Genomic DNA, 56,318 nt, shown 5'->3' on the forward strand with positions numbered 1-56,318 from the left:
GGAACAGGCCGGTTTTGCTGCGGCCCTGCAGGCGGAAAAGGCTGGTGCCCGACGCGAACAGCGTGAAGCGCAACAGCACGCCGAGCGCCAGCAGCGCCGAGTCGGACGCGGCGAGAGGGAAGGGCGCGAAGGCAACCAGAGCAAGCTGCTGCTCGACGCGAAAAAGGAGAAAAGCCAGGATAGCCAGGGCAAGCTGCGCGTGCGAGCGCAAGAGGCGCAGCAGGCGCGCCAGCAGCGCGTGATGGATGCCAGCGCCCGCTGTGCGCCCGAGGCCGAACGGCTGCTGCTGGCGCCCGAGAGCGCCGTGCCGAACGGCAAGCTGATCCTGGAGCTGCGCGAGCTGGTCTTGCCGCATGGCCAGGCGCAGCCTGTGAACCTGGTCTTGAGCGGGCCGCGCCGCCTGGCCGTGACGGGCGACAATGGCAGCGGCAAGTCGACCCTGCTGCGCGTGATCGCCGGACAACTGGCGCCCGCCAGCGGCGAGCCGCGCTGCCATGCGCAGGTGGCCTGGCTGGACCAGCATGCTGGGCTGCAAGACGGCGAGTGCAGCGCCGTGCAACGCTTGCAGGCACGCAACAGTATCTTGCCGGAAGGCGAGCTGCGCACGCGGCTGGCGCTGCTGGGCATTGCCGGCGCGCGCGCCACCATGCCCAGCCGTTTGCTCAGCGGCGGCGAGCGCATGAAGGTGGCGCTGGCGGCCGAGCTGTATGCGCAGGCGCCGCCGCAACTGCTGCTGCTCGACGAACCGGACAATCATCTGGACCTGGCCAGCCTGCAGGCGCTGGAGCAGATGCTGCTGCAATACCAGGGGGCGTTACTTGTGGTTTCGCACGACCAGGCATTTTTGGAGGCAATAAATCTTGACCCCGAGGGCTTGACATTGCACAAGTGACAATTTAATGAAAAAAGTCACGCTCGATGCCTGTAGAGCATGCTTCATGAACCGATGCTGAATTTTGTTTGATTGTCGGTATAATCCACTGAATAACCGGGCCTATTTGTGAACTAAAACTGCTGGTTCACCAATATGATGACGTTTAATCTGGCACTGTTGTCGGTCACTACCGCGCTGCCAGGGCGTCATCCTGCGTGCCCTGCCGTGCATGAATTTTGGTTTCGCTTATATTGTTTTCTTGGAGAAATAGCATGTCGTTTTACGAAAAAATCAAAGCCCTCAACATTGAATTGCCAGTCGTCGCCGCCCCAGCTGCCGCCTACGTGATGCATGCCCGCACGGGCAACACCGTCTTCCTGTCCGGCCACCTGGCCAAGAAGGATGGCAAGGTCTGGGTTGGCCAACTGGGCAAGGACGTCACCACGGAAGAAGGCAAGATCGCTGCGCGCGGCATCGCCATCGAACTGATCGCCACCCTGCAAGATGCATGCGGCGGCGACTTGAACAAGGTCAAGCGCATCGTCAAGGTCATGAGCCTGGTCAATTCCACCTCCGAATTCACGGAACAGCACCTGGTGACCAATGGCGCCTCGGAACTGTTCGTCGAAGTCTTCGGCGATAGCGGCAAGCACGCCCGCTCCGCCTTTGGCGTGGCGCAAATCCCGCTGGGTGCTTGCGTCGAGATCGAGCTGATCGCCGAACTGGCCTGACGCAGTAGCCTGAACACATGAGCATGCCGGCGATTGCCGCCGGCTAGCCCTTTCCTCCTTTCCAGCAAGAGCGGAACCGCCATTGGGGTGGAGGGATCGGTGTATTCAAGAAAAAAACGGAGACACGTAATGAAAACGAGTGAACAAGGCTTGCACCGCGGCCTGGGCGAGCGGCAAATCCGCCTGATGGCGCTGGGCGCCGCGATTGGCGTGGGCCTGTTTTTGGGTTCCGGCAACGCCATCAAGATGGCCGGTCCCGGCATCATGCTGTCGTACATCATCGGTGGCGCGGTCATCTTCATGATCATGCGCGCGCTGGGCGAAATGGCCGTGCACAACCCGGTTGCCGGTTCCTTCAGCCGCTATGCCCAGGATTACCTGGGCCCCCTGCAAGGCTATCTGACGGGCTGGAACTACTGGTTCCTGTGGCTGGTCACGTGTGTGGCGGAAATTACCGCCGTCGCCATTTACATGGGCATCTGGTTCCCCGACGTGCCGCGCTGGATCTGGGCCCTGGCGGCCCTCGGTTCCATGGGCGCCATCAACCTGCTGGCCGTGAAAGCCTACGGCGAGTTCGAATTCTGGTTCGCCCTGATCAAGGTCGTCACCATCATCCTGATGATTGTCGGCGGCACGGGCATGATCGTCTTCGGTCTCGGCAACGGCGGCGTGGCCATCGGCATCTCGAACCTGTGGACGCATGGCGGCTTCTTCCCGAATGGCGCGCAAGGCGTGCTGATGTCCTTGCAGATGGTGATGTTTGCCTACCTGGGCGTGGAAATGATCGGCCTGACGGCCGGCGAAGCGGCGAACCCGAAGAAATCGATTCCCGACGCCATCAATTCCGTGTTCTGGCGCATCCTGATTTTCTATGTCGGCGCGCTGTTCGTCATCCTGTCGATCTACCCATGGAATGAAATCGGCACCACCGGCAGTCCCTTCGTCATGACGTTCGAACGCCTGGGCATCAAAACGGCCGCCGGCATCATCAACTTCGTCGTGCTGACGGCAGCCTTGTCGTCGTGCAATGGCGGTATCTTCAGCACGGGCCGCATGCTGTACAACCTGGCGCTGCAAGGCCAGGCCCCGAAGGCGTTTGCGGAAACGACGGCCAGCGGCGTGCCGCGCCGCGCCATCCTCGTGTCCGTCGTGGCGCTGTTGCTGGGCGTGCTGCTGAACTACATGGTGCCGGAGAAAGTGTTTATCTGGGTTACCTCGATCTCGACCTTCGGCGCCGTCTGGACCTGGGGCGTGATCCTGGTCACGCAGATTCAGTTCCGCAAGACCTTGACGCCGCTGGAAATCAAGAACCTGGCCTTCCGCATGCCGTTCGCGCCGTATGGTTCCTGGATTTCGCTGGCGTTCCTGGCGCTGGTGATCGGCCTGATGGCGTATTTCCCCGATACGCGCATCGCCCTGATGGTGGGACCGGCCTGGCTGATCCTGCTGACGGTGCTGTACTACGTGCTGGGCCTGGCGCCCAAGGACAAGCGTGATGACGTGCCGCAAGGCTACGAAGCGGGTTGGCCAGCGGCCGATGCGCCACACATCAAGAAGTAAGCCAGCGTCGTTGAGCTGAGCCGGAAGCGCGCCCCTGCACCCGCAGCGGCGCGCTTTTTATTTCATATTGACAATCCCACGCCCCGCTAGCGTCCATGCGCGTTTCGCGGCGCACGCCTGGCGTTGTTTCCTTACATCAAAGTTCTGTTTAGCTGAGCCGGTGAAAGCCCTATAATCGCTTAGTTTTGAAAATGGACGCGATCTTTCCGGTTTTTTGCCAGGTAAGTAATCGCCAGGAAATTATTGTGAATTTATAGCAAACAGAAGTGGATGTGATGCAAGGCGCCCGGCGCGACGCAGTGCGAGCACTGCTAGCGATGGGTAACGCAGCAGCGCGCCACTTATGGAAGCTAGAAAACACAAGAATTTATTGGGGGTTACTCAAGGCCGGAGCGCTATTTGTTTTTACCCGTCGTACGAAAATACGTATGCCTCATAAAGGAAGTCTAGTGAGCCAAACCCTGGTCCAGAAACTCTGCCGCACCAAGCCGATCGATACCACGGTCGAATATGGTGAAGGCCTCAGCAGCAGCGGCTTGAGCCGCTCCATCGGCCTGTTTTCCCTCACCATGATCGGCGTCGGCGCCACCATCGGCACGGGCATCTTCTTTACCATGGTCGAGGCCGTGCCCAAGGCGGGCCCCTCGGTCGTCCTGTCTTTCCTGATCGCCGCCATCACGGCTGGCTTGACGGCCTTGTGTTATGCGGAATTGTCGTTCCGCATCCCCGCCTCCGGCTCCTCGTATTCGTTTGCCTACGCCACCGTGGGTGAGTTTCTTGCCTTCATCATGGCCGCCTGTCTGCTGCTCGAATACGGCTTGGCGGGCAGTGCCGTGGCCATCGGCTGGTCGTCCTACCTGAATAACTTCCTGGAAAACGCGTTTGGCTGGCATATTCCCGAGATGCTGCGCACGCCGATGATCGTTTCCGGCCCGCATGGCATGGAGTTTCACTCTGGCCACATCAACCTGCCGCCCATCTTTTTGATCTGCATGTGCGGCTTTTTGCTGCTGCGCGGCGCCAAGGAATCGGCGCTGATGAACGCCATCATGGTCATCATCAAGCTGTCCATCCTCGTATTCTTCATTGCCATTGCCTTTTCCGGTTTCAATGCAGACAACTTCGTGCCCTTCTTCAATACCGACAATAGCAAGGGCTTTGCCGGCATGACGGGCGTCACCGCTGCTGCCGGCACCGTCTTCTTCTCCTTCATCGGCCTCGATACGGTGGCGACGGCGGGCGACGAAGTGAAAGACCCCAAGCGCAATGTGCCGCGCGGCATCCTGTATGGCTTGCTGATCGTCACCGTGTTTTATTTGCTGGTCGCCGTGGCCGCCCTCGGTGCGCAACAGGCGAAATTGTTCGAAGGCCAGGAAGCGGGCCTGGCGGTGATTTTGCAAAACGTGACGGGCAAGACCTGGCCCGCGCTGGTGCTGTCGGCCGGCGCCGTCATTTCCGTCTTCAGCGTGACCCTGGTGACGATCTATGGCCAGACGCGCATCCTGTTTGCCGTCAGCCGCGACGGCCTGATCCCGAAATCGTTCCAGAAGATCCACCCGCGCACCCTGGTACCGGTCAGCAATACCATCATCGTCTGCCTGGTTGTGGCTCTGGTGGCCGGTTCCGTCGATGCGACTTACCTGTGGGACATGGTCAGCATCGGCACCCTGACGGCGTTCATGGTGGTCTCGATCGCCGTGCCCGTACTGCGCCACAAGCAGGGCGCCAACCGCATCGAAGGCTTCAGCGTGCCGTTCGGGCCGTACGTGATTCCCGGCCTGAGCGTACTCGCCTGCCTGTACATCATGCGCGATTTGCCGCATACGACGTTTGTCGTGTTTAGTATCTGGATGGCGGTCACGGTGGCCATTTACTTCCTGTACAGCATGCGGCATTCGCACCTGGGCAGGAAGACCCGCTAATGCAGTCTGTTCCATCCAAAACCGCCGCGCTTGCCGGCGGTTTTTTTTATTTCTAACCGGAATTTACATGATGAAAATAACTGATCTGGCCGCCTGCGGCTTGCTGGCAAGCAGCTTTCTGGGAACCATGGCGCAAGCCGCGCCTGCCAGCGGGCCGGCATTGCGCGATTACCGCGCCGTGGCCCTGTCGGCCAATGGCCAGCGCATCGCCGCCATCGAGTCGAGCAAGGCGGGTGAACAGCCGCAGCGCCCGCACGCGGCCATCGTTGTGCGCGACGCCGCCAACGGCGCCATCGTGCAGCAATTCGACCCGTGCGCCGTGTGTTCCTACGACAAGCCCAGCTGGTCGCCCGATGGCCGGCAACTGGCCTTTGTCGGCTACGATGCCAAGGCGGGCACGGCGCAGCTGTACCTGGCCACGATGACGCAGGCACAGGCGCGCATGTTGACCAGCATCAAGGGCGTGGCCAGCACGGCGCGCTGGTCGCCGGACGGCAAGCAACTGGCGCTGCTGGCCACGGTGGGCGCGCGCAAGCTGGCCGGCGCCGTGGAGGCGGGCGCGCGTCAGGTGGGCGAAGTGGGCAGCGAAGACGATGCCCAGCGCATCGCCGTCGTGCCGGCCAGCGGCGGCGAACCGCGCCTGCTGTCACCCGCCGATACCTATGTGTATGAATACAACTGGACGCCCGATGGCCGCGGCTTTGTTGCTACCAGCGCGCAGGGCAATGGCGACAGCAACTGGTGGGTTGCCAAACTCAGCCATATTGACGGGGACACGGGCGCCCTGCGCGTGATTGCGTCGCCGGCCATGCAGCTGAACCTGCCGTCCGTCTCGCCGGATGGCAAGACGGTGGCCTTCATTGGCGGCCTGATGAGCGATTTCGGCTCCATCGGCGGCGATATCTATACCGTGCCGCTGGCCGGCGGCACGCCGCGCAATCTCACGCCCGATTACCGCGGCACCTTCAATGGCGTCGTCTGGCGCGGCGCCGGCTTGCTGGCGACGGCCCTGATCGATTCGCAGCTGGCGCTGGTGCCCGTCGATGCGCAAACGGGGCCGGCCCAGCCCGTGCTGCTCGGTGAGATCAGCAGCGGCGGCAGCGATGGCCGTCTGTCCTTCAGCGCCGATGGTTTGCAGGCCGCTGCCGCGCAGGAAGACTTTACCCATGCCAGCTACCTGGTGGCGGGGCCGGTGGGCCAGCTGAAAAAGATAACGCGCGACAATGACGGCTTTGCGCCGCAGTTGACGGTGCAGAACGTGGGCTGGAACAACGAGCAATACAAGGTGCAAGGCTGGCTGCTGGGGCCGTTGAAGACGGACGCAGGCAAGCGCTACCCGATGATCGTCAACGTGCATGGCGGGCCCGGCGCGGCCGCCTCGCCCCGTTACGTGGCGGCGAGCACCCTGATCCACGAATTGACGCAAAAAGGCTATTTCGTCTTCCTGCCCAATCCGCGCGGCAGCTTTGGCCAGGGCCAGGCTTTTACACGCGCCAACATGGCGGACTTTGGCGGCGGCGACTGGCGCGACATTCTCACCGGCATCGATGCCGTGCAAAAAGTGGCGCCCGTCGACGGCCAGCGCCTGGGCCTGATCGGCCACTCGTATGGCGGCTTCATGACCATGTGGGGCGTCACGCACAGCGACCGCTTCAAGGCGGCGGTGGCGGGGGCGGGCGTATCGAACTGGATCAGTTATTACGGCCAGAACGGCATCAACCAGTGGATGATCCCCTTCTTTGGCGCCTCCGCCTATGACAACCCGGCCGTCTACCGCAAGGCTTCGCCCATCGAATCGATCAAGGCGGCGAAGACGCCGACCTTGATTTACGTGGGCGAGCGCGACGTGGAAACGCCGGCCGTCCAGTCGCTGGAATTCTGGCACGGCTTGCGGGCCATGGGCGTGCCGTCCAGCCTGTTCATCTACGACGGCGAAGGCCATTCCTTCCGCAAGCTCGAGCACCAGCGCGACTTGCAGAAACGTACTATCGGCTGGTTTGAACGTTATCTGAAATAAATCGCTGGGGTTTAGCGTGGTGACACGATATGCACGATCGCCGCGCTATGCACCACGATCTTGTCCGCATCCGCCTGCAACAGGCGAATACGGCGCTGCACCAGCGGCCAGCCCGACCAGGCCACGTCGCTGACGGGCGGCGCGGCAGGGGCGGCCAGCGGCGCGCTGATGGCGGCCTTGTCATCGAGCTGCTCCAGCGCGCGCGACAGGGTCAGGCACACTTGCGTGTGGCTATGGCCGAGTAGGGCGTTGACGGGCGTGACGGGCAGCTGGCTGGCGTGGCGCCCGAGGATCGAGCGCAGGGCCGCCACGTGGGCCACCAATAAGTAGTTTTGCACGATGAACAGGTTGATGTCTTCCACGGCCCGCTGCTTGCTGGCCGGTTCATCGAGCATGCGCACCAGCGCCGAGCTGAGCGCGGCCAGGCTGTCCATCAAGCGCTTGCGTTCGATGCGGTAGGCGAAATCATCGAAGCATTTTCCCTGCAGCAGCGCGAAGCTGGCTTGCATATAGCTGAGGTTCACATTCAGTACCTGGCGCACGAGGCGCGGCAGGCTCTGGTATTCCCAATTGGCCAGCACGAAGCTGAAGACGGTGGCCACCGCCGCGCCGATCAGGGTGTCGATCAGGCGCTCGCTGACGAGGTTCGGGTTGCTGGGCGCCACCAGGTGCATTTGCAGCAAGATCATCAGGCTCACGGCAATGGCCGTGTAGCGGTAACGCAGATAGATGAAGGTGGGCGTGGCCACGATGGAGAGGAACAAGATGGCCATCAGCACGATATTGCTGTGCACGAAGCGGATCACGATGGCCGTGATGATGCAGCCGATGATGGTGCCGATGATGCGGTCGGCGCGGCGCTGGCGCGTCATGCTGAAGGTGGGGCGCAGGATGATGACGATGGTCAGGACGATCCAGTAGCTGTGCGCCGCATACGGCAGCCAGTGGCCGATCAGTAATCCCACCGAGATGGCCATGGACACGCGCAGGGCGAAGCGGAACACGGGCGAATCCAGGCGCAGATTCGATAGCAGGGTCTTCAGTTCGTATTTCTGCTGCGACAAAAACGGCGCCATGTCCGCACCGCTCCAGAATGGCACGTCGGCATAGACTTTTTGCGTGGCCAGATGCAGCTCGGCGATCATTTTCAAAATGGCGCGGATCTTGTTGCGCTGCGCGCGCAGGGTGGCCAGCGCTTCCTGCGCACCGTCGCCTTTTGCATGCAGGCGAGCGATTTCCGCTTCGATCTCGGCCCATTCCCTGTCGTAGCTGATCTGCGCATACGAGGCGCGCTTGCGCGTGACGGCATACGCCACGGCTTCGATGTCGCGCGCCGCCTTGTAGGCCAGGTCATGCAAGGATTTCAAGACGTCGGAGTCGGCCAGGTGCTGGCGCAGCAGCGCGTAATCCGTGTGCGTGGAGAGGATCAGTTCATACAAATCGAGCATGCACACGTGCACCTGTACGACGATGGCGTCCTTGCTGTTCTTGTGGCTGCGCAGAATCAGGTCGCGCGACGCCTGCTGGCGGTCGGCCAGAATGCTTTGATGGCGCACCAGCTTGTTGAACTGTTCCGTCAAATTGAAACGCGTGTCGTAGAAATCGGCCTTGATGTCGATGTAGGCGGCTAACTCGAACAGGGCTTCGGCCAGTACTTGCTGCTTGATGCGGTGGCGCAAGACCCAGGCGATGGCCATGGCATAGGCCAGATAGATCAAGCCGCCCAGCATGAACAGGCCCGCATGGTGAAACGATTGCTGCCACGTCATCTGGTGCTCCATCGACATGGTCATGATGAACAGGGCGGCCAGTTGCAAGGGCATGGATTTCTTGCCGTACACCACCATCATGCTGGCAAGAAAGCTGACCACCACGAGCACCGTCATCAGCAGCCACTGCACGGGACCGCACAGGCTGATCAATAAAGTGACGGCGCTGCACAGCAGCACCGAGGCCAGCATTTCGTTGAACTTGTGGCGCAGGGGGCTGGGCATGTCCATCAGGGTCGTGCACAGGGCGCCGATGCACACTGTCATGGCGGTGGCGCTGTCGCTGATTTCCAGGGTCAGCAAGGTCAGGCCGACCAGGCCGATGGCCACGCGCAAGCCCAGGTAAAAATAATGGCTGTAGATAAAGGTGCGCAGGTTCAGTGCGTAGTGCATGGGATTACCTTGTGGGCAGGGCACAGAAAGAGGCGCCGCACCGGGGTCTCCGATGCGGCGCCAGGATGTTGCATTCGCTACAGCCTTGATTTACATCAGGGCAATGACAGGATAGCGCCGCCATTCAGGCTCGGCAAAGCGCTGGCAGTGTTCAAAAATGAAGTCGAGCACGGCTTCCTGATTGCTCAGCAAGGCCGGATTCGCTGCCTTCCACTCGGCAAATTTAGCGGCCAGCGCAGGCTCATCGCGCAGCAGTTCCGACGCCATGTCTTCGAACACGTAATCGGAAAACGCTTCTTTCTTCTCCAGCACGCTGTTGAAGAAGCCCCAGCGGAAGAAGCTGTCGTGTGCCTGCGGTTCCAGCGTTTCCACGGCGTAGCGGGCGTTGTCCTGCTCCAGGCTGATCACATAGTCGCCCGCCTGCACGGTGAACTGGCCCGTGCGCGCTTCCAGTTCCACTGTGTCGTGGAACATGTGGCCTTCGTAGGCCGTGGCCCGCGTGCCGACGTCGGTGATGTGGTAGTAGCGCGCCGTTACCGTCTGTTCGGTGGTGATTCGGCTCATTTCGACGCCGTTCCAGCGCAGCCGTTCGATGACTTCGCGCCACGCTTGCGGCACGATATAGGCTTTTGGCGCGGCCACGGTGACGTCCGCATCGAAGCGGTTGTAGTAGGCGATGTCGCGCTCCCACGGCTGCGAGCGGTCGTACGACAGGCGCTGGTAGTTGCCCAGCAGACTCGGCGTGTATTGCGCTGCATAGCCCTTGAAGGGGAAGGTCGACGGTTGCTCTTCATTCATGGCCCAGTGGATGGGCCATGCGGCTTGCGTGCGGCCCGCTGCCTTGGCTTGCGCGCGCAGTTGCTTGATCTGTTCGCCGTGTTTGACCGTGAACGCCATGCAGATGTCGAGCAGGGCGCGCATGGATGCGTAGCGGTCGGCAAACGGTTTCAGCATGTGCGTTTCCGGCATGAAACCAATGACGTGATGCAGGGCCGCAAAGCCCGTCGAGAAACGGGGTACTTCGAGGAATTCGGCAATGCCGTGGTCGGGGCTGTCCTTGACGGGATTCACATAAGGGCAGGTGGGCCAGCCTGCTTGTTCCATCTGCGCAAAGATATGCGGCAGCATGGTGTCTTGCAGGAAGGGGCCGAGGCCATTGCCCAGCTTATCCGTCTGCGTGTGGATCAGGGTCATCGTGTACGGGTAGTCGGCGCCGTTCGACGTGTGGGTGTCGACCATCACGTCCGGGTCCCAGCTGGCCAGCAGGCGGTTGAACACTTGCGCGTTCAGGCTGTCGCACTTGATGAAATCGCGGTTCAAGTCCAGGTGGCGGCTATTGCCGCGGAAACCGAATTGCTCCGGGCCATCCTGGTTCACGCGCGACGTGTTGGCGCGGTTCAGACTGCCATCGACGTTGTAGATCGGAATGAACAGCAGCACGGTGCTGCCCAGCGCCGCCAGGCGTTCCGGCTGCGTGCACAGGTCGCGCACGATGGCCATGCAGGCGTCGATGCCTTCCGGTTCGCCCGGGTGGATGCCGTTGTTGTTGAAGAACACGGTGCGGCCCGCGCGCTTGATCTGTTCGCGGTCGAATACGCCGTCCGCGCTGATGACGCCAGCATGGAGGGGCACGCCCGAATCGGACAGGCCGATCTGTTCGAAGTGCAGCACCTGCGGGTAGCGTGCGGCGAGATCTTGATAGAAGGTGATGCATTCCAGCCAGGTCGTGGTCTGGTTGTGGTTACCGAGTTCGTAGGTCGTGCGCAAGTCTGGTGGCATAGCGGTCTGAGTCTGGGAGGGGGAAGGCGCGCTGGGTAAGTACGCCCGCTAGGGGCCAATTGTAGCACCGGCGTCGGCGCCTTGAGGCGCGGCAGATGGGCCGGGCCGCACTTGTGTTATGAATACGTTTCACGCGCAAGGGAGGCGGCATGGGCAAGGCAGTGATGGCAGCGATGGCAGCGCTGGTGTGGTGGGCTTGCCTGGCGGCACAGGCGGCGCCGTTGCGCTTGCCGGCGAGCAAGGAACCGGTGGCGCAGGGCGGCTCCGTGACCGCCGCCGCGCAGGGCGCGCTGATACGCTACCGGGGCTGGCTGCTGGCCGTCGATGGCGCCGTATCGGAGGAGCGGCCCGACGTCTTGCTGACGTCGGCGCATGCGGGGCAGGCGCCGCAGTTGCGGGTCGGCGCGACGCAGCGTGTCTTGCCCGTATGGTCGGCTTTCGAGCTCGTCAAGGGCAGCACGCGCCTGCGCATCACGGCGCTGCCGGGGCCGGATGAGGTGGCCGCGCTGCTGCTGGACTTTGGCGACGGCGATTACCGCATCGTGATTCCCGCCGCGCGCATCGCCCGGCAAGCCTATCCGCTGCTGGCGCAGCGCTTTCCCGGCGCCGACCTGGCCTTGCTGCTGCAGGAGGGCCGGAGGGTCATGCTGCCGCTGGGAAGTGGCAGCGCGCAAGTATTTGGCGAGGAGCAAGCCGTGCCTTACCGCTTTAGCAAAGTAAAACGTTAGGCAAAAAAAAGCCACTCCCGCAGGAGTGGCTCAGGGAACAACCGCCCGTTGCCGGGCTTATTAGTTGTTGTTATCCGCGAATTACTCGGCGCCCATTTCTTTCAGCAGGTTGTCTGCGTGGTCGATGTGTTTCATGTTCCACAGCATGTAGCGCAGGTCGACCTGGATCGAACGGGTGTTGGCCTTGTTGTAGTCCCAGTCGGAAATGATCGAGTCCAAGGTGCCGTCGAATGCCAGGCCGATGAATTCGCCTTTTGCGTTCAGGGCAGCCGAACCGGAGTTGCCGCCGGTGATGTCCAGGGTGGCCAGGTAGTCGACCGGCACGGTTTTCAGCTTCGGATCGACGAATTTGCCGAAGTCCTTGGCCTTGATCGCGGCCAGTTGTTTTGCCGGCGCATTGAACTCGCCTTCGCCCGTGGCTTTGGCGGCGACGCCATTGACGGTGGTGAAGGCGGTCCAGGTGGTGCCATCGGCGCCATGGTCACGGCCGGCAACACGGCCGAACGTCACGCGCAGGGTGCTGTTGGCGTCAGGATAGACGGCTTGGCCCTTGCTCTTCATGAAGGCGATTTTTGCTTTCATGTAGTTGGCGTAGGCTTGCTGGATCTTGCCGGCCAGTTCTTCGTCTTCCGCTTCGTTTTTCAGCGAATCCGGGTACATGGCGACGGCGGCCTGGATGAAGCTGTCCTTGCTGGTCTGGAATTCGGCTGGCGTGCGTTTCAACCATGCCGCGCGTTCTTCCTTGTCGGCCAGCTTGCTGCCCGCATACAGTTTGTCCAGGGCAGCGGCCAGGTCGGCTTGCGACATGCCATCCTTGATGCCGATGGCGGCGTCGAAGCTGGCACGGCGTTGTGCGGCTGGTTGCGCGGCGTACTTGGTCAGGCTGTTCAATACCAGCGCCTTGTCGACTTTTTCATCGTAGGTGCGCTCGACCGACGTGATGCTCGACGACAGACGTGGCAAATCGCGCGTCTGGTAGCCGGACTTGCGTTCCGTATCGGCCTTGGTGCCTTCGTTCGACAAACGGTACAGGCTGCGTGCCGTGCTCAGCAGGCGTGGCTGCGCATAGCTGAGGAAGAAATCGCGCTTGGTGTCGGCATCGCGCTCGGCGATCAGCTTTTCCACTTGCTCGATGTCGCCGGCAAACTCCGCCTTGCGGGCAGGATTGGCGTTGACCCAGGTTTTCAGGGCTTCGTGTTCCGTCGTCTTGCGTGCCAGGAAGTCGCTGCCGGCGTAGGAATCGAGCATGCCTTGGCGGTTCTTGTAGTAATTGTTCACGCCAGCAACCTGACCCGCGTATTTCAGGGCAACGTCCTTGTTGTCCTTGGTTTCGCGCGCGATGATGGCCAGGGTTTCGCCCGACGCTTTCACGAAGGCAGGGTAGTTCCAGTCAAACGTGAACGCCACTTCCGATGGCAGGCGGTGACGGTTGGTGCGGCCCGGGTAGCCCAGCGCCATGACGAAATCGCCTTCTTTCAAGCCATCCTTGGCCAGTTTCAGCACGTGTTTTGGCTGGTACGGCACGTTGTCCTTGCTGAAGTCGGCAGCTTTGCCGTCTTTGCTGACGTAGGCGCGGTAGAAACCGTAGTCGCCCGTGTGACGCGGCCACATCCAGTTGTCGGTGTCGCCGCCGAATTTACCGACGCCCGCTGGTGGCGCGTGCACCAGGCGCACGTCGCGGATTTCCAGTTGCTTGATCAGGTAAAACTCTAGGCCGCCGTAGTAGCTCGACACGGTGCAGCGGAAACCCGCTTCTTTTTCGCATTCTGCAACCAGTTTCTTCTGGTTTTTCTCGATCGCGTCGATGCGTGCCTTGCCTTGCAGCTTGGCCACGTCGGCGCTGATGATCTTGTCGCTGACATTGGTCACGGCCGAGGTGACGAAGATGCGGCTGCCCGGGGCGGCCGGCAATTCTTCAGCGAAGGTCTTGGCCAGGAAACCGTTGGCCAGCAAATCGCGCTCCTTGGTCGAATTGACCGCCACGCTGTTGTAGACGCAATGGTGGTTGGTGGCAACCAGGCCTTGCGGCGAGACGAACGACGCCGAGCAGCCGCCCAGGCTGACGATAGCGCCCATCGGGAATTCGGTCAGTTTGGTCAGGGTGGTCGGATCGAGTTTCAGTCCGGCGGCTTTCAGCTCCTTGGCTACTTGTGGCAGCTGTTGGGGCATCCACATGCCTTCGTCGGCGTGTGCGAAGTTGCTCAGGATGGCGAGCGCGATGAGAGATTTTTTCATTCGAGTTCTGTTCTTTTACATTGTAGGGAAGTCGGAATCAGCGGAGTACCCGCTGATTGTGCAGCGGGCGACATAGAGTATCCGTATCGAACCCGCACTAGTCAATCACATTTTCCGGAGGGTATGTTCATATGTGGTTGCTTGAACGACATGATTTTAGGTGGCGCAGGGGCAGGAACCGGCCGCCAACGCGCATTTTTCCGTGCGGCCGCTGTGGTATTGTCCATACGTATCCTAGCGGCAATGAAAAATGGCCGGGCGCTTGCGCGGCCCGGCCACTTGCTGATGCGTAGCTGTTTGCCTGCTTAGCGTATTTTGCCGCGGCGTAAAAGATTGACGATGCCCAGCAGGATGACGGCGCCGAGGAATGAGACCAGCAGCGAAGCCAGACTGAAATTGTCGCTATTGATGGTGCCCGTGCCGAACAGGGGCGCCAGCAGCCAGCCGCCCAGGAAGGCGCCAACGATGCCGACGACGATATTGAGGAAGATGCCCTGTTGTGCATTGGTTTTCATGACCATGCTGGCCAGCCAGCCGATGACGCCGCCAATAACGATCCAGATAATGAAATTCATGTGGTCCTCCGCGGTGGATAAGTGGGTGTGTCATGTCAGAACAACATCATGCCAATCGATAGTGATGCCGCACGATAGAAAAGTCCAGCGGATTCTCGTCGTGCATGCAAAAGCCCGCCTGGCTGCGGGCAGCGAGGCGGGCTTGTCCTGCGGAAAGGCGGTGTTTAATCGGCCTTGATCGCTTCGACCTGGATGGCCAGCTTGACTTCCGGCGAGAACGCCGGCATGCCGTAGTTCAAGCCAAAGTCGCTGCGCTTGAATTCCGCCGTGGCGTCGGCGCCGCACACTTCGCGCTTGTAGCGCGGGTGCATGATGCACTTGAACTTGCTCACATTCAGCTTGACGGGCTTGGTCACGCCCAGCAAGGTCAGTTCGCCATCGACTTCCACCAGCTGCTCGCCGTTGAACTTGAGCGAGGTACTTTTGTAGGTGATTTGCGGAAATTTCTCGACGTTGAACATGTCCGCTTTTTTCGCGTGCGTGTTCATGGCATCGAGGCCGAAATCGATCGAATCGGCATCGATGACCAGGTCCAGGCTGCCCGTCTTGGCGGCGCGGTCCAGGGCGACCGTCCCCTTGGTCTTGTTGAACTTGCCGCGCCACACCGACATGCCCATGTGATCGGCTTCAAAGCTGGGGAAGGTGTGCGTCGGGTCGAGGTTGTAGGTGTCGGTAGCGGCCATGGCCGAACCCGCGCCGGCAGCTGCCAGCACGGCGATCATCAAGTGCGAAAATTTCATGCAGATCCTAAAGTTGAACAGGTTGTGGGGTTGTTTTTGGTAACGCCTGAAAAACGTTCAGGACAAGGCGCCTTGCCGAAGGCAGTGCAAATAGCACGACGAGGCAAGAGCAACGCAGCCATGGACGTTTTCTCAGGTGTTACTGAGCAGCGACGTGGAATTTAATTGTGACCTCGTCGGCAACCATGCTCGTGTCTTTCCACTCGCCTTCGCCGATGTTGTAGGTCAGGCGCTTGATCGGCAGGGCGCCGTCAAACGCGTATTTGCCGCCGTCGGCTTTTACCGCCAGGGGGAAGGTCACGTCGGTGGTCTTGCCTTTGATGCTCAGCTTGCCGGTGACCGTCAGCTTGCCCGCGCCGGCGGCCTTGATGCTGCTCGAGACAAAGGTGGCTTTCGGGAACTGGGCCGAGTTGAACCATTCTTTCTTCGCCACTTCCTTGTTGTATTCCGGATCGCCGATATCGATGCTGGCCGTTTCGATTTCCACCGACGCTTTCGAGGCATCCGGCGTGGCCGGGTTGTAATCGATGGCGATATTGAATTTCTTGAACTTCGCTTCCACGGGCACGTTCATTTGCTTGAACACGGCCGACACGCTGGTCTTGGCGGGATCGACTTTCAGCAGGGTGGCGGCGGTGGCGGCCACGGACAGGCCCAGCAGAGAAGCGAGGACGATGCGTTGGGTGGTTTTCATCTTGTTTTTTTCCTGTAGTTTCAGTGAGCAAGGGGACGTCGATGTCAGGGCAGCATGCGCTTGAGGACGCCATCACGGTCGATGAACTGGTGCTTCAGCGCCGCCAGCACATGGGCGGCCACAGCGGCTGCCATTGTCATGTTCAGAACATAATGAATCTCTTTTAAAAGCGGCTTAAGTTCCGGGTTCGGCGCCATGATGACGGGCAGCTGGAACAGGCCCAGGTAGACCACCGGCACGCCGGCGGCCAGGGTGTACAGGTAGCCGGAGATGGGCACGGCGAAGATCAGGATGTACAGCAGCACGTGCATGGCGTCGGCCGCCTTCTTTTGCCAGGCAACCATGCTGGCCGGGTGCGGCGGCGGCACGTTGGCCTTGCGCCACAGCAGGCGGATGGCGGCGATGGCCAGCACGGTCACGCCCAGCCATTTGTGCCAGGAGAAATATTTGAGCTTGGTGGGCGTCAGGCCGGGAATATCCGTCATGACCAGGCCCATGACGAAGGCGCTGATGATCAGCAGGGCGGTCAGCCAGTGCAGGATGATGGCGGTGGTGGTGTAGCGTTGCATCGATGGCTTTCTTGAATGTAGTACGTATTAGGACTAATTCGGCCTAATATACCAAAGAAAATCAAATTGCGCTGCGTGCTGGAGATTCTACAAGAAAGATTGCCGGAAAAACCGCGGGGCGGGCAGCATTTGTGTGCTGGCCGCCCCGCGGGAGTGGGATCGGACGATCCCCATGTGAAAACTGCTTAGATGGCTTTGGCCAATTGCGCCGCGATACCGATGTAGTTGCCCGGCGTCATGGTCAGCAGCACGTCCTTGGCATCCTGCGGAATGGCCAGGCCATTGACGAAGGTTTGCAGCGCTTCCTTCGAGATGCCCTTGCCGCGCGTCAGCTCTTTCAGCTGCTCGTACGGGTTTTCGATGCCATAGCGGCGCATCACGGTTTGTACGGGTTCGGCCAGCACTTCCCAGGTCGCGTCCAGGTCTTGCGCCAGGCGCGCGTGGTTCACTTCCAGCTTGTTCAGGCCGCGCAGGCAGCTGTCATACGCCAGCAAGGTGTAGCCGAGGCCCACGCCGATGTTGCGCAGCACGGTCGAATCCGTCAAATCGCGCTGCATGCGCGAGACGGGCAGTTTTTCCGACAGGTGCTTGAGCACGGCGTTGGCCAGGCCCAGGTTGCCTTCCGAGTTTTCGAAGTCGATGGGGTTGACCTTGTGCGGCATCGTCGACGAGCCGATTTCGCCCGCTTTCAGTTTCTGCTTGAAGTAGCCCAGCGAGACGTACGTCCAGATGTCGCGGTTCAGGTCCAGCAGGATCGTGTTGGCGCGCGCGAAGGCGTCGAACAGTTCGGCCATGTAGTCGTGCGGTTCGATCTGGATCGTGTATGGGTTGAAGACCAGGCCCAGGCGCTGTTCGATGACGGCCTGCGAGAATGCGGGCCAGTCGAAGCCGGGATAGGCCGACAGGTGGGCGTTGTAGTTGCCGACGGCGCCATTCATCTTGCCGAGGATTTCCACTTGCGCGATGCGTTTCACGGCGCGCTGCAGGCGGGCCACGACGTTGGCGAATTCCTTGCCCAGGGTGGTCGGGCTGGCCGTCTGGCCGTGCGTGCGCGACAGCATCGGCACATCGGCGTTATCGTGCGCGATCTGCGTCAGCTTGGCTACCAGGCCGTTCAATGCCGGCAGCATCACGCCGTCGCGCGCGGCCTTAAGCATCATGCCGTGCGAGGTGTTGTTGATGTCTTCCGAGGTGCAGGCGAAATGGATGAATTCCGACGCCGCCACCAGTTCCGGCACGTCCGCCACTTGTTCCTTCAGCCAGTACTCGACGGCCTTGACGTCATGGTTGGTGACCGCTTCGATGGCCTTGATGCGAGCCGCGTCGGCTTCCGAGAAGTCGGCCGCCATCTTGTCGAGCAGGGCGCTCGCTTCGGCCGAGAACGGCTTGATTTCGGCGAAACCGGCTTGCGACAGCGCCTGCAGCCAGGAGATTTCCACTTTCACGCGGTGGTGCATGAAACCGGCTTCGGACAGGATCGGGCGCAGCAGATCGGTCTTGCTGGCGTAGCGGCCATCGAGCGGAGACAGGGCCGACAGCGTGGAATACGGAGTAGTAGAAGTCATGAGAGCGGACGCAAGTTAAAGAAACGGTTGGCGTGTGGCGCGCGGGGAGGGCAGGGCTATTGCAATACAGCAACACTGACGGCGCCACAGTAAAGGACGATTTTACCACCGCTGGCCGCTGGCCAGCCGTCCATCGGGCGCCGGCGCACCGCAATTTGGCTGAATCCGGCCCCGATGCGGCATGCCTGCCACACCATGGAGACGGCTGGGCGCGTGCTGCCAAACACCGCTGCCGCCGATGCTATACTGCTTGCTGATCCTTCACCTTAAAGTAGCTATGAAACTGATCGGTTCCCTCGCCAGCCCGTATGTCCGCAAAGCCCGTATCGTGCTGGCGGAAAAAAAGCTCGACTATGTCTTCGAGCTGGAAAACGTGTGGGTGCCGGAAACCCGCATCGCCCAGGCCAATCCCCTGGGCAAGGTGCCCTGCCTGGTGATGGAGGATGGCAGCACCTTGATCGACTCGAAAGTCATCGTCGAATACCTCGACACGCTCACGCCCGTGTGCAAGCTGTTGCCGGCCGGCGGCAATGGCCGCGAGCGGGCCGATATCAAGAACTGGGAAGCGCTGGCCGACGGCATCCTCGACGCGGGCGTGCTGGTGCGCCTGGAGCGCACGCAGCGCCCGCCCGAGCAGCAAAGCGCCGCCTGGATCGCGCGCCAGCTGGACAAAGTCACGCTGGGCCTGGCGGCGCTCGAGGCGCGCCTGGGCGAGAGCGCGTATTGCGCCGGCAAGAACTACACCCTGGCCGACGTGGCCGTGGGCTGTACCCTGGGCTGGCTCAGCTTCCGCTTCCCGGAAATCGACTGGCGCGCGGATCACCCGGCGCTGGCGCGCCTGTTCGACAAACTGTCCGAACGGCAATCTTTCAAGGATACCGTGCCGCAATAAGGCGCGGACGAAAAAAAACCGGCTCTGCCGGTTTTTTTATCTGCCTCGAAGAGCAATTACTCCTCAATCGCCATCTGACTTTGCAGGTAATTCTGAATGCCGACCTTGGCGATCAGGTCGATCTGCGTTTCGAGCCAGTCGATATGCTCTTCCGTGTCTTCCAGGATCATCAGGAACAGGTCGCGCGAGACGTAGTCGCCCGCTTTTTCGCTGATGGCGATGCCTTCCTTGACGGTGGCGTGCGCGGCGCGTTCCAGCTTCAGGTCGCATTCCAGCATTTCCGGCGTGTTCTCGCCGATCAGCAGCTTGTGCAGCGCTTGCAGGTTCGGCAGGCCGTCGAGCATCAGGATGCGGTCGATCAGCTTGTCGGCGTGTTTCATTTCGCCGATCGATTCTTCGTATTCCTTCTTGCCCAGCTTTTCCAGGCCCCAGTGCTTGTACATGCGCGCATGCAGGAAGTACTGGTTGATGGCCGACAGTTCGTTGGTGAGCTGTGCATTGAGCATGCGGATGACTTCTTTATCGCCCTTCATGGCATTTCCTTTGTTCTGTGTCGCGTTCGATGATGAAACCGCAGGCTGCTGGCGTTCACGGCCGGGTGGCGCAGGGCTGCCTGGTGGCGCGCAGGTTGCCGGTTTCGCTATGCCCGCATGATAGCGCAAAATATGGGCGGTTTTCGGTGCTAAACGGCATTTTTCCGTCTTTTTAACGTAAATATCGTGCGAATAAAACCCATTCTCAAGTGGATTGCCCACTTGCGCCGTTTTTTATTTGTTAAGGAAAATGAAGGCCATTCTCATTCGCGTTTCTGGCCCGCTTTTGGCGCTGCCGGATCGCGTGCCTGACCGCGCTGAACAGGCGGGAAATGTTGGGCCATTCTTGCTTTTGTGGCTTCTTGGCCGCTGCCGGCGATGCGATAATCAGGCAGCGATATTTACTGAAAAAAGGATAGCAAGATGATGCTGCATATACCCGGCGTGCTGACGCCGGAACAGGTGACGCAGTTTCGCCAGCGCCTGGCGCAGACGGACTGGGTCGACGGGCGCGCCAGCGTCGGGGCGCAAGGCGCGCAAGTCAAGCGCAACCGCCAGCTGGCAGAGGGGTCGCCGCTGGCGCTGGAGCTGGGCGAGATCGTCAGCCGCGCGCTGATGGCCAATCCGCTGTTCTTTGCCGCCGTGCTGCCGCTGCGCATCCTGCCGCCCTTCTTCAACAGCTATGCGGGCGGCGAGCACTATGGCCTGCATATCGACGGCGCCATCCGCACGCCGAAAAACGGCATGCAGTCGATGCGCGCCGACGTCTCGTCGACCGTGTTCCTGAGCGAGCCGGACGAGTATGAGGGCGGCGAGCTGGTGGTGGTCGATGCGTATGGCACGCATGAAGTGAAACTGCCGGCCGGCGACGTGATCGTGTATCCGTCGAGCAGCGTGCATCAGGTGCTGCCCGTCACCAGCGGCGAGCGCATCTGCTCTTTCCTGTGGACGCAAAGCATGGTGCGCGAGGACTGGAAGCGCAGCATGCTGTTCGAGCTCGATCAGAACATCCAGAGCGTGCGCGCAGAACACGGCGATTCGCCGGCGACGGTGGGACTGACGGGGCATTATCACAATCTGCTGCGCATGTGGGCGGAGATGTAAGGCTGGGGTCAGACCCCCGGTGAAGTTGGCGCTGAACCTTGCGTTGGCGGTGTTGAGGGTCTGACCCCATAGCGGGCAAAAAAAAGTCTGCCTGGCCCGGGGATGTAGGCTGGCAGACTGAAACAAGCAAATCGCTTGACTAAAAACGGGCGCAAAAAAGCAAGCAGGGCACAGGGTGCGATGCTTGCGGGCTGGCAGCGGCACTAGGGCCGCAGGAAGGCTAGCTCAGCTGGAAGGTCAGGGGGACAAGCACGTACACGGGGACGGGTTTGCCGTTTTCGATCATCGGCTTGAACAGCGCGCGCTGCGCGGCCTGGCGGCCTGCTTCATCGAGGTTCGTGTAGCCGGTCGATTTCTGGATCAGGATTTGCTCGGGCAAGCCCTTTTCATTGATCAGGATGCGCAGCACCACGGTGCCGCTTTCGCCCAGGCGGCGCGACAGATTCGGATAGATCAGCTGCGGCGCCTTGATGTATTCGACGCTGCTGACGGTGCGCGGCGTCGCTGGTGCCGGTGGCGTCGGCGACGGTGCGGCTGGCGCCGTCGGCGCGGCGGTGGCGACGGGCGCCGCTTCGGCGCGCGTCGGCTGCGGCGGCGTGATCGTCGGTTCGCTCGGCGCCACGGCGATCAGCGGCAGCGGCGGGATCACGGCGCGCGGCACGGGCGCGCTCAGTTCCACGGTTTTCGGTACGGACGGCGCCGGCGGTTTCGGTGGCGCCGGCGGGGCGATGATGCTGATGGTCGTGATGGTCGGCATGGCCGCCGTGACGACGCGGCTCAGCAGGCCGCTCTGGATGGCGTAAAAGCCGGCGATATGCAGGACGACGATGGCCATCAGCGGCGCGAATTTGTTGCGCTTCTTGTCGAAGTCGGCAAATTGCTGCACGGCCTGCACCGTTACGGGCGGGGGCATCATCGTCATGGCGTTCATCGCTTTCTTTAGTTTGTCAGTACAGCTCGCATCAATACGGTTTCTTGCAGCGCCACGGTGGCGTTCAGGTGATCGTTCAGCACTTCCCGCGCGCAGGTGTGGCATTTGCCGCAGCAGGTGGCCACGCCCAGGTCGCGGCGCAGTTCGGCCATGCTGGACAGGCCAAGATCGACGGCTTGACGGATTTCACGATCAGATATGTTGTTGCAGACACATACAATCATTGATACACCTTCTGGCTGGAGGATGAACAGACACTAGTGCTTGAAAGCATTGTTGCTAGTGTTTTAATGAGAATCATTATCATTACGTTTCATTGTCGCGCAAAGTGCAGGACAATGCAAGCGATTTTGATCAAGTGTGCGGCAGTTGGCGGCCTGGCGCGGCAGCTTGATCTGCGCTTTGCGCGCATGGCGCAGCCCTTGGCAGGGGCGGCTCTCCGGGCTAAATAAAAACAATTCGCATTCATGTTTATAATGCTGGTATTGTCTCGGACGGTCGCCGTCTGGACACATTGAAAGGCCGCTTGTCGGTAATGCGCAACAGTTGCGTTTTACCTCACAACATCAGGGCATGCGCCAGGCGCAGCAGTCTGTCCCCGGTGTTCTTAATTTGAACGGAATTTGCTCATGACTCTAGTTCCACCCCTGATGACGCTCGACGCGCTGGCAGTCGGCCAGAGCGGCACGGTGTTGCATATCACGCCCAACGCGGCAGGACAGACGGAAGACGGCGTCGACCTCGTCCGCCGGTTGATGGAGCTGGGATTCGTTCCCGGCGAACGAGTCCGCATGCTCAAGCGCGGTATTCCTGGCGGCGATCCGCTGGCCATCAAGGTCGGCAATGCCACGTTCGCACTGCGCCGCTTCGAAGCGGCGCTGATCACGATTCAACCGCTGCTTCAACCGGAATAAATATGGGTGCCGTAGAAACTATCGTCGATGCGGGCGCGCACAAGCCGCCGCACCAGCCACAAATCGCCTTGCTGGGCAATCCGAACTGCGGCAAGACGGCCCTGTTCAACCGTTTGACGGGCGCGCGCCAGAAAGTGGCGAACTACGCCGGCGTGACCATCGAGCGCAAGGAAGGCCATTTCACGTCGCCAAGCGGCAAGCCCGTGCGCGTGCTCGATTTGCCGGGCGCCTACAGCCTGTCGGCCACCACGCCCGACGAAGCCATCACGCGCGACGTGGTGGGCGGGCTGCGCCGCGGCGATCCACGACCGGACGCCATCATCTGCGTGGTCGATGCCACCAATTTGCGCCTGAATTTGCGCCTGGTGCTGGAAGTTAAGCGCCTGGGCCTGCCCATGCTGCTGGCGCTGAACATGACGGACGTGGCGCGCAAGCGCGGCATGCTCATCGACACGGCCAGGCTGTCGCAGGAACTGGGCATGCCCGTGGTGGAAACCGTCGCGGTGCAGCACGACGGCGAAAAAGCCTTGTTGGATGCCATCGACGCCATGCTGCCGCTGCCTGCGGTGGAGGCGAAACCGCTGGCGGCCATCGACGCCGTGACCGTCGAAGAAACGCAGCGCGAAGTGCGCCGCATCCTGGCCGCCGTCAGCAACGACACGCGCGACAGCGGCAACCTGACGGAAAAGATCGACGACGTGGTGCTGCATCCCGTCTTCGGCCCCATCATCCTGGCCGTGCTGATGTTCCTGATCTTCCAGGCCGTGTTTGCCTGGGCTGCCACGCCGATGGAAATGATCACGGACGGCGTGGGTCACCTGGGCGCCCTGCTGACGGCGAACATGCCCGACGGCCACCTGAAAAGCCTGCTGGTCGAAGGCATCATCGGCGGCGTCGGCAGCGTGCTGGTGTTCCTGCCGCAAATCCTGATCCTGTTCTTCTTCATCCTGAGCCTGGAAGACTGCGGCTACCTGCCGCGCGCGGCCTTCCTGCTGGACCGCCTGATGGGCGGCGTGGGCCTGTCGGGCCGCGCCTTCATCCCGCTGCTGTCGAGCTTTGCCTGCGCCATCCCCGGCGTGATGGCGGCGCGCACCATCCAGAATCCGCGCGACCGCCTCGTTACCATCATGATCGCGCCGCTGATGACGTGTTCGGCGCGCCTGCCCGTGTATGCGCTGATCATCGCCGCCTTCATTCCCCAGCGCGAGGTATGGGGCTATCTGAGCCTGCAAGGCCTGGTGCTGTTCGTTCTGTACTTCGCCGGCATCATCTCGGCCATGGCCGTGGCCTGGGTCATGAAGCGCAGCATGGGCGTGCGCGGCAACCAGCCGCTGCTGCTGGAACTGCCGGCCTACCACTGGCCGCATCTGCGCAACCTGGCCGTCAGCCTGTGGGAGCGCGCGAAGATCTTCCTCACGCGTGTCGGTACCATCATCCTGAGCCTGATGATCATCCTGTGGTTCCTCAGCACCTTCCCCGGCGCGCCGGACAACGCGATCCACCCGCCCATCTATTACAGCCTGGCCGGCATCCTGGGCCGCGGCCTGGAAGTGATCTTCGCGCCCATCGGTTTTAATTGGCAGATCTGCATCGCGCTGGTGCCGGGCATGGCGGCGCGCGAAGTGGCCGTCGGCGCCCTGGGCACCGTGTATGCGCTGTCGCAAACGGGCGACGCGCTGGCGTCCACCCTGGAACCGCTGATCGCCCATTCGTGGTCGATGGCCACTGCATTGTCATTGCTGGCCTGGTATGTGTTCGCGCCGCAGTGCCTGTCGACCCTCTCCGTGGTGAAACGCGAAACGGGCGGCTGGCGCTATCCGCTGTTGATGGCCGGCTATATGTTCGCCCTCGCGTATGCCGCCTCGTTCATCACGTACCGCGTCGCCCTGTTGCTGGGCGCTTAGGAGAAAACCATGTGGCAAACCCTCATCGTCGCCCTGATCGTCGCAGCCGCGCTGCTGCATTTTTCGACCAAGTACCTGCCGGCCGGCGTGCGCCGCGCCATCGTGCGCGGCCTGGTGCGCTGCGGCCTCGATGAGGCGAAGATGTCGACCTTCTTCAAGGTGGCGCCGGGCTGCGGCAGCGGCTGCGGTTCCTGCGGCTCCTGCGACAGTCCGCCGCCACCGTCCGCCACGCCGCCGGCCGACGGCAGCAGCAAGCGCGTGATCCTGATGCAGGTGCAGCGCCAGGATTGATGCATCGGCCTGTTCCTCGGACCCTTTGCCTGGCCGCCCGTGCCGACTATTCCGACTATGTCGCGGCCCTGAACGTAAAAAAACCCGCTGCTGCGGGTTTTTTTACGCCGGTACTGCGCCTACGCCTTGCCGGCCAGCTTGTCGACGACGGGCACCAGCGCGGCCGGGCGGCAGCCGAAGGCGGCCAGGCGGCCTTGCGCCTTGGGCGCCAGGTCCAGGTCATACGGCAAACGGCCTGCCACCAGCCACAGTTTATCGTGCGGCAGGGCTTCGACCAGGCGGCGCTGGCCGTCGACGAACATGGCGTTATACGTTTGCAGCACGATCTGCCGCGCGCCTTGCGCAAAGGCGATGGCTTCGTTGACCTCGTCGTCCAGCGCTTCGGCCGACAAGGCATATTCGCGCACGTCCAGACCCGCTTCGAGCAGCGCCGGCAGCATCGAGCTGCGCGCTTCCTTGTTGCGGCCCAGCGCCACTTCGTCGATCTCGCTGCGCGAGCGCACTTCCACCGTCAGCAGGGTCACGGGCAGGCTGGCGTCGAGCGGGCGGTAGTCGCCCTGCACGCGCAGCGCCGCCTTTTGCAGCAGCTGCGACAGGGCCATGGCGGCCGGCTGCATCAGCGCCGGCGGGGCGACAGGACGTTCGCGCCAGTCGCGCACGGCGCGGTTGCGCTTGAGTTCCGCCACGCGCGCGCAAGCCGCCTCGATGCGGGAGATCGCAATGTCGCCGCGCTCCACTGCGGCGATGACGGCCTCGATGGCCGCCGTCTGCTGCGCTTCGCGGTGCGAGATGAGGACGATGTCGGCGCCCGCCTGCAAGGTGGCGATGGCGCCCCGGGCGATGCCGATGCCGTCGGCGATGGCCGCCATTTCCAGGCAATCGGTGATGACCACGCCCTTGTATTGCATTTCACCGCGCAGCAGGTCCGTCAGCACGCCCTTCGACAAGGTGGCGGGCACGCTGGTATCGGCCTCGAAGGCGGGGAAGACCACGTGCGCCGTCATGATGGCGTCCACGCCGCCGGCAATCGCCGCGCGGAACGGCGCCAGTTCCACGGCGCGCAGGCGTTCCTTGTCGTGCGGGACCAGCGCCATGGCGTAATGCGTGTCGATGGCCGTGTCGCCGTGGCCGGGGAAGTGCTTGGCGGTGACGGCCACGCCGCTGGCGCGCTGGCCGCGCATGGCGGCCATGCCGTAGTCGATGACGGTGGCGGCATCCTCGCCATACGCGCGCACGCCGATGACGGGGTTGTTGCGGTTGTTGTTCACGTCCAGCACGGGCGCGAGCAGCATATTGATGCCCACCTGGCGCATCTCATCGCCGCTGATCTGGTTCATGCGTTCGCAGTCTTCGATGGAGCCGGCCGCCTGGAAGGCCATCGCCGCGGGAATCGGCGTGACGCCCTGCTCGATGCGCATCACCATGCCGCCTTCCTGATCGATGGAGATCAAGAGCGGGATGTCGGACACTTCCGCGTTGATCTCCTGCAGTTCGCGGCACAGGGCCGACACTTGCGCGGGCGTGTGCACGTTGCGGCGGAACAGGATCACGCCGCCTACCTTCTTTTCGCGTATCAAGGTCTTGATATGCTCGTCCGCCTGCAGGGCGTCGAAGCCCACCATGAACAACTGTCCTATTTTCTCGCGCAAACCCTGCTCCATGCTGCAACTCCTCCGGTATTGATTGTGACGACGGCATACGTATTCTGGCACCGTGGTGGCGCATCGTGGCGGTCACCGGAAAAGCTGCCCTGGTTTTGTACGTGTTTTGGTATTGTATTGGATTTGGGTTTTTGCGCAAGTGGTTATTAAGTGGTATTGCTCAACTTGCGCAAACCCCGTGTCAATCGAGGCGCTGGAACGAGGCCGATTGCGCCTTGGGCCAGTACAGGCCGAACACGGGCGGCAGCTGCGGCAGCTGGCTCGGGTCGAGCAATTGTCCCGCTTCCAGGAAGGGCAGCAGGGCCGACGCCAGTTTCACCTGATTCGGCGAGATGCGCCGCACCAGGTGGTGCGGACGCAGTTCCTGCGGATGTGCCAGGCCAGCGGCGGCGATCAGTTCGGCCAGCGCCTTCATGGTGTTCTGGTGGAAGTGCGCCACGCGGGCGATCTTGTCGGGCACCACCAGCGCGCGCTGGCGCTGCGGGTCTTGCGTGGCCACGCCCGTGGGGCAGCGGTCCGTGTGGCAGCTTTGCGACTGGATGCAGCCCAGCGCGAACATGAAGCCGCGCGCCGAATTGCACCAGTCGGCGCCCAGCGCCAGCAAGCGGGCGATGTCGAAGGCCGTGATGATCTTGCCCGAGCAGCCGATCTTGATCTTCGCGCGCAGGTTGGCGCCCACCAGGGTGTTATGCACGAGTACCAGCGCTTCCTGCAGCGGCGTGCCCACATGGTCGGTAAATTCCAAGGGCGCCGCGCCCGTGCCCCCTTCGCTGCCGTCGACGACGATGAAGTCGGGCGTGATGCCCGTTTCCAGCATGGCTTTCACGATGGCGAAGAATTCCCACGGATGGCCGATGGCCAGCTTGAAGCCCGTCGGCTTGCCGCCCGAGAGCGTGCGCAGGCGGTCGATAAAGTGCAGCATTTCCAGTGGCGTGGAAAAGGCGCTGTGCGCGGCCGGCGAGACGCAATCCTCGCCCACCATCACGCCGCGCGTGGTGGCGATCTCGATGGTCACTTTCGGACCGGGCAGCACGCCGCCGTGGCCCGGCTTGGCGCCCTGCGACATTTTCAGCTCGATCATCTTGACCTGCTCCGAGCTGGCGTTGGCGATGAAGCGCTCTTCCGAAAACGTGCCGTCCTGGTTGCGGCAGCCGAAGTAGCCGGAACCGATTTCCCACACCAGGTCGCCGCCGTTTTCGCGGTGGTAGGGGCTGATGCTGCCTTCGCCCGTGTCGTGCATGAAGCCGCCGCTGCGCGCGCCGCCGTTCAGGGCCAGGATGGCGTTGGCCGACAGGGCGCCAAAGCTCATCGCCGAAATATTGAAGACGCTGGCCGAATACGGCTTGGCGCGCGGGCAGTCCGGATGGTTGCCGATCTCGATGCGGAAATCGTGGCCCGTGACCTTGGCGGGGGCGATGGAGTGGTTGATCCATTCGTAGCCTGCTTCATACACGTCGAGCTGGGTGCCGAACGGGCGCTTGTCCGTCTGCTCCTTGGCGCGCTGGTAGACGATGCTGCGCTGGCTGCGCGAAAACGGCGTCGCCTCGCTGTCGCTTTCCAGGAAATACTGGCGGATTTCGGGGCGGATGCTCTCAAAAAAGAAGCGGAAGTGCGCGAGGATGGGGTAGTTGCGGCGCAGGGCGCGCTTGGTTTGCAGCAGGTCGCTGATGCCGACCAGGGTCAGCGCACCGGCCAGCACGGGCAGCCAGTAATGGTCATAGTAAAACAGGGACAGGACAAAGATGGCTGCCGTCGCAATGAAGGTCAGGTAGCGAAATGGTACTAGGTGCATGGGCACTCCGGGAAAGTCAGACTGATATTGCTGAGTCTACCTTCGATTCACGGAACGTGCTGGTGGGAAAGAACGCGGCGCCCATAGGACGCCGCGCACGGTACTTAGCGTTGTGCGGCGCGGATGCGTGCGATGCGCTCAGTGCTGGCCGGATGGCTCGACAGGTAGGGCGTGCCATGGTCCAGCTTGCCCAGGGCGACAAACACCTGCGCCAGGTGTTCCAGGGGAATACCGTTCTGGCGCAGCATGGCAATCGCGTAGTCGTCCGCCTCGCGCTCGACATCGCGCGAATACTTCAAGTCCAGCAGCAGCGGCGGCAAGGTCGCCACCACGGTCGAGACGTCGCCGAACAGCAGCGCCGCGCCGGCGCCCACGGCCGAGGTCTGGATCAGGCGGCGCGTCAGGTGGCGCTGCTGCAAATGGCCCAGTTCATGCGCCAGCACGCCCATGATGGCGTCGTCGTCCGGCATCAGTTCCACCATTTCATCGGTCAGCACGATGTCGCCGGACGGCAGGGCGAACGCGTTCGGACCGATCTTGCTTTTGCGGAAAACGATGCGGTGCGCGGGCGCGCTGTCGCCGGGCGTGGCCAGGCGCGCGAAACGGGCGCGCAAGGCTTGCTGGCGCGCGCCATCGAGCTTGCTTGCCTCAAACACGTGGCCGTCGAGGAAATCGAGCACGCCCTGGCCCAGCTGGCGCTCGACGGACTGGGGAATCGCATACGCGACGCCCTTCGCCACCACGGGCAGCAGGTACTGATAGCTGAGCCACAGGGCCAGTACGGTGGCGACCGTGGCCAGCAGGGCGCCGCGCCAGCTTTGCTGCAGCCGCACGACCCAGCCGTCGCGGTGGCCCGTCTCATGCAGCACGTCGTTGAAGGCCGCCTGGTCGGCGATCTCCAGGTAGGCGCCGTCGGGAAAGCTGACCTTGCGCACGGCGTGGCTGCTGCGTTCGGACACGTGCAGCTCGCCCAGCGGGCAGCTGCGCTCGATATCGCCGGCCAGCACGGCCATGCCATCGCGCACGCTGAGCGTGACGTGGTACAGGCGCGAGGTCTGGCCGTCGAAATAGCGCGCGGGCACGGGGACCGCGCCCGGCGCGTGGTGATCGAGCGTCATGCTACAGCGACAGGTCGAAGTCCAGCAGATCGACCATGCCTTCGCCCGTGGCAGAGACTTGCTCGCCGGTGGCGGCGACGAAGGCGTCCAGGCTGCCATGCACCAGCATCGATGTCGCTTCCAGGCGGTACTTCAGCCAGCGCACCTGGGCGAATGGCGAAAACAGGCCCAGGGTGACGACGATACCGAGCAGGTTGGTCAGCATGACGAAGGTGGTGCGGCCCCAGGTCAGCTGCGACTGGAACTGGTGCTGCTGCAGGCGCGTGTGGTTCCAGATCAGGTTCTGGATCATGGTCAGGAACAGCGGCAGCACGATAAAGGCCCACGCATACAGCGCGGCCACGGCGCCGAAGATGCTGCCGGCCTTGGTGACATCGTTGGCATCGGTGGCAAAGGTGGCGAAGACGCTGGCGAAGACGACAAAGATCAGGACCAGGAAACCGGCCAGCAGCAGGGCGAAGAACAGCAGATAGGTCTTGTAGAAGCTGCCAACCGAGGCGTCAAAGCTGAAATTGCTGCTGCCGAAGCGGCTCTGCGTGTGCTGGAAGCGCTTCAGGCGCTGGTGCAGGAACGGCGTCATCAGGCCAGCCGTGAAGGTGTTCAGGATGGGCAGCCACAGGAAGTATTTGTAGGCTTCGCTGGCGCTGCCGTCGAAGCCGAAGCGGATGCCGCGGTAGCTGGTGTTGTAGAGCTTGAACTGCAGGCTTTTCCAGACCAGCCATGGCAGCACGGCCATCATCAGCACGAGCATGATCAGGCCGACGATGGGCGAGATCTGGAAGGCGATGTTGTAGCCGCCGATCAATACCACGGCCGCAATGCGGCCCTTCAGGATGGCGACGGCATTGCCGTGGTATTCGAAGCTGCTGCCAGCGAGGTGGGTGCTGGAATAGAAATAGCGGTTGCGGCGCACCTTGGCCCAGGCGGAATAAATGCCCAGGGTGACAATGCTCAGCAGCAGGTTGACGATCCAGATACGGAAGTATTCGCTGCCGGTGGCGCTGAAGGTAATGGCTTCACGCTTGGGCGTGGTGTTGTTGGTATCGAAATCCACGGGGGAGTTTCCTTACTTATTGGAAACAAAACAAGATAAGGGAAGATTGAAAAGTTATCAATTGAAAATAGTGTTTTTCGCAATTATTTTTGGTGTGCGGCCCCTGCCGCCGCGATTTTCCCGTCCCGGCTATACTGGGACTCAACCATTGCCAACGGAAATCGCCATGATCGTCGTCCACCATCTGAACAATTCGCGCTCGCAGCGCGTGCTCTGGCTGCTCGAGGAGCTGGGCCTCGACTACGAGGTCAAACGCTACCAGCGCGACCCGAAAACCATGCTGGCGCCCGCTTCGCTGAAGGCCGTGCATCCGCTGGGCAAGTCGCCCGTGATCACGGACGGCGCCAATACCATCGCCGAATCGGGCGCCATCATCGATTACCTGGTCGAGCGCTACGGCAATGGCCGATTGATACCGACGGCGGGCACGCCCGAGAAGCTGCGCTGGACCTACTGGCTGCATTTCGCGGAAGGTTCGGCCATGCCGCCGCTGCTGATGAAGCTGGTGTTCGACAAGGTCGAATCGTCGCCGATGCCGTTTTTCGTCAAACCGATCGCGCGCGGCATCGCCAGCAAGGTCAAGAGCAGCTTCATCACGCCCAATATCAACAGCCAGCTGGCCTACATGGAAGCGGAACTCGAGAAAAGCAAATGGTTTGCCGGCAATGAATTCACGGCGGCCGACATCCAGATGAGCTTTCCGCTGGAAGCGGCCGCCATGCGCGGCGGGCTCGACGAGCGCCTGCCGAAGCTGACGGCGTTCCTGCAGCGCATCCATGCGCGCCCGGCCTACCAGCGCGCCCTGGAACGGGGCGGGCCCTACGATTTCGCCAAGTAAGCGGCGTTGACGGGCTATGCGCGGGGCGCCATACGGTAAAATGATCGATTCAACCAGTATCCATTTACCGCATGGCCAGACTCCTCGCTATCGACGGCTTGAATATCGTACGCCGCGTCTACGAAGCCAGTCCTGAACCCGATTCCGACCTGAAGGCGGAGATCGCGCTGCGCCATGCGCTGTCGTCGTTTCGCACCCTCATCAACGACCATGAGCCGACGCACATCCTGCCGGCCTTCGACTTTGGCGGCCCGACCTGGCGCCACGCCCTGTATGCCGGCTATCGTGAAGGGCGCCAGCCGATGCCGCAAGTGCTGCGCGACGCCTTGCCCGGCTTTTACGCCACCCTGGCCAGCTTCGGCATGCACGTGGTCAGCATCCCCGAGGTCGAGGCCGACGACGTGATCGGCACGGCCGTCATGCGCTGGCTGCACGAGGGGCGCGGCGCGGCCGTCATCGCCACCACCGACAAGGATTTGCACGGTCTGATCGCCCACGGCGCGCTCGTGTGGGACCATTTCAAGGGCGTCTGGCACGACCACGCCTGGGTCGAGAAAAAGTTCGGCGTGCCGCCGGAACTGCTGCCCGACCTGCTGGCGCTGATGGGCGACGTCACCGACAGCATTCCCGGCGTGTCGAAGATCGGCCTGAAGACGGGCGCGAAACTGTTGCGCGCTTACGGCAATATCGACGCCGTGATGGCCGGCGCGGGCATTTTGCCCGGCGCGCTCGGTGAAAGCCTGCGAAAAGAGCGGGAAATACTGTATCTTTCAAGAAAGTTGGTCGAACTCAAGACCGACGTGACGTTGGGCGTGACCTGGAACAAGCTGGCGTGGGAAAAGTAGAGCGCCCAAAAAAAGCTCATGGCGTTGTTGCCTTGCCTCGTCGTACATTCGTACTGTCTTCGGCAACGCGCCTAGCCCTGAGCATTTTGATGGGCGCTCTCTGAGTGGAACTCGCAATAGAAAATCAAGCAAGGGAAGTAATCATGATGTTAAAGACAGTCCTGATCGATAGCAGCGCCGTGGCGCGCGGCCTGCTGAACACGGTCCTGACCGATGGCGGCTACGATGTCTGCGGGCAGACGCATACGAGCGCGCTGGGCTTGGCGCTGCTGGTCAAGCACCACCCGCATTTCGTCTGCATCGCGCGCGAGCAGGTGGAAGATGGGACGAATATTGTGCAAACCATCCGCGCCCAGTATCCGAAGACGCTCATTTTCATGGTCTCGGGCGGCATCGACGCCGCCTCGCTGCAGGCGGCCCACGCGATGGGCGTGTCGGGCTTCATCGTGAAACCGTTCATGGCCGACACGGTCCTGAAAACCGTGCGCAATACGGTGATCGCCATGGTGCGCAAGCAGCAGGCCTTGGCCGCCGCTGCGCAAGGCAACAACTCCTAGACGCCGGCCAGGCCCGTCGCGCTGGCGATGATGCCGCCACCGAGGCACACATCGCCGTCGTACAGCACGGCCGACTGGCCCGGCGTGACGGCCCATTGCGCCTGGTCGAAGGCCAGGCCGAAGTGTTCATTCCCCTCCGGCAGCAGCTGGCAAGCCACGTCGGCCTGGCGGTAGCGCGTCTTGGCGGACAGGGCGCCTGCCTGCGGCGCCGTGCCGGCGACCCAGCTGGCCTGATCGGCCGTCAACGATGGCGACAGCAGCCACGGGTGGTCGTGGCCCTGCACCACCCACAGGGTGTTGTTGACGATATCCTTGCGCGCCACATACCAGGCGTCGCTGCTGCCGTCCGCGTTCTGGTACGACTTCACGCCGCCGATGCCGATGCCCTTGCGCTGGCCCAGGGTATAGAAACTCAGTCCCACGTGTTCGCCCACCGTCTTGCCGTCGGCCGTTTTCATCGGGCCCGGCTTGTACGACAGGTAGCGGTTCAAGAATTCGCGGAACGGGCGTTCGCCAATAAAGCAGATGCCCGTGGAATCCTTCTTCTGCGCGTTCGGCAGCGCCAGTTGCTCGGCGATCTGGCGCACCTGCGTCTTCGGGATTTCACCGAGCGGGAACAAGGTCTTGGACAGTTGCGCCTGGTTCAGGCGGTGCAGGAAATAGCTTTGGTCCTTGCTGGCGTCGACGGCCTTGAGCAGTTCATAACGGCCCGCATCGGTCGGCGCCTGGCGCACGCGCGCATAGTGGCCGGTGGCGATCAGGTCGGCGCCCAGGGTCATGGCGTGGTCAAGAAATGCCTTGAACTTGATTTCGGCGTTGCACAGCACGTCCGGATTCGGCGTGCGGCCGGCCTGGTACTCGCGCAGAAAATCGGCGAACACGCGGTCCTTGTATTCGGAGGCGAAATTGACGGCTTCGATATCGACGCCGATGACGTCGGCCACGCTGGCCGCGTCGATCCAGTCCTGGCGCGTGGAGCAGTATTCCGAATCGTCGTCATCTTCCCAGTTTTTCATGAACAGGCCGATGACTTCATAGCCTTGTTCCTTCAGCATCCATGCCGCGACCGAGGAATCGACCCCGCCTGACATGCCGATCACGACTTTCTTCTTGCTCATCTTGCTTTCCAGTGTACTTTAATAATATGGCAATGCGTATTGCTATGCGCTATTGAAAACGGACGCATGCGTGTGCAGCAGGGCCAGCGGCGCGCGCCGGCCAGCCAGGTATTCGTCCACGCACTGCAGCACCAGCGGACTGCGGTGGCGCTCCTGGCACGCCGCCAGCTCGTCGCGCGTCATCCACAGGGTGCGGATGATGCCTTCGTCCAGCGGGCGATCGTGTTCGGCGCCGGCCGTGCCGCAAAAGGTGAAGCGCAGATAGGTCACGTCCTCGCCCGTGCGCAGTGACTGGTAGCGCGACATGTACATGCCGACCAGTGCCGTGGGAATGAAATCGTAGGCCGCTTCTTCCAGCGTTTCGCGGATCACCGCCTGTTCCAGCGACTCGAACGGGTCGAGGTGGCCGGCTGGCTGGTTGAGCTTGATGCCTTCGCTGGTCTCTTCTTCAATCAGTAAAAACAGGCCATCGCGCTCGACGATGGCGGCCACGGTGACAGAGGGTTTCCAGATTCTCGGCATGATTCCATCCTTGAAAGAGCCGACATTTTATCTTGTTCTGCGCGCGCGGTTTGAAGCCGGCCTTTTGTTGCGCGGACATATTGATAAATGACAACGTTTTAGCAAATAGCGGTGGGAGGTACTTACGTCTTTCCCGGGGAGCGCACTAGCATGGGGGCTTAGTTGGCAAGATGGCAGGAAGCGCCCGCTAATATAGGCTTTCCCTGTGGTCAAAACAAGCGCGCACGCTTGTTCGACTGTGGTGAGATTGACACACCTTTCCCACAATATGGGCGCCGCGCCGCATGGTGAAACAAATCATGGATGCGGATGAAATTAGTGTCGTACGACTAAAAGTTGCTGGTTCACAAACGTTTAACGCGCTGCTTTCCGTGTTAGATTCTAGTCAGTTTATCAATTAGCGGAGGCATCATGAGGATAGGCATACCGGCCGAAACACGGCCTGGTGAAACCCGGGTGGCAGCCACGCCCGAGACAGTCAAGAAGCTGGCAGCCAAGCATCAAGTCGTCGTGCAGTCGGGGGCGGGCCTGCAAGCCTCGATTCCCGACGAGGCGTATGCTGCCGCCGGCGCGCAGATCGGTACCGCCCAGGAAGCCTATGGCTGCGCCATCGTGCTCAAGGTGCGCGCACCGGACGCCGGCGAACGGGCCCTGATGGCCAGCGGCACGGTGCTGATCGGCATGTTGAACCCGTTTGACGCCGACAATATCGCCGCCATGGCGACGGCCGGCCTGTCCGCCTTCGCCCTCGAAGCCGTGCCGCGCATCACGCGCGCGCAGTCGATGGACGTGCTGTCGTCGCAGGCGAACATCGCCGGCTACAAGGCCGTGCTGGTGGCGGCGAATACCTATCAGCGCTTCATGCCCATGCTGATGACGGCGGCCGGCACCGTCAAGGCGGCCCGCGTGCTGATCATGGGCGTGGGCGTGGCCGGCTTGCAGGCGATCGCCACGGCCAAGCGCCTCGGCGCCGTCATCGAGGCGTCCGACGTGCGCCCGCCCGTCAAGGAGCAGGTGGAATCCTTGGGCGCCAAGTTCCTCGACGTGCCTTTCTTGACCGAGGAAGAAAAGGAAATCGCCAAGGGTTCGGGCGGCTATGCGCGCGCCATGCCGGCCGACTGGATGCGCCGCCAGGCCGAACTCGTGCACGAACGGGCGAAACTGGCCGACATCATCATCACCACCGCGCTGATCCCCGGCCGCGCCGCGCCCGTGCTCATTTCCGAAGAGACGGTGAAGGCCATGAAACCGGGTTCCGTCATCGTCGACCTGGCCGTCGAGCAGGGCGGCAACTGCCCGCTGTCCGAGCTGGGCAAGACGGTCGTCAAGCACGGCGTCTACATCGTGGGCGAGCCGAACCTGGCGACCCTGGTGGCGGCCGACGCCTCGGCCCTGTATGCGCGCAACGTGCTGGACTTTTTAAAGCTCATCATCGACAAGGACGATCAATTGCTGATCGACCGCGAGGATGAAATCATCAAGGCCAGCCTGGTTTGCGCAGGCAATGACATCCTCAGAAAATAACGCGGCGCCGGAGAGAACAACATCATGGAAATCAGTCACACCATCACCAACCTGATCATCTTCGTGCTGGCCATTTATGTCGGCTACCACGTCGTCTGGACCGTCACGCCGGCGCTGCATACGCCGCTGATGGCCGTCACCAACGCCATTTCCGCCATCATCATCGTCGGCGCCATGCTGGCGGCCGGCCTGACGCAAGGCCCGCTGGCGCAGGCGGCCGGCACCCTGGCCGTGGCGCTGGCCGCCGTCAACGTGTTTGGCGGCTTCCTCGTCACGCAGCGCATGCTCGAGATGTTCCGTAAAAAAGAACCGAAGGCCAAGCAAGGAGCAAAAGAATGAGTCACGCCATGAGCTTCGTCACCATGAACCTGGTGACGATGATGTACCTGATCGCCTCGGTGTGCTTCATCCAGGCCCTGAAAGGCCTGTCGTCGCCCTCGACGGCGCGCCGCGGCAATGCCTTCGGCATGAGCGGCATGGCCATTGCCGCCGTCACCACCGTGGCGCTGATCATGAAACTGAAGGAACAGCAGACGGGCGGCATGGGCCTGACCCTCGTCATCATCGGCATCGTCACGGGCGGCGCCATCGGCGCCTACCTGGCGAAAACCGTGGAAATGACGAAGATGCCGGAGCTGGTGGCGGCCATGCATTCGCTGATCGGCCTGGCGGCCGTCTGCATCGCCGTGGCGGCCGTGTCGGAACCGTGGGCTTTCAATATCGCTGAGCGTGGCCAGGCGCTGCCCATCGGTAACCGCTTCGAGCTGTTCATCGGCACCTTTGTCGGCGCCATCACGTTCTCCGGTTCCGTGATCGCCTTCGGCAAGCTGTCGGGCAAATACAAATTCCGCCTGTTCCAGGGCGCGCCCGTCAGTTTCAAGGGCCAGCACATGCTCAATCTGGTGCTGGCGCTGGTGATGGTGGGCCTGGGCCTGGCGTTCTGCTTCGCCGACGGGGTGGAGCCGGCCTGGACGCCGTTCGTCATCATGACCCTCATCGCCTTCGCGCTGGGCGTGCTGATCATCATCCCCATCGGCGGCGCCGACATGCCGGTGGTGGTATCGATGCTCAACAGTTACTCGGGCTGGGCCGCGGCCGGCATCGGTTTTTCGCTGAATAACTCGATGCTGATCATCGCCGGCTCATTGGTCGGTTCGTCCGGCGCGATCCTGTCGTACATCATGTGCAAGGCCATGAACCGCTCGTTCTTCAACGTCATCCTGGGCGGTTTCGGCGGCGATGCGCCGGCCGCAGGCGCAGCCGGCGCGCAGGAACAGCGCCCGGTCAAATCGGGTTCGGCCGACGACGCCGCCTTCATCATGAGCAATGCGGAAACCGTCATCATCGTACCCGGCTACGGCCTGGCCGTGGCGCGCGCGCAGCACTCGCTGAAAGAACTGGTGGAAAAGCTCACGCACAAGGGCGTCACCGTCAAGTACGCGATCCACCCCGTGGCGGGGCGCATGCCGGGCCACATGAACGTGCTGCTGGCCGAGGCGGAAGTGCCGTATGACCAGGTCTTCGAGATGGAAGACATCAACGGCGAATTCGGCCAGACGGACGTGGTGCTGGTGCTGGGCGCGAACGACGTCGTCAACCCGGCGGCGAAAGACCCGAAATCGCCGATCGCCGGCATGCCCATCCTCGAAGCCTATAAGGCCAAGAGCATCATCGTCAACAAGCGCTCGATGGCGTCCGGCTATGCGGGCCTGGACAACGACCTGTTCTACCAGCCGAACACGATGATGGTGTTTGGCGACGCCAAGAAGGTGATCGAGGATATGCTCAAGGCAGTCGAATAAGCGGTATTTTTTGCCGTAGGTCGGATTAGCGGGGCAAAGCCCCGCGTAATCCGACGTATTGGGGCCAACAATGTTGTCGGATTACGGCCTTCGGCCTCGGCGGCCCCGCCTAATCCGACCTACGCTTGTCTTCAGGCTGCGACGACTTTATTGCGTCCCTGGTGCTTGGCCGCGTACAGGGCCTTGTCGGCATCCGACATGGCCGCGTCCAGGCTGGCGCCGGCCGTCAGGGAGGCCACGCCGATGCTGATGGTCACCTGCAGTTCGCCGCCATCGGGCAAAGGCGTGATGGCGGCGGCCACGGCGGCGCGGATGCGTTCGGCCACCTTGTGCGCCTGCCGCAGGCTGGCGTCGGGGAACAGCAGGCCGAACTCCTCGCCGCCGAGGCGCGCCGCCACGTCGGTGATGCGTCCCGTGTCGCGCAGCGCCTGCGCCACCGTGCGCAGCACGGCGTCGCCCACGGCATGGCCGTAGCGGTCGTTGATCTTCTTGAAATGGTCGAGGTCGGCCACGCCCACGGTCAGGGCGGCGCCGCTGCGTGCCGCGCGCGCCATCGCCTGCTCGGCTTGCGCTTCATAGGCGCGCCGGTTGGGCAGCGACGTCAGCGCATCGTGCAGCGCCTGCTGTTCCAGCTGCGCCAGCAAGCTGGCGTTCTTTGCCGCCAGTTCGCGCCGTTCGCGCACGTCGAGCAGGAAGGCGCCGAAATAGCGGATGCCGTCCACCACGCCCAGGTCCAGCGCCTTCATTTCGATGGGAATCATTTGCGCATCGCGGTGGCGGATGGCGAATTCGCGTATCTTGCCCAGCACGCTGGAGGTGCGCGAGCTGCGGATGTAATTGATCACGTGGTTGTCGTGCTGCGCGCCGACGGCGTCGGGCAGCAGGCCGTTCAGGGTCTGACCCAGCAATTCCCCGCTGGCATAGCCCGACAGCGCCTGCATGGCGCCATTGATATAGCGGATGCGGCAATGTTCATCGATGATGATGACGGCGTCGAGGGCGTCTTCCAGCAGGCGGGAAAAGAGCACTTCGGGAAGAACGGCAGGCGGTGCTGCGGGCAATGCATCTGTCATGGAACGGTCGCCAAAAACCAGGTGACAGCCATTGTCGCATCCGCTGGCCGTTTACTCCATGCCGGAGATGTTCCCTGTTTCTTTTTCGCCCGTGCCCTTTACTTATTGTTAAGGTTCAGCGGCGGCCGTACATCATCAGGGTGGCCAGGCTTTTGCGCGCGGGGCTGAAAACGTCCAGCAAGCCCAGCGACAGGCCCAACAAGCCTTGCGTGGGGGCGCTGCCCGTGAAGATGCGCGCCATGGTGTCGGTGACGCGCACGGTCAGGCCCCGGTCGGCCTGGCGCAGGCTGGCGTAGCGTTCCAGCCCGGCCGGGCTGCTGTCCTGCGCCAGCACGCGGGCCAGCACGGCAGCGTCGCGCAGGCCCAGGTTCAAGCCCTGTCCCGCCACCGGATGCAGGGTTTGCGCCGCATTGCCGATGGCGACCGTGCGCGCCGTGCCGCTCGCCTGCGCGTTCAGGCCCAGCGGATAGGCCAGGCGCGCCGTCGTGTGCGTAAAGCGTCCCAGGCGGCTGCCGAAGGCGGCGCCCAGGCGCGCCAGGAAGGCAGCGTCGTCCAGGGCCAGCAATTGTTCGGCGCGCGTGGGCGGCACGCACCACACCAGCGCGTAGCCGTCGTCCTGCGGCAGCAGCGCCAGCGGACCTTCGTCGGTGAAGCGCTCGTAGGCGCGGTGGGCGATGGGAGCGCTTGTACGCACATGGGCAATGATGGCGCTTTGGCCATAATCGCGGCTGACGGCGCGTTCCGGCTGCTGGCCGAACAGGCCGCCCTCGGCCTGCACCAGCAGGCCGGCGCGCAAGGTCGATGCGGCGCCCGCCTGGTCGATCTGCACGGACACGCCATCGGCATCCTCCGCGCTGCCCGTGACCAGGGCGGGGCGCAGGCTGGCCACGCCCAGGCGCTCGGACACGTCGGCCAGCGCGCTGACGACGGCGCCGTAACGGGCCACGTAGCCGAGCGCCTCGACGCCATGCTCGCTGCGGTCCATCAGGCTGCGCCCGAACTGGCCGCGGCGCGAGACGTGGATCTGGTGAATAGGCGTCGCCTCCACGGGCCAGGCGCCCGCTTCCTCGAGTATCTGGCGGCTGCCGTGCGACAGGGCGATGGTGCGCGGGTCGCGCCGGGCCTGCTCGATGGATTTGGCGTCGAGCAGGGCGATGCCGGCGGCGCGGCTGCCGCGCTGTACCAGCAGGGCGGCCAGCGCCATGCCGACGGGGCCGGCGCCGCAGATGGCGAGATCGAAAGTGGACGGTGTATGCATGCGGCGGGGTTAATCCTGTGACATCAGTTGTTCGATTTCAGCGACGCTCCTGGGCGCCGAGCTGAAGACTTCATGGCCTTGCGGCGTGACCAGCACATCGTCTTCGATGCGGATGCCGGTATGCCAGAACTGCTCCGGCACGCCCGTACCCGGACGCACGTAGATGCCCGGTTCGACCGTCAGCACCATGCCCGCTTCGAGCGCGCGCCACGGCTTGCCGGGCGCATCCGTGTCGCGGTAGGCGCCCACGTCGTGCACGTCCATGCCCAGCCAGTGGCTGGTGCCGTGCATGTAGAAGGGCATATAGGCCTTGTTGGCGATGACGTCCTGCACGCCGCCGCTTTTTTGCCGGTCCAGCAAACCCAGGTCCAGCATGCCTTGCGCCAGCACTTGCACGGCCGCTTCGTGGATGGCGCTGTGCGGCAAGCCGGGGCGCACCATGTCCAGCGCCGCCTGCTGGGCCGCCAGCACCAGTTCGTACAGCGCCCGCTGCGGGCCGCTGAAACGGCCGTTGACGGGCCAGGTGCGCGTGATGTCCGAGGCATAGCCATCGAGTTCGCAGCCGGCGTCGATCAAGACCAGCTCGCCGTCTTTTAATACCGCGTTATTGGCGCTGTAGTGCAGGATGCAGGCGTTGCCGCCGCCCGCGACGATGGAGGAATAGGCGGGAAACTGCGCGCCGCTGCGGCGAAATTCGTACAGCAGCTCCGCTTCCAGCGCATATTCGTGCAGGCCGGGCCGCGTGGCGCGCATGGCGCGTACGTGGGCGGCGCTGGAAATGGCGGCGGCGCGGCGCATCAGCTGCTGTTCCTGCGTGTCTTTCAGCAGGCGCATGGCGTCGAGCATGCCATTGATGTCATGCGCGATGGCGGGCGCCGTGACGCCGCTGCGGGCCTTTTGCCGCACATTGTGCCGCCAGAGCTTCACCTGCGCATCAAGGCTGCCGCCCAGCGCATAGTAGATGGCGGGAGAGTCGGCCAGCAGGCGCGTCATTTCGACGTCGAGTTCCTCGATGGGGAAGGCGCTGTCAAAGCCGAAGCTGATGCGCGCCGCCTCGGGGCCGTGGCGGAAACCGTCCCAGATTTCGCGCTCCGTATTCTTGGCGCGGCAAAACAGGATGGCGCGCGCCGGGGCTGTGGCGCTGGCGGCCACGAGGGCCACGGCGCTGTCGGGTTCCGTAAAGCCGCTCAGGTAATAGAAATAGCTGTCGTGGCGGTACGGATAATCGCAATCGCTGTTGCGCGGCACTTCGGGCGCCGTGGCGAGGATGGCCACGCTGCCCGGCAGCATCTGCGCCAGCAGCGCCGCGCGCCGTGCCGCGTAATTGGCCATCATGCCGCTGGCGCCTTCGCTGCCACACCGTTGAGTACGTCGAGCTGCGCCGGCGTACCCACATTCGTCCACTCTCCGGTATAGACTTCGCCCCCCACGCGGCCCTGGTCCGCGTACTGGCGCAGCAAATCGCCCAGTCTGGCGTGGCTGCCGGGCGCGATGCCGTCGAACATTTCAGGACGGTACACGCCGATATTGGCGAAGGTCCACTTGGTTTCGTCCGTATTGTTGATCGCGAACAAGGTCAGGCCGAAGTCGCCCTTGGGATGGAAGTCGGGATTGGGCACCAGGTAGGTCCAGGCGATGTCGCGCTGGTCGGCCGGATACGGCGTGCCCAGCACATCCTTGTCGGCCAGCACGTCGAGCACTTGCTTGAAATCGAAATACGGGCAATAGATGTCGCCGGAAATGGCGAGAAACGGTTCCTCGCCCAGCAAGTGGCGCGCCTGGGCGATGCCGCCCGCCGTTTCCAGCGGCGTGGTCTCGGGCGAGTACGCGATGCGCGCGCCATACGCGCTGCCGTCGCCCAGGGTTTCCTCGATCAAATGGCCCAGGTGGGAATGGTTGATGACGATGTCCGTGATGCCGGCGCGCACCAAGTTGAGCACATGCCAGACGATCAGCGGACGGCCGCGCACTTTCAGCAGCGGTTTGGGACAGGTATCGGTTAGCGGACGCATCCGTTCACCGCGGCCTGCGGCAAAGATCATGGCTTTCATGGAATACTCGTTTTCTGATTTATTTTGTAAATTGCTCTGAAGTCATCAGAATGTATAGCCCACTTGTGGGGTCTTGTTTTCCAGGGCGTCCAATAAGCGCACCAGCGGCTTGAGTTCCGTGTAGCGGTTGGCCGTCTTGCGCACGTAGTCGAGCACGGTCGGCAGGTCGCCCATGTACAGATCCTTGCCGTCGCGGTAGTTCAGGCGCGCGAACAGGCCGAGGATTTTCAGGTGGCGCTGCAGGGCCGTGAATTCAAAATCGCGGTAGAAGGCGTCGATGTCGGGATTCACCGGCAAGCCCAGCTGCTTGGCGCGCTGCCAGTAGCGGATCACCCAGTCGAGCACCAGTTCCTCGTCCCACTGGATATACGCGTCGCGCAGCAGCGAGGCGATGTCGTAGGTGACGGGACCGAAGACGGCGTCCTGGAAGTCGAGGATGCCGGGATTGGGGATCGAACCATCGTTGATGTGCATCAAATTGCGCGAATGGTAGTCGCGGTGCATGAATACTTGTTGTTGCGACAAGATATTCGCCGTGATGGCCTCGAAGACCTTGTCCAGCTGGGTTTGTTGCACATCCGTCAAGGTGGCGCCCAGGTGCTTGCCGATAAACCATTCTGGGAACAGATTCATTTCGCGCAGGATGAAGGCGCGGTCGAATTCGGGCAGCACGTCGGGGGCGCTGGCCAGCTGGATTTTCATCAAGGATTCCAGCGCTTCGGCGTACAGCACGCTGGCGTTGTCGTGGTTCAGGGCGTCCAGATACGTGGTCGTGCCCAGGTCGGACAGCAGCAGGAAGCCCTGTTCCAGGTCTTGCGCGATGATTTCGGGTACGGATACGCCGGCGCCTTTCAGCAAGCCGGCCACCTTGACAAAGGCGGGCACGTTTTCGCGCTCGGGCGGCGCATCCATGGCGATCAGTGTCTTTCCTGGCAATGTTGTGTTGCTTGGCAGCACATCGAGACGGTAGTAGCGGCGGAAGCTGGCATCGCTGGAAGCGGGACGGGCGGATTCGGGCGCGACGAGGTTAAGCGAGGTCAACCAGGCTTTCAACAGGGTCATGCGAGCGTCGGCGGAGACCGGCGCGGTGGAGGAATTGGGGGAGAATGACATTAAGCGGCCTGTGGAATCGGGTTGATGGTGCAGATTCCCATATAATAAGGGATTCAAATCAAAAAATCGCCTGTCAATGGTGCTTGCCCCTTCCAATTCATGAGCTGGTTTTCGGCCTCCCCCCCTTCGCAGCGCTGGGCTTTCGCCATCAGCGCGCTCGTCGCCGCCACGACGGTGCCTGTCCACGCCCAGAAAGCACCGCGTCCGGTTCATGTGGAAGATCCCGACGCGCCTACCGTCATGACGGCGAACAGCATGAACGGTCGACCGGAAAGAGAGATCAATCTCGACCAGAATGTCGTGATTGAGCGCGGAAAAACCACAAAAATGACGGCCGATACAGCTTGTTACAAACAAGTTGAAGATCAGTTCGACGCCGAGGGCCATATCAAGATGTGGCGTTTCGGCGATTACTACACGGGTGACGTCCTGAAGCTGAACATGGAGACCGGCAAGGGTTTCCTGCTCAACCCGACTTACCGCTTCGCAGTGGGCGGCGGCCAGGGCAAGGCCGAGCGCGTCGACTTCATCAATCCAGACGAAGCCAATGTTATCGAAGGCACCTACAGTACCTGCGAAGGGCCGAATCCGGACTGGTACCTGAAATCGAGCACCTTGAACCTCGATACGGGCCGCGACGTGGGCACGGGCAGCAAGACCATCATCTATTTCAAGGACGTGCCGATCCTGGGCACGCCGGGCATGTCGTTTTCGTTGTCGGGTGCGCGCCGCTCGGGCTGGCTGGCGCCCACGCCGGGCTTTGCCTCGAAGAACGGTTTCGAGCTGTTGATGCCGTATTACGTGAACATCGCGCCGAACCGCGACCTGACTCTGTATCCGCGCTACATCCAGCGGCGCGGCATTCAGCTCGGTGCGACGGGCCGCTACATGGGCGAGACGGATGCCGGCTTGTACAGCGGTGAAACGTCGTTTGAGTTTTTGCCGAACGACAAGCAGACCAAGACCAACCGCTACATGATCAAGTCCAAGCATGAGCAGGCGCTGGCCAAGGGCTGGACTTACAGCTGGGATCTGCGCGAGGCGTCGGATAATAATTACCCGAACGATTTTTCGAAAACCGTCGCCACCGCCACCGAGCGCCAGTTGCTGCGCGAATTGCGCACCGATTACCGTACCGAGGACTGGAGCCTGACGGCGCGCGTGCAGAATTACCAGGTGCTGCAGGATCCCGATCCCAACGTGGTCGTGCCACGCCCGTATGACCGTTTGCCGGCGGTGAACTTCCATGCTGGCAAATACGATGTATGGGGCGGTTTCGACTGGACCTTTGACGCGGAAGCGACGCGCTTCGCGCATCCGACACAGGTGCAAGGCTCGCGCTTCGTGGCCGTGCCGCAGGTGAGTTTCCCCATCATGCGCCCTGGCTACTTCATCACGCCCAAGCTGATGCTCAATGCCAGCGCGTATCAGCTCGACAATGACGCCCGGACCAAGGCGCTGTTTAAAACCACCTCGTTTACGCGCGCCGTGCCGACCTTCTCGGTCGACAGCGGCCTGGTGTTTGAACGCGACACGAATCTGTTTGGCGCCAAGGGCGGCACGCAAACCCTGGAGCCGCGCCTGTTCTACGTCTACACGCCGTACCGCGACCAGTCGCAGTTTCCGAACTTCGATACGGCCGATGGCACGTTCAACCTGACGCAGATCTTCACGGAAAACCGTTTTGTCGGCAGCGACCGCATCGGCGACGCCAACCAGGTCACGGCCGCCGTCGTATCGCGTTTCCTGCAATCGGACGGCACGGAGCGCATGCGCCTGACCTTCGGCCAGCGTTTCTATTTTGCCGACCAGCGCGTGCAGCTCAATTCGACGACGCCCGTCAACCAGTCGCGTTCCGATATCCTGCTGGCCGCAACGGGCCGCGTGTCCGAGACTTGGGCCGTCGACAGCCTGGTGCAGTACAATCCCAGCGATCGCCAGTTGATGAGCTACAACTACACCTTCCAATATCAGCCTGCTGCCAAGAAAGTATTGAATTTCAGTAACCGTTTTCAACGTGGCGTGCTGCGTAATGCGGAAGTGTCGACGCAGTGGCCGTTGACGGACCGCCTGTATGGCGTGGGCCGCATCAGTTACTCCATCAAGGATCGCAGCATGCTGGAAAGCCTGGTTGGCCTCGAATACAAGGGTGACTGCTGGGTGTTCCGCATGGGGGCACAGCGTTTCGTGACGACGACCAAGACTGTCTCGACGCCGATCTTCTTCCAGCTGGAATTGACGGGCTTGTCGAGTGGCCTGGGCCTGGGTGCGAATGGCCTGGAAACTTTTACAAAAACTATCCCTGGTTACCAGACATTGAGCCAGCCACTCCGTTAAGATAGTCACCGTTGCCGCCGCCGGTGTCCCCGGCGCTGGCACAAACCGGTTTTTTTATTCACCTGAACTCATGAGCGCTCTACACATTATGCGTAATGCCAGTATGCACCAACTCAAAATTGCAACGGTTTTGTTGTGCGCCATTTCCGGCGCCACGACCAGTAGTGTCTGGGCGCAACAGGCTGCGCCAGCGCCAGCGCCTGCGGCCAAGTCCGCTGCCGCTGCCCCAGCGCCAGTCAAGGGCTTCACTCCCCCTGCGTCGAGCAGTGGCCAGACCATCGACTCCATCGCCGTTGTCGTCAATGACGATGTGATCACGCGCAATGAAGTGGCGGCCCGCATCAAGAGCGTGGAGCAGCGCATGAAGGCGCAGAATATCCCGCTTCCCGACCCTGCCGACCTGCGCCGCCAGTTGCTCGAACGCATGATTGTCGAGCGCGCGCAAATGCAGCTGGCCAAGGAAATGGGTGTGCGCGTGGATGACCTGACCCTGGACCGCGCGATTGGCCGTATTGCTGAACAGCAAAAGATGACGGTGCAAGAGCTGCGCAACCAGATGGAAAAGGAAGGCACGCCGTTTGCGACCTTCCGCGAAGAAATCCGCGATGAAATCATCATGCAGCGCCTGCGCGAGCACGAAGTCGACGCGAAGATCCAGATTTCCGATTCCGAAGTGGATAACTTCCTGGAAGCGGAAAAAGCGGCAGCCAGCGAACAGGTGGAGCTGAACCTGGCGCAAATTCTCGTGCGGATTCCGGAAAATTCCAGCCCCGAACAAATCGCCGCGCGCCGCGCGCGCGCCGAAGAAGTCAGCCGCCAGCTGCGCACGGGCGCCGATTTCGCCAAGATGGCCGCCACCTATTCCGACGCCAGCGATGCGCTGAGCGGCGGCGATATCGGCTGGCGCCAGAGCGACCGCCTGCCGCCCCTGTTCACGGAACAGCTGCTGAAATTGAAGCCGGGCCAGATCACGCCTATCATCAAGAGCAACACGGGCTTCCATATCCTGAAACTGGTGGACCGCCGCAGCGCTGCCGAGGCACAAGCTGTCGCCGCCGTGCAGCAGACGCATGCCCGCCATATCCTGCTGAAAGTGACGCCAACCCTGTCGGCGGCCGAAGCCAAGCGCAAATTGCTGGAATTGAAAGAACGTCTCGACAACAAGGCCGCCAAGTTCGAAGACCTGGCCCGTTTGTTCTCGAACGACGGTTCCGCGGCCAAAGGCGGCGACCTGGGCTGGCTGTATCCGGGCGACACCGTGCCGGAATTTGAAACGGCGATGAATGCGCTGAAACCGGGCGAAGTGAGCCAGCCGATCGAATCGAGCTTTGGCTTCCATCTGATCGAAGTGCTGGAACGTAAGAGCGACGACGTCTCGAAAGAGAAGAAACGCGCTGCCGCACGCAATGCCTTGCGCGAACGCAAGCTGGAAGAAGCGACGGAAAACTGGGCGCGCGAAGTGCGCGACCGTGCTTACGTCGAATTCCGCGCGGACGACCAGTAATGCTGCTGACTGATTGCGCATGAGTAACTTGCCTGTTGTAAGCCGCCCGGCCATCGCCATTACCTGTGGCGAACCGGCCGGTGTCGGTCCGGAAATCTCGATACGCGCCGCCTGGGCCATGCGCAATGAAGTCAACTGCATCCTGCTGGGCGACGCCGCCTTCCTGGCGCTGACGGCCAGCCTGATCGATCCGGAGATCCGCCTGGCGGCGCTGTCGCTGCAAGCCGTGCGCAACAGCGGCTTGCCCCAGTTCGGTCCCGGCCGCCTGGCCGTGATCGATATTCCCACTGTGAACAATGTCATTCCTGGCGTGCTGGACAAGGAAAACGGGCGTTCCGTGCTCGCTACCCTGGACGCGGCCGTGGAGGGTGTCCAGGCGGGCTGGTTTGGCGCCATGGTCACGGCCCCCTTGCAGAAGAGCACGATCAACGACGCGGGCGTGGCCTTTTCCGGCCATACGGAATACCTGGCAGAAAAAACCGGCACGCCGCAAGTGGTGATGATGCTGGCCGGCGAACCGGGCCACGGCGAGCCGACCCTGCGCGTGGCGCTGGCCACCACGCATTTGCCATTGAAGGACGTGTCCGCTGCCATCACGATGGACAGCCTGGCCGTCACGCTGGATATCATTCAGCTTGATTTGCAACAGAAATTCGGCATCGCCGCGCCGCGCATCCTCGTCACCGGCCTGAACCCGCACGCGGGCGAGGGCGGGTATCTGGGACGCGAGGAAATCGATGTCATCACCCCGGCGATTGCCGCGGCGCAAGCGCGCGGCATCGATGCGCGCGGACCGTACCCGGCCGACACCTTGTTCCAGCAAAAATATCTGGCGGACGCCGACTGCGTGCTGGCCATGTACCACGACCAGGGTTTGCCGGTGCTGAAATACGCGACCTTCGGGCGCGGCATCAATATCACCCTGGGCTTGCCGCTGATCCGCACCTCGGTCGACCATGGCACGGCACTGGACCTGGCCGCGCAAGGACTGGGCCTGGCCGATTGCCACAGCATGGAGCAAGCCCTGCAAACGGCGCTCGACATGCTGCGCGCGAGTATCCCGACCAGAGCGTAGGTCGGGTTAGCCGCAAGACGTAACCCGACGCTGCCTGCTCAACGATCCCGCCGGCCTGTGCCGGCTTTACCGCATTGATAGAAAACACATTATGAAACACGTTGCCCGCAAACGCTTTGGCCAGAACTTCCTGCATGACCGCTTCGTCCTCGACGACATCACGGCCGCCATCGCGCCGCAGCCGGACGATGCCATGGTCGAGATCGGCCCCGGCCTGGGCGCCATGACGGAGCAGCTGCTGCGCCATTTGAAACAGATGCATGTGGTGGAACTGGACCGCGACCTGATCGTGCGTCTGGAAAAAACGTTTAATCCGGCCAAGCTGACGATCCATTCGGGCGACGCGCTGAAATTCGATTTCGCGCAAATCCCCGTGCCAGCCGGTCAGAAGCTGCGCATCGTGGGCAACTTGCCATATAACATTTCCAGCCCCCTGCTGTTTCACCTGGCGGACTTCGCGCCGCTGGTGCAGGACCAGCATTTCATGCTGCAAAAGGAAGTGGTCGAGCGCATGGTGGCCGAACCGGGCAGCAAGGCGTATGGCCGCCTGTCCGTGATGCTGCAATGGCGCTACAAGATGTCGCTGCTGTTCATCGTGCCGCCGACGGCGTTTGATCCGCCGCCGAAAGTGGAATCGGCCATCGTGCGCATGATTCCCGTGGCCGAGCGCCTGGCGTGCGACCAGGCCACGCTGGAAGCCGTGGTCATGAAGGCGTTTTCGCAACGCCGCAAGGTGATCCGCAATTGCCTGGCAGGCATGTTTACGGAAGAGCAGATCAAGGCGGCCGGCATCGACCCGACCCTGCGTCCGGAAACCGTGGGGCTGGAGCAATACGTGGCGCTGGCGAATCTGCTGAAGGCACCTGCTTGAGTTTTAACTTAAAACCACTGGTCGACCTGCTGCAAATCCTGGCGCAACGCTGAAAAACAGTCGTCCACATGGTGGTTGCGGCTGATTTCATTGCGCCGCATCAGGGCGATCTTGCGCTTGCACGTGGGCTGGCGCAGGGGTGCCACATGCAGATCCTCGTCATTGAGGAAGGTCGTGTACAGGCTGGGCATGATGCCCACGGCGATGCCCGCGCGCACCACGCCATACAGCGACTCGCTGTGTATCATCTGGTACAGGTTTGACGGGCTCAGGCCATGCTGGCGCAGCGCGCTCGAGGCGAACTCCCAGATGCTGCCCTTGGTAAATACAACGATTTCCTGGCCCGCCAATTGCTCCCAGCGCACTTCCTTGAGCGGCGCCAGCGCATGGCGTCCCGCCGTCACCAGCACCAGCTCGTCTTCGAACAGGCCCACGCTTTCCAGCGACACGGAACCGGGCACCTCGATGCCCACGCAAAAGTCCAGCTGGCCCGAATGCAGCGCATGCAGCAAGCCATCGTTGGGCATGTCCGACAGGACGATTTCCACTTCATCTCCATGCTGCTCGCAGTAGCGCGCCACCACGACGGCCGTCATCGCCATGGCCGAGGGGATGGCGCCGATGCGGATGCGATGCCGGCCGCTGCCGATGGCGCGCTGGATATCGGCAAAGGTGTTGCTGGCCGTATTCAATAAATGCGTGGCGTATTCGAGCGCCAGCTTGCCTTCGCGCGTCAGTTCCAGCTGGTGGGTTGTGCGGTTAAACAACTTTTTTCCCAGCTGATTTTCCAGCAGCTTGATCGACGCGCTGAGGGCCGGCTGGGTCACGCACAATTCCTGTGCAGCCTTGCTGAAGCTGTTTACCCGGGCTAGGGTGGAAAACGCTTGTAAATGTCGTAAGGAAATTTTCTTGCTCAGTTCATGCATGGGCGTTGCTTATTAGAAAAAGTAATGGATTTATAAAAATAAACAAATTTTCTTATCCCGCAATTTACCATATTCTGGACTGGTCCTTACTTGTCTTGAAAGCAACAATATTCGGGAGAAGCGCCTGGAATGCGGTGCCGGCACGTACGGCGGCGCGCCATGCAAGGGATGCATCAATAAAATAATTCCAAAAAAACTCAGGGTTTATTCTTTTTAGGGTGGCGGCGATGAACAAATGGATGACGGGAACGATGGTAGTGGGTGGCTTGCTGGCGGCGCAGGGCGCGGCGCAGGCGCAAAGCAGCGTGCAAGTGTATGGACTGCTGTCGGCCGGTATCGGCTATGTGTCGGATGAGGGCAAAGGCAGCCGCACGCATGCGCTGAGCGGCACGAATCAGAATCCCCGCATCGGTTTCCGCGGCCAGGAAGACCTGGGCGACGGCACCAAGGCTATCTTCGTGCTGGAAAACGGTTTTAACGTGATGACGGGCACGGCTTCGCAAAGCGGCCGTCTGTTCGGCCGCCAGTCGTATGTGGGTTTGTCCAGCAACGACAAGGGCACCTTGACCCTGGGCCGCCAGTACGAAGCCGTCAAGGATCTGCTGGGTCCCGTGGTCATCGCCAGTAACGGCGTGCACATCGGCGACAACGACAATGGCTACAACAACCTGCGCGTGCAAAACGCCGTCAAGTATGTCAGCCCGAATATCAGCAACCTGTCGTTCACGGGCTTGTATGGTTTCAGCGAGAACCCGGAAGATTCGAACCGCAACCGCGTCTACAGCATGGGCGCCGGCTACAAGGTCGATGCCTTCAGCTGGGCCGTCGCCTACACCAAGATGGATCGCCCGAACAGCCCCGATGCGCCGAATGGCGCCATCGGCAATGACTATGCCAGTTCCCTGTTGATCTTCAACAAGAGCGCCGTCAAGGGCGCCGGCGTGGACAGCCAGGCCATCGCCGGCACGGGAGGCTTTTATAATGTGGGCAAGACCAAGTTTGGCGCCTTGTACACCAATGTGCGCTACCACTACCTGGATCAAAGCAATCTGACCCTGCAGAACGTGGACTTGAACGTGAACCACAAGCTGACGGAAGCGTTGAACCTGGGCGCGTCGTATTTCTATACGACTGGTAAATATGACGTGATCAACAAGACGCCGAAATGGCACCAGGTTAACTTCCAGGCCGATTACTTCCTGTCCAAGCGCACCGATGTCGCCATCACCTGGAGCTACCAGAAAGCGGCCGGCGATGCGACGTTCGCCCGCGTGTTCGGCTTCGGCGCCTCGGGCGGCAAGACGCAAAGCGTGCTGATCGTTGGCATGCGACATTATTTCTGACACTGATTCATCTTTACAGGCGCTGTCCCGCAGCGCCGTCCCCTGAAAGGAAGCATCTTGAAAAAGCACCTCATGTTGGCGTTGAGCCTAGGCTTGCTGGCCAACGCCGCCCACGCGGAAAAACGCGAGCTGGTCATTTCGGCCTATCCGATTGCCCAGCCCTTGTTCATGAAGTATGTGTACGAGCCGTTCAAGGCCAAATGCGGTTGCGATATCAAGGTGGAAACGGGGAATAATGCGGACCGCATCGCCAAGCTGGTGGTGCACGCCAAGAACCCGGTGATCGACCTGGTGCTGCTGTCCGATTCCGGCATGCTGGAAGCGGCGCAGAAGGGCGTGATCCAGCCCATGGATTACTCCAAGCTGAGCAATTACAAAGCCCTGTACGACGTAGCGAAAAACCCTATCGGCGGCAACTTCGCCGTCGGCTACACCCTGTATTCGGTCGGCCTGGTGTACCGCAGCGACAAGGTTGCCCCGCTGACGTCCTGGAAGGACCTGTGGCGCCCCGAACTGAAGGGCCGCGTGGCCTTCCCCGACGTGAGCACCACGCAGGGTCCCTTGATGCTGCGCATGGCCGACGCGGCCTGGGGCGGCAAGACGGATGACTACGCCACGGGCTTTGCGAAGATCGTCGGCATGAAGGGCAACGTCGTCACGTTCTCGAAAAACAGCGCGCAGCTGGCCGCCCTGTTTGCGCAGGATGAAATCTGGGCCGCGCCCGTGGCGCGCTTTACCTGGTCGCAAATGCTCAAGACGGGTCTGCCCCTGAAGTGGAGCATCCCGGCCGAAGGCCAGGCGGCCGGCATGAACGTGATGGGCATCGTTGCTGGGTCGAAGAACGCGGACCTGGCCTACCAGCTGATGGATTTCTGGCTGTCCAAGGAAGTGCAGACGCAGCTGGCGACCAACCTGGTCGACTCGCCCGTCAACAAGGACGTGCGCCTGTCGGTGGCGGCCGCGCAATTCAATACCTATGGCGCCGATCAAATCAGCTCGCTGAAGTTCGTCAAGCCGGAAACCATCATCAAACAGCGCAGCAACTGGATGACGCAGTGGAACAAGGCCATGAGCAAATAGTGGTGACGAGGAGAAAACACCATGTTTGCTGATCCAAAAAAGCGCCTGGGACTGCTGCTGGTCCTGCCGGCGCTGATCTTTATCGTCGTCTGCTTCCTGCTGCCCGTGCTGGCCTTGCTGGTCGACGCCTTCCGCGTCGGCGACGGCATGCAGTGGGGTGTTGAGCGCTTCGTTGCATTCTTCTCGCAGGAATTCAACCGCACCATCTTCTGGCGCACCCTGCGCATCGCCGCGCTGGTGACCCTGGCGTCCATCATCCTCGGCTATCCGGCCGCGCAAGCCGTGGCGCGCGTGTCGCCGAAGTGGCGCGGTCTGGTGGTCGGCATGATGATTCTGCCGCTGATGGTCTCGCCGATCGCGCGTACCTATGCGTGGATCGTGCTGCTGGGCCGTAATGGCGCCCTCAACGCGGCGCTCGTCAACATGGGTTTCACGGACGAGCCGCTGCGTTTGCTGTTCAGCGAATTCGCCGTCTTTGTCGGCCTGCTGCAATTGCTGCTGCCCTTGATGCTGATGTCGCTGGCGGGCGCGCTGGAAAACCTGCCGCGCGACGTGGAACCGGCCGCGGCGACTTTGGGCGCGAATCCATGGCAAGTATTCTGCAAGGTCACCCTGCCGCTGACGCAGGAAGGCCTGGTGGTCGGCGGCACCCTGGTGTTTACGGGCTGCGTGACGGCCTACGTGACGCCGGCCCTCTTGGGCGGCACCAAGGTGCTGATGCTGGAAACGCTGCTGTACCAGAAGGTCAGCGTGGAGAGCGATTTCGGCGCCGCGAATGTGATCGCCGTCATCCTCGTCTGCATGACCCTGCTGGTGAATGCCGGCCTTAAACGTATTTCCTCGAGCCGGAGTTCCGTATGAAAGAAAGCCTGTTTTCACGTGCCGTTTTATGGCTGGTGTTTTTGTTCCTGCTGGGCCCCTTCGCCATCGTCGTGCTGGCCGGCTTTTCCGGCGGCGAAACCTTGGCCTTCCCGCCCGAATCGTATTCGCTGCGCTGGATCCTCGAAGTGTGGTCGGCGCCCGAGTTCCGCCGCGCCTTCCAGACCAGCCTGGAAATCGGCCTGATCGCCACCGTCATCGCGCTGTTGCTGGGCATCCCCGTCGCGTATGCGTTTTCGCGCATGCCGCCGCCCGGTATCGGCGCCATCCGGCAAATCCTGACATCGCCGCTGATCATTCCCGCCATCCTGGTCGGTTTGGGCTTGCTGCACCACCTGGTGTTGACGATCAATGCGCCCGTGTACGTGGGCCTCTTGATCGGCCATATCGCGCTGCTGATTCCGTACTCGGTGCGTGTCGTGTACGCCAGCCTGGTCAACCTGCGCGTGGATATCGAGGATGCGGCCATCACCCTGGGCGCGTCGCGCCTGCGCGCGTTTTTCATGATCGTGCTGCCGAATATCCGCAACGCCGTGATCGCCGCCTTCTTCCTCGCCTTCGTCACCTCGTTCAACCAGGTGCCCGTCTCGCTGTTCCTCACGGGTCCCGGCATCAGCACCTTGCCCATCGAGATGCTGGGCCATATGGAAAACAGTTTCGATCCGTCGATCGCTGCCCTGTCGACCTTGCTGGTCTTGTTCACCATGGCCTTCGTGATGGTGACCGAAAAGGTGCTGGGCATTTCTAAATACATGTAAGAGGCAACACACGATGAGTTATCTGGAACTGCACAAGCTGAACCTCGGCTACGCCAAGAACACGACGTCCGTGAAAGACCTGGACTTGCACGTCGAGCAGGGCGAGCTGATTTCCCTGCTGGGCCCCAGCGGCTGCGGCAAGACCACCACCATGCGCGCCATCGCCGGCCTGATGCCGCTGCAGTCGGGCCGCATCGTGCTCGACGGCCGCGAAATCGGCAAGCTGGCGCCGAATAAACGCAATATCGGCATGGTCTTCCAGTCGTATGCGCTGTTCCCGCACTTGAACGTGTACGACAACATCGCTTTCGGCCTGCGCCTGCGCAAGGTGGCGCCGGCGCTGCTGAAAACGAAAGTGGAAGCCGTGATCGCTGCCGTGGGACTGACGGGGTTCGAGACGCGCCTGCCGGCGCAGATGTCCGGCGGCCAGCAGCAGCGCGTGGCGCTGGCGCGCGCCATCGTCGTCGAACCGGCCCTGCTGCTGCTCGATGAACCGCTGTCGAACCTGGACGCCAAGCTGCGCGTGCAGATGCGCGCCGAGCTGCGCCGCATCCAGCGCGAACTGGGCATCACCATGCTGTACGTGACGCATGACCAGGAAGAAGCGCTGGCCCTGTCCGACCGCATCGTCGTCATGAATGGCGGGCGCATCGAGCAGCTGGCCGCGCCGGAAGCCGTGTTCAATACGCCGTCCACGCGCTTCGTCGCCAACTTCATGGGTTTCGAAAACCTGTTCGACTACCGCGACGGCGCGCTGCACCACGCCGGTGCCAGCCTGCCGTACACGTCCCCCGTCGCTGCCGGCACCACGGTGCTGGGCTGGCGTCCGGACAAGGTGCGCGTCTGCGCCGCCGACGACGCGGCAGGCCAGTACCCTGGCACCGTGCTGGCGCGCGGTTTCCTGGGCGACACCGTCGAATACCTGCTGCAAACGCCGCTGGGCCAGGTCAAGGGCATTTGCGCGGCCGGCGGCGCCGCCTGGCGCGAAGGCACGGCCGTCTCCTTCGTACTGCCCTCCGACAGCGCCCTGTGGCTGGCTGCCTGATTTTTAACCTGAGACCATCATGACCCAAGCCTTGAAAAAGATCTGGCTCGACACCGATCCCGGTTTCGACGACTGGCTGACGATGCTGCTCTTGGGCAGCAATCCCGACATCGAGTGGCTGGGCGTGAGCGTGGTGGCGGGCAATGCACCCGTCGCCATCACTTACGACAACGCCTTGCGCATCAAGGCCCATGACGGCTTGACGGTGCCGATCTACCGCGGCTGCGAAGAACCGCTGGCCGGCGTCATCGAGACGGCGCAGCGCATCCTCGGCGACAGCGGCATGCCGACCACGGGCGACATCCTGCCGCCCGGTGCCGCCAGTGACGCTGCGGGCCACGCCGTCGACGCGCTGGTCGCCGCCGTGCGCAAGCATCCCGGCCAGATCACCATCATGGCGATCGCACCGATGACGAACCTAGCCACGGCCTTGTCCCGCGCGCCCGATATCGCCGAGAAAATCGTCGAGATCATCCTGATGGGCGGCTCGACCGACCAGGGCAACCATACGGCGGCGGCCGAATTCAATATCTATGCGGACCCGGAAGCGGCCGCCCAGGTGTTCAAATCCGGCATTCCGCTGCGCATGTTCGGTCTGAACCTGTGCCGCCAGCTCCTGGTGACGAATGCGGAAGTGGAACGCCTGCGCGCCCTCGGCACGCCGCGCGCCCTGCGTCTGGCCGGCTACCTGGAAGCGTATGTGCGCATCCGGAGCAGCGACGGTTCCGTGCCCATGCCCATGTACGACCCCGTGGTGGCCCTGTATCTGGAAGCGCCGCAGCTGTTCCAGTTCCAGCCGGCTCACGTGGCCATCGAATTGACGGGCGAACTGACGCGCGGCATGACGGTGTGCGAATTCCGCGTGCCGCGCCGCGCCGCCATCAACACGCAAGTGGCGATGCTGGCCGATGGCCCCGCCGCCATCGAGCGCCTGATGCGCCGCCTGGCCGCCATTCTCGTCTGACCCACTTCACTACGAAACGAGCTTCATGTCTAATTCACCCCTGAGCATCGAACAGTTTTTACGCGCCATGCCGAAGGTGGAGCTGCATTGCCACCTGTTCGGCACGGTGCGGCAAGCCACTTTCCGCGCGCTGGCCGCCAAGACGGGCAATGTCGTCACCCCCGAGGAAATCGACGCGTTTTACACGCGCGGCGACAAGCCCGTCGGCGTGCTGCGCGTGCTGCGCGCGCTCGACGCGCACCTGATCGTCTCGCCGACCGATTTGTATTGCCTCGCCTACGAATACCTGGAAGACGTGCATGGCCATGGCGTGCGCTATGCGGAGTTCTTCTGGAACCCGACCGGCACCGTGCGCGTGTCGGGCATCCGCTACGAGTCGGCGCAGGACGCCATCGTGGCCGCCATCCGCGATGCGCAAAGGGATTTTGGCGTGATCGGCCGTCTGATCCCCAGCATCGACCGCGAAGCGGCTCCTGCCGAAGCCGTGCAG

51 protein-coding genes (2 of these 51 running past the window's edge) are annotated in these 56,318 nt (G+C 62.2%); 28 read left to right on the top strand and 23 right to left on the bottom strand.

Going from position 1 to position 56,318, the window contains the following annotated elements; genetic code table 11:
- From AC1Q6X_RS13265 to AC1Q6X_RS13285, 5 genes are all read left to right on the top strand, one after another.
- A protein-coding gene (locus tag AC1Q6X_RS13265) for an ATP-binding cassette domain-containing protein (protein ID WP_492497502.1) crosses the window boundary here: on the top strand, window positions 1-892 show its 3' portion. The gene continues 692 nt to the left of window position 1, outside the view; only the last 892 of its 1,584 coding nucleotides appear in the window; its start codon lies beyond the left edge, outside the window; the stop codon is at window positions 890-892.
- A 254-nt stretch (window positions 893-1,146) separates the two neighbouring features.
- On the top strand, window positions 1,147-1,605 hold the full coding sequence (locus AC1Q6X_RS13270) for a RidA family protein (RefSeq protein ID WP_058048365.1): 459 nt from the start codon (window positions 1,147-1,149) through the stop codon (window positions 1,603-1,605).
- Between the two features lie 129 nt (window positions 1,606-1,734).
- Entirely contained in the window at window positions 1,735-3,165 is a 1,431-nt protein-coding gene (locus tag AC1Q6X_RS13275) for an amino acid permease (protein ID WP_121670632.1), read from the top strand.
- Window positions 3,166-3,614: 449 nt separating this feature from the next.
- A complete protein-coding gene (locus tag AC1Q6X_RS13280; RefSeq protein ID WP_492497504.1) occupies window positions 3,615-5,087 on the top strand; it encodes an amino acid permease in 1,473 nt (490 codons plus the stop codon).
- Between the two features lie 67 nt (window positions 5,088-5,154).
- Complete coding sequence (locus AC1Q6X_RS13285) at window positions 5,155-7,104, top strand: S9 family peptidase (RefSeq protein ID WP_492497506.1); 1,950 nt, start codon at window positions 5,155-5,157, stop codon at window positions 7,102-7,104.
- A gap of 11 nt (window positions 7,105-7,115) precedes the next feature.
- Here AC1Q6X_RS13285 and AC1Q6X_RS13290 read toward each other — a convergent pair whose 3' ends face one another.
- Both AC1Q6X_RS13290 and AC1Q6X_RS13295 read right to left on the bottom strand, forming a co-directional pair.
- Window positions 7,116-9,266: an FUSC family protein gene (locus tag AC1Q6X_RS13290; RefSeq protein ID WP_492497508.1), complete on the bottom strand. Its 2,151-nt coding sequence runs from the start codon at window positions 9,264-9,266 to the stop codon at window positions 7,116-7,118.
- Window positions 9,267-9,356: 90 nt separating this feature from the next.
- Entirely contained in the window at window positions 9,357-11,045 is a 1,689-nt protein-coding gene (locus AC1Q6X_RS13295; RefSeq protein WP_492497510.1) for a M14 family zinc carboxypeptidase, read from the bottom strand.
- 149 nt (window positions 11,046-11,194) lie between these two features.
- Between AC1Q6X_RS13295 and AC1Q6X_RS13300 the strand changes: the two genes are divergently transcribed.
- On the top strand, window positions 11,195-11,773 hold the full coding sequence (locus AC1Q6X_RS13300; protein WP_492497512.1) for a hypothetical protein: 579 nt from the start codon (window positions 11,195-11,197) through the stop codon (window positions 11,771-11,773).
- Between the two features lie 81 nt (window positions 11,774-11,854).
- Here the strand turns inward: AC1Q6X_RS13300 and AC1Q6X_RS13305 are convergent, their stop codons facing one another.
- The 6 genes from AC1Q6X_RS13305 to purB all read right to left on the bottom strand — a co-directional run bounded on the left by AC1Q6X_RS13305 (window position 11,855) and on the right by purB (window position 18,151).
- Window positions 11,855-14,008 carry a S46 family peptidase gene (locus tag AC1Q6X_RS13305; RefSeq protein ID WP_492497514.1) on the bottom strand — a complete coding sequence of 718 codons (2,154 nt, stop codon included), beginning with the start codon at window positions 14,006-14,008 and terminating at the stop codon, window positions 11,855-11,857.
- A 305-nt stretch (window positions 14,009-14,313) separates the two neighbouring features.
- Entirely contained in the window at window positions 14,314-14,583 is a 270-nt protein-coding gene (locus AC1Q6X_RS13310; protein WP_034778894.1) for a GlsB/YeaQ/YmgE family stress response membrane protein, read from the bottom strand.
- Window positions 14,584-14,747: 164 nt separating this feature from the next.
- Window positions 14,748-15,323 (bottom strand): YceI family protein, encoded by a 576-nt coding sequence (locus tag AC1Q6X_RS13315; protein ID WP_099411313.1) that lies wholly within the window; start codon window positions 15,321-15,323, stop codon window positions 14,748-14,750.
- 139 nt (window positions 15,324-15,462) lie between these two features.
- A complete protein-coding gene (locus AC1Q6X_RS13320) occupies window positions 15,463-16,017 on the bottom strand; it encodes a YceI family protein (protein ID WP_070290826.1) in 555 nt (184 codons plus the stop codon).
- Window positions 16,018-16,061: 44 nt separating this feature from the next.
- The gene (locus AC1Q6X_RS13325; RefSeq protein ID WP_070311507.1) at window positions 16,062-16,586 is read right to left on the bottom strand and encodes a cytochrome b; all 525 of its coding nucleotides are present in this window, start codon (window positions 16,584-16,586) and stop codon (window positions 16,062-16,064) included.
- Between the two features lie 185 nt (window positions 16,587-16,771).
- A complete protein-coding gene (gene purB, locus AC1Q6X_RS13330) occupies window positions 16,772-18,151 on the bottom strand; it encodes an adenylosuccinate lyase (RefSeq protein ID WP_070220631.1) in 1,380 nt (459 codons plus the stop codon).
- A gap of 277 nt (window positions 18,152-18,428) precedes the next feature.
- Between purB and AC1Q6X_RS13335 the strand changes: the two genes are divergently transcribed.
- Window positions 18,429-19,043 carry a glutathione S-transferase N-terminal domain-containing protein gene (locus AC1Q6X_RS13335; RefSeq protein ID WP_070290828.1) on the top strand — a complete coding sequence of 205 codons (615 nt, stop codon included), beginning with the start codon at window positions 18,429-18,431 and terminating at the stop codon, window positions 19,041-19,043.
- Between the two features lie 56 nt (window positions 19,044-19,099).
- Here the strand turns inward: AC1Q6X_RS13335 and bfr are convergent, their stop codons facing one another.
- Window positions 19,100-19,576: a bacterioferritin gene (gene bfr / locus AC1Q6X_RS13340; protein WP_034745609.1), complete on the bottom strand. Its 477-nt coding sequence runs from the start codon at window positions 19,574-19,576 to the stop codon at window positions 19,100-19,102.
- A 423-nt stretch (window positions 19,577-19,999) separates the two neighbouring features.
- On the opposite strand from bfr, the gene AC1Q6X_RS13345 reads away from it, so the two are divergent.
- A complete protein-coding gene (locus AC1Q6X_RS13345; protein ID WP_035822772.1) occupies window positions 20,000-20,680 on the top strand; it encodes a Fe2+-dependent dioxygenase in 681 nt (226 codons plus the stop codon).
- A gap of 220 nt (window positions 20,681-20,900) precedes the next feature.
- Here AC1Q6X_RS13345 and AC1Q6X_RS13350 read toward each other — a convergent pair whose 3' ends face one another.
- Together AC1Q6X_RS13350 and AC1Q6X_RS13355 are read right to left on the bottom strand one after the other, a co-directional pair.
- The gene (locus AC1Q6X_RS13350; protein WP_070220769.1) at window positions 20,901-21,602 is read right to left on the bottom strand and encodes an energy transducer TonB; all 702 of its coding nucleotides are present in this window, start codon (window positions 21,600-21,602) and stop codon (window positions 20,901-20,903) included.
- Window positions 21,603-21,619: 17 nt separating this feature from the next.
- A complete protein-coding gene (locus AC1Q6X_RS13355; RefSeq protein WP_034745611.1) occupies window positions 21,620-21,835 on the bottom strand; it encodes a (2Fe-2S)-binding protein in 216 nt (71 codons plus the stop codon).
- A 405-nt stretch (window positions 21,836-22,240) separates the two neighbouring features.
- On the opposite strand from AC1Q6X_RS13355, the gene AC1Q6X_RS13360 reads away from it, so the two are divergent.
- From AC1Q6X_RS13360 to AC1Q6X_RS13370, 3 genes are read left to right on the top strand one after another with little or no spacing between them, the layout of a single operon-like run.
- Window positions 22,241-22,525, top strand: coding sequence for a FeoA family protein (locus AC1Q6X_RS13360; protein ID WP_492497518.1), 285 nt, complete (start codon window positions 22,241-22,243; stop codon window positions 22,523-22,525).
- A gap of 2 nt (window positions 22,526-22,527) precedes the next feature.
- Window positions 22,528-24,429, top strand: a complete 1,902-nt coding sequence (gene feoB / locus AC1Q6X_RS13365; protein ID WP_492497520.1) for a ferrous iron transporter B — start codon at window positions 22,528-22,530, stop codon at window positions 24,427-24,429.
- Window positions 24,430-24,438: 9 nt separating this feature from the next.
- The gene (locus AC1Q6X_RS13370) at window positions 24,439-24,720 is read left to right on the top strand and encodes a hypothetical protein (protein WP_070220612.1); all 282 of its coding nucleotides are present in this window, start codon (window positions 24,439-24,441) and stop codon (window positions 24,718-24,720) included.
- A gap of 119 nt (window positions 24,721-24,839) precedes the next feature.
- Here AC1Q6X_RS13370 and nagZ read toward each other — a convergent pair whose 3' ends face one another.
- The 4 genes from nagZ to AC1Q6X_RS13390 all read right to left on the bottom strand — a co-directional run bounded on the left by nagZ (window position 24,840) and on the right by AC1Q6X_RS13390 (window position 30,345).
- Window positions 24,840-26,381, bottom strand: coding sequence for a beta-N-acetylhexosaminidase (gene nagZ / locus AC1Q6X_RS13375; protein ID WP_492497522.1), 1,542 nt, complete (start codon window positions 26,379-26,381; stop codon window positions 24,840-24,842).
- Window positions 26,382-26,562: 181 nt separating this feature from the next.
- A complete protein-coding gene (locus tag AC1Q6X_RS13380) occupies window positions 26,563-28,173 on the bottom strand; it encodes an FMN-binding glutamate synthase family protein (RefSeq protein WP_139090549.1) in 1,611 nt (536 codons plus the stop codon).
- 104 nt (window positions 28,174-28,277) lie between these two features.
- On the bottom strand, window positions 28,278-29,291 hold the full coding sequence (locus AC1Q6X_RS13385) for a M48 family metallopeptidase (protein WP_070220606.1): 1,014 nt from the start codon (window positions 29,289-29,291) through the stop codon (window positions 28,278-28,280).
- A 1-nt stretch (window position 29,292) separates the two neighbouring features.
- Window positions 29,293-30,345, bottom strand: coding sequence for a YjgN family protein (locus AC1Q6X_RS13390; RefSeq protein ID WP_070311500.1), 1,053 nt, complete (start codon window positions 30,343-30,345; stop codon window positions 29,293-29,295).
- Window positions 30,346-30,511: 166 nt separating this feature from the next.
- On the opposite strand from AC1Q6X_RS13390, the gene AC1Q6X_RS13395 reads away from it, so the two are divergent.
- The 3 genes from AC1Q6X_RS13395 (at window position 30,512) to AC1Q6X_RS13405 (ending at window position 32,585) form a co-directional block, all read left to right on the top strand.
- Entirely contained in the window at window positions 30,512-31,183 is a 672-nt protein-coding gene (locus tag AC1Q6X_RS13395; RefSeq protein WP_492497525.1) for a glutathione S-transferase, read from the top strand.
- 71 nt (window positions 31,184-31,254) lie between these two features.
- Window positions 31,255-32,028: a 5'-3' exonuclease gene (locus AC1Q6X_RS13400; protein WP_070220600.1), complete on the top strand. Its 774-nt coding sequence runs from the start codon at window positions 31,255-31,257 to the stop codon at window positions 32,026-32,028.
- 146 nt (window positions 32,029-32,174) lie between these two features.
- A complete protein-coding gene (locus AC1Q6X_RS13405) occupies window positions 32,175-32,585 on the top strand; it encodes a response regulator (protein WP_070220767.1) in 411 nt (136 codons plus the stop codon).
- Here the strand turns inward: AC1Q6X_RS13405 and mnmA are convergent.
- On the bottom strand, window positions 32,582-33,703 hold the full coding sequence (gene mnmA / locus AC1Q6X_RS13410) for a tRNA 2-thiouridine(34) synthase MnmA (RefSeq protein ID WP_070220598.1): 1,122 nt from the start codon (window positions 33,701-33,703) through the stop codon (window positions 32,582-32,584). The two genes, AC1Q6X_RS13405 and mnmA, sit on opposite strands and share 4 nt — an antisense overlap.
- 42 nt (window positions 33,704-33,745) lie before the next feature.
- The gene (locus tag AC1Q6X_RS13415; RefSeq protein WP_010401817.1) at window positions 33,746-34,225 is read right to left on the bottom strand and encodes an NUDIX hydrolase; all 480 of its coding nucleotides are present in this window, start codon (window positions 34,223-34,225) and stop codon (window positions 33,746-33,748) included.
- Window positions 34,226-34,636: 411 nt separating this feature from the next.
- On the opposite strand from AC1Q6X_RS13415, the gene AC1Q6X_RS13420 reads away from it, so the two are divergent.
- Genes AC1Q6X_RS13420 through AC1Q6X_RS13430 form a run of 3 tightly spaced genes read left to right on the top strand, consistent with a single transcriptional unit; the run spans window position 34,637 to window position 37,551 of the window.
- The gene (locus tag AC1Q6X_RS13420) at window positions 34,637-35,749 is read left to right on the top strand and encodes a Re/Si-specific NAD(P)(+) transhydrogenase subunit alpha (RefSeq protein WP_492497528.1); all 1,113 of its coding nucleotides are present in this window, start codon (window positions 34,637-34,639) and stop codon (window positions 35,747-35,749) included.
- Between the two features lie 24 nt (window positions 35,750-35,773).
- Complete coding sequence (locus AC1Q6X_RS13425) at window positions 35,774-36,088, top strand: NAD(P) transhydrogenase subunit alpha part 2 (RefSeq protein ID WP_035822749.1); 315 nt, start codon at window positions 35,774-35,776, stop codon at window positions 36,086-36,088.
- 8 nt (window positions 36,089-36,096) lie between these two features.
- Window positions 36,097-37,551, top strand: coding sequence for an NAD(P)(+) transhydrogenase (Re/Si-specific) subunit beta (locus tag AC1Q6X_RS13430; RefSeq protein ID WP_492497688.1), 1,455 nt, complete (start codon window positions 36,097-36,099; stop codon window positions 37,549-37,551).
- Window positions 37,552-37,682: 131 nt separating this feature from the next.
- Here the strand turns inward: AC1Q6X_RS13430 and AC1Q6X_RS13435 are convergent, their stop codons facing one another.
- From AC1Q6X_RS13435 to AC1Q6X_RS13455, 5 genes are all read right to left on the bottom strand, one after another.
- Window positions 37,683-38,624: a GGDEF domain-containing protein gene (locus tag AC1Q6X_RS13435; protein WP_492402121.1), complete on the bottom strand. Its 942-nt coding sequence runs from the start codon at window positions 38,622-38,624 to the stop codon at window positions 37,683-37,685.
- A gap of 115 nt (window positions 38,625-38,739) precedes the next feature.
- Entirely contained in the window at window positions 38,740-39,882 is a 1,143-nt protein-coding gene (locus AC1Q6X_RS13440) for a UbiH/UbiF/VisC/COQ6 family ubiquinone biosynthesis hydroxylase (RefSeq protein ID WP_492497531.1), read from the bottom strand.
- Between the two features lie 9 nt (window positions 39,883-39,891).
- On the bottom strand, window positions 39,892-41,214 hold the full coding sequence (locus AC1Q6X_RS13445; RefSeq protein ID WP_070220765.1) for an aminopeptidase P N-terminal domain-containing protein: 1,323 nt from the start codon (window positions 41,212-41,214) through the stop codon (window positions 39,892-39,894).
- Window positions 41,214-41,933, bottom strand: a complete 720-nt coding sequence (gene murU / locus AC1Q6X_RS13450; protein ID WP_492497532.1) for an N-acetylmuramate alpha-1-phosphate uridylyltransferase MurU — start codon at window positions 41,931-41,933, stop codon at window positions 41,214-41,216. The genes AC1Q6X_RS13445 and murU overlap by 1 nt, the downstream gene beginning before the upstream one ends.
- Before the next feature lie 45 nt (window positions 41,934-41,978).
- The gene (locus AC1Q6X_RS13455; protein ID WP_492497534.1) at window positions 41,979-43,046 is read right to left on the bottom strand and encodes an aminoglycoside phosphotransferase family protein; all 1,068 of its coding nucleotides are present in this window, start codon (window positions 43,044-43,046) and stop codon (window positions 41,979-41,981) included.
- A gap of 99 nt (window positions 43,047-43,145) precedes the next feature.
- On the opposite strand from AC1Q6X_RS13455, the gene AC1Q6X_RS13460 reads away from it, so the two are divergent.
- From AC1Q6X_RS13460 to rsmA, 4 genes are all read left to right on the top strand, one after another.
- Entirely contained in the window at window positions 43,146-45,383 is a 2,238-nt protein-coding gene (locus AC1Q6X_RS13460; RefSeq protein ID WP_492497536.1) for an LPS-assembly protein LptD, read from the top strand.
- Window positions 45,384-45,486: 103 nt separating this feature from the next.
- Window positions 45,487-46,887, top strand: a complete 1,401-nt coding sequence (locus tag AC1Q6X_RS13465; RefSeq protein ID WP_230501723.1) for a peptidylprolyl isomerase — start codon at window positions 45,487-45,489, stop codon at window positions 46,885-46,887.
- Between the two features lie 19 nt (window positions 46,888-46,906).
- Window positions 46,907-47,962, top strand: coding sequence for a 4-hydroxythreonine-4-phosphate dehydrogenase PdxA (gene pdxA, locus AC1Q6X_RS13470; RefSeq protein WP_492497539.1), 1,056 nt, complete (start codon window positions 46,907-46,909; stop codon window positions 47,960-47,962).
- Window positions 47,963-48,053: 91 nt separating this feature from the next.
- Window positions 48,054-48,833, top strand: coding sequence for a 16S rRNA (adenine(1518)-N(6)/adenine(1519)-N(6))-dimethyltransferase RsmA (gene rsmA / locus AC1Q6X_RS13475; protein WP_070220568.1), 780 nt, complete (start codon window positions 48,054-48,056; stop codon window positions 48,831-48,833).
- An 8-nt stretch (window positions 48,834-48,841) separates the two neighbouring features.
- Here the strand turns inward: rsmA and AC1Q6X_RS13480 are convergent, their stop codons facing one another.
- Window positions 48,842-49,759, bottom strand: a complete 918-nt coding sequence (locus AC1Q6X_RS13480; protein ID WP_070290839.1) for a LysR family transcriptional regulator — start codon at window positions 49,757-49,759, stop codon at window positions 48,842-48,844.
- 227 nt (window positions 49,760-49,986) lie between these two features.
- On the opposite strand from AC1Q6X_RS13480, the gene AC1Q6X_RS13485 reads away from it, so the two are divergent.
- The 7 genes in view from AC1Q6X_RS13485 to AC1Q6X_RS13515 are tightly spaced (at most 57 nt apart) and all read left to right on the top strand, a layout consistent with a single transcriptional unit that may run on beyond the window.
- A complete protein-coding gene (locus AC1Q6X_RS13485; RefSeq protein WP_227742059.1) occupies window positions 49,987-51,102 on the top strand; it encodes a porin in 1,116 nt (371 codons plus the stop codon).
- A gap of 57 nt (window positions 51,103-51,159) precedes the next feature.
- On the top strand, window positions 51,160-52,182 hold the full coding sequence (locus tag AC1Q6X_RS13490; protein ID WP_230501729.1) for an ABC transporter substrate-binding protein: 1,023 nt from the start codon (window positions 51,160-51,162) through the stop codon (window positions 52,180-52,182).
- 21 nt (window positions 52,183-52,203) lie between these two features.
- A complete protein-coding gene (locus AC1Q6X_RS13495) occupies window positions 52,204-53,043 on the top strand; it encodes an ABC transporter permease (protein ID WP_230501731.1) in 840 nt (279 codons plus the stop codon).
- Entirely contained in the window at window positions 53,040-53,819 is a 780-nt protein-coding gene (locus AC1Q6X_RS13500; RefSeq protein ID WP_035822719.1) for an ABC transporter permease, read from the top strand. Before AC1Q6X_RS13495 ends, AC1Q6X_RS13500 begins: the two co-directional genes overlap by 4 nt.
- Before the next feature lie 13 nt (window positions 53,820-53,832).
- The gene (locus AC1Q6X_RS13505; protein WP_070220558.1) at window positions 53,833-54,864 is read left to right on the top strand and encodes an ABC transporter ATP-binding protein; all 1,032 of its coding nucleotides are present in this window, start codon (window positions 53,833-53,835) and stop codon (window positions 54,862-54,864) included.
- Between the two features lie 19 nt (window positions 54,865-54,883).
- Window positions 54,884-55,828, top strand: coding sequence for a nucleoside hydrolase (locus AC1Q6X_RS13510; RefSeq protein ID WP_492497542.1), 945 nt, complete (start codon window positions 54,884-54,886; stop codon window positions 55,826-55,828).
- Window positions 55,829-55,853: 25 nt separating this feature from the next.
- Window positions 55,854-56,318: the beginning of an adenosine deaminase family protein gene (locus AC1Q6X_RS13515; RefSeq protein ID WP_492497544.1), read on the top strand. Its footprint extends 591 nt past the window's final position; the window shows 465 of its 1,056 coding nt (coding positions 1-465); the start codon lies at window positions 55,854-55,856; its stop codon lies off the right edge, out of view.

This window comes from Janthinobacterium sp. GW823-FHT06H09 (assembly GCF_058794735.1).

Excerpts from the sequence above, each read along its gene's own strand:
- AC1Q6X_RS13445 (WP_070220765.1), bottom strand. The coding sequence starts at position 41,214 with ATGGCCAATTACGCGGCACGGCGCGCGGCGCTGCTGGCGCAGATGCTG.
- AC1Q6X_RS13350 (WP_070220769.1), bottom strand. The coding sequence starts at position 21,602 with ATGACGATGATGCCCCCGCCCGTAACGGTGCAGGCCGTGCAGCAATTT.
- AC1Q6X_RS13510 (WP_492497542.1), top strand. The coding sequence starts at position 54,884 with ATGACCCAAGCCTTGAAAAAGATCTGGCTCGACACCGATCCCGGTTTC.
- AC1Q6X_RS13425 (WP_035822749.1), top strand. The coding sequence starts at position 35,774 with ATGGAAATCAGTCACACCATCACCAACCTGATCATCTTCGTGCTGGCC.
- AC1Q6X_RS13495 (WP_230501731.1), top strand. The coding sequence starts at position 52,204 with ATGTTTGCTGATCCAAAAAAGCGCCTGGGACTGCTGCTGGTCCTGCCG.
- nagZ (WP_492497522.1), bottom strand. The coding sequence starts at position 26,381 with ATGGAGCAGGGTTTGCGCGAGAAAATAGGACAGTTGTTCATGGTGGGC.
- AC1Q6X_RS13315 (WP_099411313.1), bottom strand. The coding sequence starts at position 15,323 with ATGAAATTTTCGCACTTGATGATCGCCGTGCTGGCAGCTGCCGGCGCG.
- AC1Q6X_RS13275 (WP_121670632.1), top strand. The coding sequence starts at position 1,735 with ATGAAAACGAGTGAACAAGGCTTGCACCGCGGCCTGGGCGAGCGGCAA.
- AC1Q6X_RS13370 (WP_070220612.1), top strand. The coding sequence starts at position 24,439 with ATGTGGCAAACCCTCATCGTCGCCCTGATCGTCGCAGCCGCGCTGCTG.
- AC1Q6X_RS13455 (WP_492497534.1), bottom strand. The coding sequence starts at position 43,046 with ATGTCATTCTCCCCCAATTCCTCCACCGCGCCGGTCTCCGCCGACGCT.
- AC1Q6X_RS13290 (WP_492497508.1), bottom strand. The coding sequence starts at position 9,266 with ATGCACTACGCACTGAACCTGCGCACCTTTATCTACAGCCATTATTTT.
- rsmA (WP_070220568.1), top strand. The coding sequence starts at position 48,054 with ATGAAACACGTTGCCCGCAAACGCTTTGGCCAGAACTTCCTGCATGAC.
- AC1Q6X_RS13380 (WP_139090549.1), bottom strand. The coding sequence starts at position 28,173 with ATGCACCTAGTACCATTTCGCTACCTGACCTTCATTGCGACGGCAGCC.
- AC1Q6X_RS13355 (WP_034745611.1), bottom strand. The coding sequence starts at position 21,835 with ATGATTGTATGTGTCTGCAACAACATATCTGATCGTGAAATCCGTCAA.
- AC1Q6X_RS13310 (WP_034778894.1), bottom strand. The coding sequence starts at position 14,583 with ATGAATTTCATTATCTGGATCGTTATTGGCGGCGTCATCGGCTGGCTG.
- AC1Q6X_RS13385 (WP_070220606.1), bottom strand. The coding sequence starts at position 29,291 with ATGACGCTCGATCACCACGCGCCGGGCGCGGTCCCCGTGCCCGCGCGC.
- murU (WP_492497532.1), bottom strand. The coding sequence starts at position 41,933 with ATGAAAGCCATGATCTTTGCCGCAGGCCGCGGTGAACGGATGCGTCCG.
- bfr (WP_034745609.1), bottom strand. The coding sequence starts at position 19,576 with ATGAAGGGCGATAAAGAAGTCATCCGCATGCTCAATGCACAGCTCACC.
- AC1Q6X_RS13485 (WP_227742059.1), top strand. The coding sequence starts at position 49,987 with ATGAACAAATGGATGACGGGAACGATGGTAGTGGGTGGCTTGCTGGCG.
- AC1Q6X_RS13305 (WP_492497514.1), bottom strand. The coding sequence starts at position 14,008 with ATGAAAAAATCTCTCATCGCGCTCGCCATCCTGAGCAACTTCGCACAC.
- AC1Q6X_RS13335 (WP_070290828.1), top strand. The coding sequence starts at position 18,429 with ATGAAACTGATCGGTTCCCTCGCCAGCCCGTATGTCCGCAAAGCCCGT.
- AC1Q6X_RS13430 (WP_492497688.1), top strand. The coding sequence starts at position 36,097 with ATGAGCTTCGTCACCATGAACCTGGTGACGATGATGTACCTGATCGCC.
- AC1Q6X_RS13435 (WP_492402121.1), bottom strand. The coding sequence starts at position 38,624 with ATGACAGATGCATTGCCCGCAGCACCGCCTGCCGTTCTTCCCGAAGTG.
- mnmA (WP_070220598.1), bottom strand. The coding sequence starts at position 33,703 with ATGAGCAAGAAGAAAGTCGTGATCGGCATGTCAGGCGGGGTCGATTCC.
- pdxA (WP_492497539.1), top strand. The coding sequence starts at position 46,907 with ATGAGTAACTTGCCTGTTGTAAGCCGCCCGGCCATCGCCATTACCTGT.
- AC1Q6X_RS13270 (WP_058048365.1), top strand. The coding sequence starts at position 1,147 with ATGTCGTTTTACGAAAAAATCAAAGCCCTCAACATTGAATTGCCAGTC.
- AC1Q6X_RS13400 (WP_070220600.1), top strand. The coding sequence starts at position 31,255 with ATGGCCAGACTCCTCGCTATCGACGGCTTGAATATCGTACGCCGCGTC.
- AC1Q6X_RS13360 (WP_492497518.1), top strand. The coding sequence starts at position 22,241 with ATGACTCTAGTTCCACCCCTGATGACGCTCGACGCGCTGGCAGTCGGC.
- AC1Q6X_RS13325 (WP_070311507.1), bottom strand. The coding sequence starts at position 16,586 with ATGCAACGCTACACCACCACCGCCATCATCCTGCACTGGCTGACCGCC.
- AC1Q6X_RS13345 (WP_035822772.1), top strand. The coding sequence starts at position 20,000 with ATGATGCTGCATATACCCGGCGTGCTGACGCCGGAACAGGTGACGCAG.
- AC1Q6X_RS13460 (WP_492497536.1), top strand. The coding sequence starts at position 43,146 with ATGAGCTGGTTTTCGGCCTCCCCCCCTTCGCAGCGCTGGGCTTTCGCC.
- AC1Q6X_RS13415 (WP_010401817.1), bottom strand. The coding sequence starts at position 34,225 with ATGCCGAGAATCTGGAAACCCTCTGTCACCGTGGCCGCCATCGTCGAG.
- AC1Q6X_RS13320 (WP_070290826.1), bottom strand. The coding sequence starts at position 16,017 with ATGAAAACCACCCAACGCATCGTCCTCGCTTCTCTGCTGGGCCTGTCC.
- AC1Q6X_RS13440 (WP_492497531.1), bottom strand. The coding sequence starts at position 39,882 with ATGCATACACCGTCCACTTTCGATCTCGCCATCTGCGGCGCCGGCCCC.
- AC1Q6X_RS13285 (WP_492497506.1), top strand. The coding sequence starts at position 5,155 with ATGATGAAAATAACTGATCTGGCCGCCTGCGGCTTGCTGGCAAGCAGC.
- feoB (WP_492497520.1), top strand. The coding sequence starts at position 22,528 with ATGGGTGCCGTAGAAACTATCGTCGATGCGGGCGCGCACAAGCCGCCG.
- AC1Q6X_RS13395 (WP_492497525.1), top strand. The coding sequence starts at position 30,512 with ATGATCGTCGTCCACCATCTGAACAATTCGCGCTCGCAGCGCGTGCTC.
- AC1Q6X_RS13500 (WP_035822719.1), top strand. The coding sequence starts at position 53,040 with ATGAAAGAAAGCCTGTTTTCACGTGCCGTTTTATGGCTGGTGTTTTTG.
- AC1Q6X_RS13505 (WP_070220558.1), top strand. The coding sequence starts at position 53,833 with ATGAGTTATCTGGAACTGCACAAGCTGAACCTCGGCTACGCCAAGAAC.
- AC1Q6X_RS13420 (WP_492497528.1), top strand. The coding sequence starts at position 34,637 with ATGAGGATAGGCATACCGGCCGAAACACGGCCTGGTGAAACCCGGGTG.
- AC1Q6X_RS13405 (WP_070220767.1), top strand. The coding sequence starts at position 32,175 with ATGTTAAAGACAGTCCTGATCGATAGCAGCGCCGTGGCGCGCGGCCTG.
- AC1Q6X_RS13480 (WP_070290839.1), bottom strand. The coding sequence starts at position 49,759 with ATGCATGAACTGAGCAAGAAAATTTCCTTACGACATTTACAAGCGTTT.
- AC1Q6X_RS13465 (WP_230501723.1), top strand. The coding sequence starts at position 45,487 with ATGCACCAACTCAAAATTGCAACGGTTTTGTTGTGCGCCATTTCCGGC.
- AC1Q6X_RS13295 (WP_492497510.1), bottom strand. The coding sequence starts at position 11,045 with ATGCCACCAGACTTGCGCACGACCTACGAACTCGGTAACCACAACCAG.
- purB (WP_070220631.1), bottom strand. The coding sequence starts at position 18,151 with ATGACTTCTACTACTCCGTATTCCACGCTGTCGGCCCTGTCTCCGCTC.
- AC1Q6X_RS13300 (WP_492497512.1), top strand. The coding sequence starts at position 11,195 with ATGGGCAAGGCAGTGATGGCAGCGATGGCAGCGCTGGTGTGGTGGGCT.